Source organism: Streptomyces sp. NPDC102274 (genome assembly GCF_044766385.1).
In the GTDB taxonomy this organism is placed as follows: Bacteria; Actinomycetota; Actinomycetes; order Streptomycetales; family Streptomycetaceae; genus Streptomyces.
This window is the reverse complement of record NZ_JBIWLW010000040.1, coordinates 1-56,786: the sequence shown is the minus strand read 5'-3', so window position 1 is coordinate 56,786 and position 56,786 is coordinate 1. Positions and strand designations below refer to the sequence as shown.

Below are 56,786 nucleotides of genomic sequence, written 5' to 3'. Positions count from 1 at the left end.
GGCGGCGGCCGTGGAGTCGAGGCCGAGTTCCGGGGCGTAGCGGACCACGCTCGTCGGGACGGCGACTGCCTTCGTTGTGTGGGACGAGGTGAACTCGGCCTGCCATGTGACGGTCGAGCTGACCGACGAGACGCCGGACGCGGCCCTGCCCACCGTGGTCACCAGGCGGTACCGCGCCTTGCCGGCGGGCAGTTGGAAGTCGGCGGCGTCCAGGACGTCGTTGACGGTCGCGTACTCCCGGCCGTTGCGGTAGAGCGTGGTGGACGCCGATTCCGCGTCGTACACGCTGCCGCCGCTGTGGCCCGCGCCGTCGGCGAAGGGCCTGATCGTGCCGGTCAGTGTGTCGCCGTCCCGGACCAGCCCCTGGCCCTTGGCGAGCGCCGGACCGAACACCCCGGTGTTGACGGTCTCGGTGTAGTGGTCGCCTCCGCGGTACGTTCTGTCCGGGATCCCGTACTCGGCCTGGACCGCGCCGGAGTCGGCCGCGAGTTGCTGGGTGTACTCGCCCCAGCGGTGGCCTCCCTGGAGGTATACCGTCCTCGTGTTCGGCAGGTCGGAGTAGAAACCGACCGCCCCCACCGGGATGTCCGTTGCGGCGGTCCAGTTCAGTCCCGGAGCCCCGGTGACCGACGCGCCCTGCCGTACGGTCAGCTTGGCCAGGTCCGCCGAGGTCACGTGCTGCGTGTGGCCGGTGTAGAAGGCGTCCTTGAGGGTGTCCGCGAGGTGGTATTCGGTGTCGCCGTTGTACCAGTGCGACAGGAAGTACGAGGTCTGTTCGCCGGGTGGCACCGGGTCACCGATCTGGGCGGTGCGGGTGTTGGCCAGGTCCGTGCCCAGCCCGAATGCGCTGGTTGTCTCCGTTCCGTGCGCCTTCACCGTGTTGATCATGAAGGAGGAGTACCCCTTGGCGTTCGGGTCCGGCAACGACACGTCGATCGGCTTCGCCTGCCGGGCGTCGATCTCGATGGTCGTGTCGTGGTCGACCGTCAGCTTCGGCGCGATGAGATAGTCCAGGCCGAATCCGCTGTCGTCGCCCCTCGTGAAGATCTTGCCCATGACCGCGTAGTCGCCGGCGGGCACGCGCACCGTGCTCGTGCCGTCGTCCCCTCTGATCAGCTGGTAGTTGTCGTTGCCGATGCCGGTCAGCGTGGCGGCCCAGTCGAAGTAGTCGGGGGTCGAGCCGTCTCGGCCGATGGCTTTGAAGGTGAGGTCGTAGGACTCCGCCGCGCGGTCGAGCCCCCCGACGCTGCGGACGCTCTGGCCGCCGCCGGTCGCGGTGACCGTGAGGCTGAGGGCGCCCGAGACGTCACCGCCGATGCGGGTGTCCGCGGTGACGTCGACGGCGGCGGTTCCGCCGGCCGGGACGGTGACCTGCTGGGCGCTGAGGGTGAAGAGCCCCTCGGGGGCGGCGGCTCCCGCCGGGCCGGTGCCCACGGCGGACAGGTCGAGCGTCACCGACTGGTCGCCGTCGTTCCGGTAGGTGATCGTCCTGGTCATCGGCTCGTCGTCGGTGTGCGGCCAGAGGACGCGGCCGAAGTTCAGCGAGACGGGCTCGGCGACGACGGTCTGCTTCGTCGCCCGGGTCAGGTCGACCCGGCCGCTGCCCTGCTCGTACGCGCTGTACGCGCCGGGTTCGGCGGAACCGATGAGCGCGGACTTGATCTGAGGGCCGGTCCAGTCCGGATGCTGCTGGGCGAGCAGGGCCGCCGCGCCCGACACGTGCGGAGTGGCCATGGAGGTGCCGCTCATCGTCACGTATCCGGGGGCGGGATGCGGGAGGCTCGGCTGGGTGCCCGTGGCCGATGCCGCCGTGATGTCCACGCCGGGCGCGGTCACATCGGGCTTGACGCCGCCGTCTTCCAGACGCGGGCCCCGGGAGGAGAAGGACGCGATCGCGTCCTTCTTGTCGACGGCGCCCACGGTCAGCGCGGACTCGGCGACGCCGGGCGAGCCGATGGTGGTGTCCCCAGGGCCGGAGTTGCCCGCGGCGACGACGAACAGCGCCCGGTCCGACAGCGCGTTGACGGCTTCTTCGAGCGGGTCGACGCCCAGCGTGTCCGTGGCGCCGAGGGACATGCTCACGATGTCGGCGCCCTGTTCGACCGCCCACTCCATGCCCGCGATGATCTCGGAGTTGAGGCCGGAACCGGCGGAGTTGAGCACCTTGCCGATGACCAGGTCGGCACCCGGCGCCGCGCCTTTGTAGGCGCCTCCGGACGCCGCGCCGGTCCCCGCCACGGTAGAGGCCACGTGCGTGCCGTGCCCGTGGTGGTCCTGGACGTCCGCCTCGGCCGTGAAGTTGCGCTGGGCGACGACCTTGCCGCTCATATCGGGGTGGCCGGTGTCGATGCCGGTGTCGAGGACGGCGATCTTCACACCCGTCCCGTCGTAGCCCGCCTTCCACATGTCCGGTGCGCCGATCTGCGGCACGCTCACGTCCAGCGAGGCCGTCGCCACGCCGTCGAGCCGGATGGAGGCCACGCCGTGCGCCAGTTCACTCACTCCGGCCGAGGTGTCGGTGAGCGAGGACCATGCCCCGGCCGCCTCCTTCGGCCGCAGGACGAGCGCCTCGCCGTCCACCGCGTCGAGATCCTGGACGGATGTGCTGGTCTTCGCGTGCAGTTGCGTCCGTGCGGCCGGGTTCTTCGCGGCGTACTCGACGATCACCGGTGTCCCGCCGTCCGCCAGGTCGTCGTACTCGGGACGGTTCAACTCGGCCGCGTCGAACAGCGACAGGTCGAGGCGTCCCGCCGAGATCAGCGGTTCGACGTCCGAGGGGATCACATAGGTGTGCCCGCCGGTCTCATTGATCTGGACGGGTATGGAGGCCCGGCCCTTGGCGGGTGCCACCCCGACAACGCTGCCGTCCTCGTCCAGCAGTACCTGATCACCGGTGATCAGGGCGACTTTCTGGACCGCGGTCGCCGCCGCCCCCGACGCTGTCGTTCTCCCGGTGTCCGCAGCGGCCGACGGGGCGTTGGTGAGGCCCCCGGTCATCCCCGCCACAAGCGTCACGGCCGCGGCTACGGCAACCGCGCCAGGTCTGATGCGTGTTCTTCTCAGCACTGTCGCCCCTGTCTGTAGGCTCTGTTGGCTTGAGATATCAGCGGATGATCGATCAACATGCGGGCGACAGCCTGTCCGTCATGGCGAGACCATGTCAATGGCGCATACATGCCAATGGCATGCGTGGGATGGGTGAGCGTGCCGGCGTCGGCGGCATGTTCACGGCGGACGCCGCGAGCGCGCGTGCCGGACGCCGCGTCTGACGCCGCGTCTGACGTCGTGCACCCGCCGGGGATTACGGGACAGCCCCTAGATCACGCGGAAGAGGTCGGCGGCGGCGTGGACGTCGGTGAGGTCCTCGATGGAGCGGAGGTTGTCGCACAGGGCGTCCAGGACCGAGCCGGCTTCGGCGGCGCGCGGGGTGCCGACGGCCACGCCGAAGACGCGGAAACCCAGCCGGTGCTTGGCGTCGTTCCAGCCGCGCATCCATTCCTCGGTGACGCCGCATTCGTCGTCGGTGATCATCACGATGTCGCCACGCGTGCTGGCGGCGTCGTTGAACTCCTCCTCCAGCACGTCGCCGGCTGCTGTCAGGGGCGTCTGATAGCTGGTGCCGCCGCCGAGGAAGGTCTCCGCGAAGCCGAGCACCTGGGCGATGCCGGCGGGCGGGCCGGCCGGGAAGCGGAAGACCTGGATCTTGTCGGCGGCGGAGAACAGGATGCCGACGAAGTCGCGCTTGGCGTGGCGGGCCTGATCCAGCAGCGCCAGGGCGCACGCCTTGGCCCACGCCTCCCGGGTGACTCCGCCGGGCCCCGCCTCGTACATGGAGTGCGAGGTGTCCACGCACGCGATGATCGCGCCCTGGCCGGTGGTCTGCTCTCCCTGGCTGTCGTAGAGCATCAGCTCCCCGGCGGCGTAGCGCGCGGCGAACACCGCACGCAGCTCGGGCAGGCCGAGGTTGGCCAACTCGGAGGGGATGACGCGGGTGAGGTCATCGCCGAGCGTGACGCCGACCAGCTCACCGGCGGCGTTCTCCACCTTGCGGGCGCGCTCACCGCTGGCCATCTGCCGGAAACGGCCGATCAGCTCGGCCCACTGTGCGAGACGGCCGGTGCGCAGCCGCTCGGCGAGCCGGGCGCGCTGGTCGAACGGCTTCCGCTCCAACTCGCCGGGAGCGACACCCCATGCCCGCATCAGCGCGGCCTCCTTTCGCGCGCCCTCGGCGGCCTTCGCCGCCGCGTTCCGCGCGGCGGCACGGATGCCGGGGGCCGCCGCCGCGAGGGCCTGCGCGGCGTCCCGGGCGGCCTGCCGCGCTGCGGCCTCGGCGGCCTCGACCGCTTCCGTCGCCAGTTGTACGGCCTCGGCGGCCGGTGCGGGCACGGTGCCGTACTCGTCGGCCTCGTCGGCGGCCTGCTGGAGCGCCGCGCCCACGGCGTGCGCCGCGCCTTCGGCGTCCTGCCGGGCCTTCTTCGCATGCTCGGCCTGTTCCCGGACACCCCGGGAGCGCTCCAGCATCGGGCGCAGCGCGGCGGCCTGGGCGAGCACGGCCATGGCGGCGGCGTAGGGGTCGCCGGCCGTCTCCCGGTGCAGCTCGGCGAACTCCACCGACTCCACCAGCGAGGTGACGACCCGGTGGTTGACCAGCCGGGAGGGGTCCATCTCCGCGCGCTCGCGCAACCGCGGGCTGACCTTGTAGGCGGCCAGGAATGCGTCGGTCAGGAGGTCGGTGGTGTAGTCGTAGCGCTCGTTCAACTCCGCGGCCAGCTCGCGCAGCCCGGCCGACTGCTCGTAGGTGTCGCGCCATGCGATCTGTTCGAACCGGTCCGCGACCACGACCGCGGTGTGCCGCTCGGGAGCGACGGCGGACAGGCCCAGCCACTTCCCGGCCCGGCTCGCCAGCTCGTTGAGCTTGCTCGGTGTGTTGGCCATAGGCCTGATCCCCCCGGTGTTCAGAGCTGGGCCTGCACCATGCTCGCGTCCGCACCGAGGGCCTCGGCGAGAACGCGGGCGCGGACGGCGCGCTGGCGGCCGGTGACTCGGTCGATGGCGGCGGTGGAGCGGCCGGCGGCCGCCGCCTCCTCGCGCAGCCTCTCCAGCCGCTTCCCCGCCATCGCGAGCTTGTTGTGGGCCTTCTTGATGACCCACTCGCTCAGCGCCTCGCGGGACTGCCCGGCCATGGCGTCGAGCTGGGCCCCCAGTTCCTCGATGGCGTCGGCCAGGTCGAGCGCCTCCTTCGCGTCGGGGTTGACCAGTTGCAGTACCTCGCGCTCGACGGTCGGGCGCTCGGCGGGGGAGTCCCACAGCACGTGAGTCAGGACCGAGAGGTCGGTCTCGGCGACCTCCGGGCGGCCGTCGAGATACGCGGATGCCTGGAGCAGACCCACCGCCTGCCGCCAGCGGCGGTCAGAGGCGACGAGTTCCTTGCGGCGCAGGGCGGCCCGCAGCGTGCACACCGCGTCCACGATCACGTCGGGGACGTCCACGGCCGGGACGGCTTCGGTCACGGCGTGTTGCAACGCGGCCAGTTCGATGGTGGTCCGGGTCGGTGCCACCGGGCGGTTGACGGCGGAGCGGACCAGCGCGGCGAAGTTCGAGGGGTCCGCCAGGTACCCGACCTCGATCCGCACCAGCAGCCGGTCGTAGATCGCGGCCGAATCCTCTCCGCTGGGCAGTTCGTTGCTCGCCGTGATGGCCCCGATCAGGCGGCAGCGGATCGGCTCGCCGCCGCTCTCGGGGTGGTAGATCCGCTCGTTGAGGTAGCCCAGCGTCTCGTTCAGCGCCGCCGTGGAGCACTTGAATATCTCGTCGATGAACGCGACATGCGCGGTCGTGGCGCGGCCGTCGTAGACCTGACGGTACTCACCCCGGGCCAGCGCGGCGACGTCGATGGGGCCGAACATCCTCGTCGGCGCGGTGAACTTCGACAGGAGGATCTCCCAGTAGGCCGCCCCTTCGACCCTGCCCGTGAGCTCCCGGGCCATTTCGGACTTCGCCGTTCCGGGTGGGCCGAGCACCAACGAGTGCTGCCCGGCCAGCAGCGTCACCATCAGCGTCCGCACCACGTCGGCCCGCTCGTAGAATCGGTCCGACACCTCGTCGCTGATCGCCCGCAGCCTCTTCGCCGTGTCCTGCGCGTCCTGTGCGCCCATGGCCAACTCCATTCCTGTGACGCTCTGTTGGGCTGAACGAGACGGCCCTCCCCTCGAAGCCACGACGAAGTGACACGTAGCAGAGGTGATAGCGGTGACGCCGAGCTGTTCCCAGAAACGGCCCTTTGCCCGAGCAAGATAACGCGGAGACCGGGAAGATCCTCCGGGCCCTCGATCGGTGCGCACCACTCGTTCTCACGCACAAGCGGGTCGTCGTCAGCGGGTTCCCGCCTCGGCGCGCGCGTAGAACGCGGCGAGTTCGTGGGGGTTCTTGGTGTAGACGTCGATCTCGCGCACCGTGCCGTCCTCGACCCGGTGGATCTCGACCATGGTCAGCGGGAACTCCTCACCGGTGGTGTGGGCCGTGAGCGTTCCGGTGAGCGTTCCGATGACGCCGGCCGGGCCCTCGAACACCTCGGCATCGGTGATGGCGACGTCGGCGTAGCCCATCATCGCGCCCAGGATCGATCGCACGAACACCTCGCGGCCCCGGTGCACGCCGCCGTAGGGGAGCTGGTTCGGCTCGTCGACGATCACCTCGGGGTCGAGCCTGGCCAGGACACCCGGCACGTCGCCCTTGCTCAGCGCGTCATACAGCCCTCGCACGACATCCGAGGGGCTCTCCGTCACCGTCTCGATCCGGTTGCTCATCTTGTGTGCCCTTTCAGTCCTGTTCAGGTACTCGAGCCCTCATGTGGAACTCGGTACGGGAAAGATCGGCCGGCCGGGGCGCGTACGACCTCGCACCGGTCGGGCCCCGGGTGATCGGGGCACGCACCATGCAACGGGAGACGGCCGTGACGAGGGAGTCCTCGCTGTGAGGGGTACTGGCAGGGTCACCCACCCGTCGCGCGGCCTGTCTACCCTGTCCTCATGGACAACCGGGAGGCAGTCAGCGCTTTCCTTCGCTCCCGACGCGACAAGATCACCCCCGAGCGGGCGGGTCTGCCGGCGTACGGTCAGCGGCGGGTGCCCGGACTGCGCAGGGGCGAGGTCGCCACGCTCGCCGGGGTGAGCGTCGAGTACTACACGCGCCTGGAGCGCGGCAACCTCAGAGGTGTCTCCGACAGCGTGCTGGGCGCCCTCGCCCAGGCCCTGCGGCTGGACGACACCGAGCGCATGTACCTGTACGACCTCGCCCGCGCCGCGGGACCGGCGCCCGAGGCGCGGGCACGGCAGCGGAAGGTTCTGCCGAAGGTGCGGCCGAGCGTGGCGCGGATCATCGAGGGGATGCCGGAGCTGCCGGCGTACGTGATGAACAACCGCCTCGACACGCTGGCCGCCAATCCGCTGGGCCGGGCGCTGTACTCGGACATGTACACCGACCCGACCTGCGGAGGGAACGTAGCCCGATTCGCGTTCTTCAACCCCGCGGCCAGGCGGTTCTACGCCGACTGGGAGCGCATGGCCCGCTTCGCCGTGGGCGCGTTGCGCATCGAGGCGGGGAAAAACCCCTACGACCGGGAACTGACGAACCTGATCGGTGAACTCTCCACCCGCAGTGACGCCTTCCGCGTGCTGTGGGGATCCCATGACGTGCATGTCTTCCGCGAGAGCACGAAACGCCTCAACCATCCGCTCGTCGGTGACCTGGAACTCGATCAGGAGACCATGAGCCTGCCGGACGAAAGCGGCCTGAGCCTGGTCGTCTACAGCGCGCGCCCTGGAACCGCCGCCGAGGACGGTCTGAAGCTGCTCGCCAGTTGGTCCGCCACGACCGGACAGGAGCGGGACACGGAAACCACGAGTGGATCGTCGCCCCGGCAGCCCTGACGGACGGCACAGGCCCGCCGAAGGTACGGACGGCACAGGCCCGCCGAAGGCGCTGACCACGGATGCGGTGCGGACGTCCGACGTGCTGATCACGATGGGCTGCCGAGATGCCTGCCCTACCGGGCCGGCGCCGAGACCATCTCCCGGCCGGCGGCCGGCGCGGGGGCGAGAAGCGGTGACCGCTTCTCGCCCCCGCGCCCTCTTCGGGCTGATGGTTGGCGGTCCGTGAGCTGTTCAGTGGGAGATCAGTAGGAGAACTGATGGATCTGCTCGTGGTACGGGCCGTACGTCCAGCCGGTGCGGGTCGACGGGTCCAGTTGGACGGAGTTCATCAGCCCCCCGTGGACCAGGCTGCCCCCGTGCCCACCGACCCGGAAGCCGCTCATCGTCCGTACCACGTCGCCGGTGGTGAGGTCGATGATCACCATCTGACCGGTGGCGTTGTTGTCCGGGACGAAGGCTGTTCCCGAGCCGATGTAGCTCGTGCCCTCCGGTGCCGTGAACGCCGCTACCGCGAACCGGTTCTTTCCGTCCACCACCATCCCCGCGGACGGGCCCCGCCGCACGGCGACCGAGTCGCGCGGCTCACCGGTCGCCACGTCGAGCGACCCGAGGACGCTGGTGGGCCGGATCTTGGTGCTGACCGCCGTGGCCGACAGGTTGTAGAGGGTGCCGGTGCCGTCGGACGAGAAGCAGTTGCTGCAGCCGGACATGGTTCCCGCGTACGTCACGTTCCGGGTGTCCGGATTCACCCGGGGCACCTTGACAGCGCCCAGGCAGATACCGATGGACGCGCCCTTCGCCAGGTAGACGTCGCCGGTCGAGGAGTCGATGTCCAGGAGGCTGTAACTTCCCTTCATGACGTCCGGCATCGGAGGGAATGGGTGCTCCGGTGGTGCCGTCGCCGAGGTCGACGGGAAGCACCAGGTCGGTCTTGTCCGCGAGCGCGCGGAGCAGCAGAGCGCCGCGGGCGCGGGTGGCGTCGACCCTCCCGACGACGAACTGGTAGTCCTTCGCGGCCAGTGCGGTCCGGCCGACGAGGGTGTCGGTGGCGGTGTTCCATGTCTCCACCTGTACGTCGGCGCCCGGCGCCGTCTGGTGCACCAGCAGGGCGCGGTCCGCGGCGGGAGCCACGCCGATGACCTCGTAGTCCGACGTGGCGCCGGTGTCCGAGGCCATGACCGCGCCGTAGACACCGGTCTCGGTGGAGTAGTGCCGGATCTCGACAGCACCCGGAAGGTGACGGCGATCTCACGGTCGGCGGCGGAGAGCACCGGAAGTCCCGCGGCGTCCAGCAGTTCGCCGGGGGGCACACGGATCGCCGGGGTGCTGGAGCGCCATGTCTTCGTGCCCACGGTGAGTGTGTACCGGGGGCTCGCACCGCTCGGGAGGCCGGTGACGTCGGCGGCGAAGGTGACCGGGCCCACCAGCCCCATGCCGTTGCCGCCCGAGGCCATGTCACCGAGGTCGACGCGGTTCTGGTCGGTCGTCTCCAGGAACTGGCCGCCGAGTGCCCCGACGGTGACGCGATGCGCGACCGACAGCCGTACGGCGGTGGTCCTGCCGCTCCGGTGCCCGAGGACCTCCTCGGTGGCGGCGGTGATGTCGATCTGCTTGCCGACGTTGAGCGTGCGGTCGATGGCGCCCTGTCCGTACTGTGGCTGCTTCCCTCGCCGTTATCCGCAATCCGCTCACTCGCGGGGGTGAAGGAGGAGTAATGACCCGTCGGGTCGCGACGCCAGCGCGCCTGGTGACACTGCTGGACCAGTTCGACTTCGGCTGCGAGCGCCTGCTCGGCCGGATCAACGGGCCGGTGGTGGACAGTGGCAACGGAGTCGAGGTCGTAGCGACCCCGATGACCGACGCGGAGTACCTCTGGGAGCCGGTGCCCGACTGCTGGTCCGTCCGCCGCCGCGTGGACGGGCCGGGAGCACGCGCCACCCTGCTGGTGGGGGCGGGCGACTGGGGCCGGGACTCGGCGGCCTCGCCGCATCCCGTGCCGCCGCCCTTCACCACCATCGCCTGGCGGCTGACCCACCTCGGCGAGATGCTGGCGGTCCGCGCCGACCACGCCCACGGCACCCACACCCTCACCAAGGACGACTTCCGGGTCAGCCCTGACGCCGCCGGGGCGATCGCGAGCTTCTCGGCCGCAGTCGCGGCCTGGCGCGAGGCCCTGCTCGCCGCCGACGACGCCGTGCTCGACAAGATCGGCCACTGCACATACCCGCACGGCGGCGACGCGGAGGAGCCGTTCATCGACGTCATCTGGTGGGTGAACCAGGAGCTCCTGCACCACGGAGCCGAGATCGCCCTGCTGCGCGACCTCTACCGGTACCAGTCGTAGGAGCGACGCGCAGGCGGTGGCGCTGAACGCGCTGCGGGCGCGTCGGCACAGCGTTTCGCCCCGGCGTGGCTTCGTCGATCTCCGGGGCGTGTCGCGGAAGTCCCGCCTGGCCGGCGGCGTCCTTCAGCAGCCGCTCCCCCCGCGGCACGAGCCCAGCCGCTCGACGTTGCCCGCATCGCCCACAGCCGCGCTGCCGTGGGACGACCGGCGCGCGTCCGACGACGCGGCGCGGGGCTGGATCGCGGCCATCGAACCCCCGGTCATCCGGGACGGCGCGGGCAATGTGGTCTGGGATCTCCATGCGTACTCGTTCGTCGACGGGGAGGCACCACCGACCGTCCATCCCAGTCTGTGGCGACTGGCCCGGCTCAACCGTCACCACGGCCTGTTCCAGGTCACGGAGGGCGTCTATCAGGTCCGCGGGTACGACGCCGCGAACATGACCGTGATCCTCGGCGAGCGGGGCTACGTGGTCGTCGACCCGCTCACCTGTGTCGAGACCTCCGCCGCCGCGCTGCGACTGGTCCGCGAACAGCTCGGCGACCGCCCGGTCACCGCGGTCGTGTACACGCACTGCCACATCGAACACTTCGGCGGGGTCAAGGGAGCGGTCGACGAGGCGGACGTGCGGGACGGACGTGTCCCCGTGGTCGCCCCCGCCGGCTTCTACGAGCACGCCGTGAGCGAGAACGTCTCCGCCGGCGTCGCAATGAGCCGCAGGGCCGGTTTCATGTTCGGCGGCCGACTGCCGCGCAACGCCCGCGGGCACGTGATGAACGGCATCTGCGCCGGTGTGGCGACCGGCACGAGCACACTGATCCGGCCGACCCACGACGTACGCCGGACCGGCGAGGAACTCGTACTCGACGGCGTCCGGTTCGTCTTCCAATTCGTGCCCGACACCGAGGCGCCCGCCGAGATGAACTTCCATCTCCCACAGCGGCGGGCGCTGTGCATGGCCGAGACGGTCTCCCACCAGATGCACAACCTGTACACGCTGCGGGGCGCACCCGTCCGAAACGCCATCGCGTGGAGTGCCGCGATCGACGAAGCGCTGCGGCTGTTCGGGGAGTCGGACGTCATGTTCATCGGCCATCAATGGCCGCTCTGGGGCGGAGACCGGATCGCCGAGCTGCTCGGGATGCACCGCGACCTCTACCGCTATCTCCACGACGAGACCCTGCGCCTGGCCAACCACGGTTACGCGCCCGACGAGGTCGCCGAGCTGGTCGAACTGCCCGAGCCGCTGGCGTCCCTCTGGGCCAACCGCGGCTGTTACGGCTCGACGCGCCACAACGCGAGGGCCGTCTACCAGCGCTACCTGGGGTGGTTCGACGGCAACCCGGCGAACCTCGACCCCCTGCCGCCCGCGCAGGCCGGCCGGCGCTATGTCGAGCTGATGGGCGGCGTCGACGCGGTCGTCGCACACGCACGCACCGCCCATGGGTCAGGGGAGGACAGGTGGGCGGCCGAGCTGCTCAAACACGCGCTCGCCGCCGCCCCGTGACACCGGCCCGCACGTCTGGAGGCCGATGTCTTCGAACAGCTCGGTTACCAGGCCGAGAGCTCGGCCTGGCGCAACTTCCTTCTCACCGGAGCCCTTGAGCTGCGCCACGGGTTCACCGGCGAGCGGTCGTTCAGCAACGCCGGCCCCGACCTCCTCGCCGGGACGACCACCGACATGCTGCTCGACTACATGGCCATCCGCCTCAACGGCCCCCACGCGTCGCCGCTCCGGCTCCGTGTCGGTCTTGAGGTCACCGACGACCGGTCCGACGCGACCGTGGAGCGCTTCCTGCTGGTCATCGAGAACGGCGTCCTGCGGTACACGCCGCCGTTCACAGAGGCGCCGGAGACCACCCTGCGTGTCACGCGTACCGCCTTGGCCGCCCTCGCCCATGGCACGGCGACCCTCGACGCACTGGTCGAGAAGGGCGACGCCCGAGCGGATGGCGACCGGACGGTCCTCGACACGCTGCTCGGTCTGCTCGACACCTTCACAGCCGCTTTCGACGTTGTCGTCCCCAACCTCCGATGACGTCGTCCGGGCGCGCTTCGCCAGCGCGCCACGAGACCGTGGGCCGTCCGCCGGTCGACGGGACGACGGGGGCGGCTCGTCGGGCTCGTCGAGGGGTGACGAGTGCGGCCCCGGCCTCGTCGAGCGTGACCCGGCGCGGCCTTGAGCCGGCGCGGTCGAACCGGCGCGGTCGAACCGGCGTGGACGGCGCACGGCGGAGTGGACGCGCCGTGGTAACGCCCCGTTCGGACTCCGCGCGCCCTACCGATGGTCACGGGCCGAGGCAATGATGAGCAGACCGCAAGTGATCCAGACGCCTCCGCACCCCCGCCCCTGGCGGGCGGACATGCGGTGGAAGGAGCCCACGTTGTTGCTTCTCATCTCCCCGGACAGCGTCGAGGAGGCCCTCGACTGCGCGAAGGCTGCGGAGTACCTCGACATCGTCGATGTCAAGAAGCCCGACGAAGGCTCGCTCGGTGCGAACTACCCGTGGGTCATCAGGGAGATCCGCGAAGCCGTTCCGGCGGACAAGCCGGTGTCCGCCACCGTGGGAGACGTACCGTACAAGCCCGGCACGGTGGCCCAGGCGGCGCTCGGTGCGGCTGTCTCCGGGGCCACGTACATCAAGGTCGGCCTCTACGGATGCACGACGCCCGAACAGGCCATCGATGTCATGCGAGGGGTCGTCCGGGCGGTGAAGGACTATCGGCCGGACGCTTTCGTCGTCGCCTCGGGCTACGCCGACGCCCACCGGATCGGCTGCGTCAACCCGCTCGCACTGCCGGATATCGCCCTCCGCTCCGGTTCCGACGCGGCCATGCTCGACACCGCGATCAAGGACGGGACACGGCTGTTCGACCACGTTCCGCCGGACGTCTGCGAGGAGTTCGTCCGGCTGGCCCACGAGGCGGATCTGCTCGCCGCCCTCGCGGGCAGCGTCAAGGAGGGAGACCTCGGCGAACTGACCCGCATCGGCACGGACATCGTAGGGGTGCGAGGTGCGGTCTGCGAGGGGGGCGACCGCACCGCGGGAAGGATCCGGCCGCGGCTGGTGGCCGCCTTCCGGGCGGAGATGGACCGGCATGCCCAGGAGTACGCGGCTGCCGTCGCCGCGAGTTGACCGCCTTCATGCCGACACGTCAGCCCCGTCGCGCGCCCGGGGGCCGCGGCCGGTGCTTCGCCGTCCTCGATCCGGCAACGGGCGAGGCCTTCGACGACGCTCCCGACCAGCGGCCGGACGAGCTGGACGCCGTCGTCGACCGGGCCCACGAGGCCTGGCGCGGCTGGCGGGCCGACCGCGTCGCCCGCGCCACCGCGCTGCTCGCGGCAGCCGACGCCGTGGAGGCGGCCGGGGCCGAACTCGCTCCGCTGCTCACCCGTGAACAGGGCAAACCGCTGGCCGAGTCGTACGCGGAGGTCGCCCGCACGGCGGCCCGTCTGCGCTACTTCGCAGAGCTGGACCCCGGGTCCCGGCCGATCGCGGACGGACGGCCGGTACGCAGTGAGATCCGCTGGCGATCGCTCGGGCCCGTCGCCGCGATCGTCCCGTGGAACTTTCCCCTCCAGCTCGCGTCGGCGAAGTTCGCGCCGGCGCTCGCCGCGGGCAACACGATGGTGCTCAAGCCTTCCCCGTTCACCCCCCTGGCCACCCGGTTGCTGGGGTCTGTCCTCTCCACCGCCCTCCCCGAGGGCGTACTGACGATCGTCACCGGCCGCGAACCTCTCGGCGCCCGCCTCGCGTCCCATCCGGGGATACGCCATGTGACCTTCACCGGTTCGATTCCCACCGGACGGGCCGTCGCGGAGGGCGCGGCGGCCTCGCTCGCCCGGGTCACTCTGGAGCTGGGTGGCAACGACGCCGCCGTCCTGCTGGAGGACGTGGACGTGGAGCGGATCGCGGACCGGCTGTTCTGGGCGGCCTTCCGCAACTGCGGGCAGATCTGCATGGCGGTCAAGCGTGTCTACGCCCCGGCCCGGCTCCACGGCCAGGTGGTCGAGGCCCTCGCGCAGCGTGCGAAGAGCGTCGTCGTCGGAGCCGGGCTCGACCCGGACTCGCAGCTGGGGCCTGTCAACAACGCGCCCCAACTGGCCCGCGTCGAGCGCTACACGGCGCAGGCCCTGGCAGACGGCGCCCGCGCCGTGACCGGTGGCCACCGGCTGGACCGGCCGGGCTACTTCTTCGCCCCGACGATCCTGGCCGATGTCCCACCCGACAGCCCGGTGGTGACGGAGGAGCAATTCGGCCCGGTCCTGCCGGTGCTGCCGTACGGGAGCCTCGACGAAGCGATCGAGGCGGCCAACGACACCGGTTTCGGGCTGGGCGGCTCGGTATGGGGGACCGACCTCGACCGGGCCGAGGCGGTGGCCGACCGGCTGGAGTGCGGGACGGCATGGATCAACCACCATGCCGAACTGTCCCTCGCCCAGCCCTTCGCGGGCATCAAGGAGAGCGGTGTCGGTGTCGCGGGCGGACCGTGGGGGCTCTACGGGAACCTCAGACCGTTCGTCGTGCACCGTCCGGAGGAGGCGCGACCATGAGGTTCGGCGCGGCGGTACTGCGCTCGTACGAGAGCCGATTCGCCGTCGAGGAGGTGATGCTGGCCGAGGGGCCGGCCGACGGCGAGATCCTGGTCAGGATCGCGGGCTGCGGGATGTGCCGGACCGATCTCGTGGTCCGGCGTTCGGCGGGCCGCTCACCGCTGCCGGCGGTACTCGGCCACGAGGGGGCCGGGGTCGTGGTGGAGACGGGCGGCCCGGACACCGCTCTGAGCGTCGGTGACCATGTCGTGCTGAGCTTCGACTCCTGCGGACACTGCTGGAACTGCCTGGGCGCGGCTCCCGCCTACTGCGACTCCTTCGCCTCGCTCAACCTCTTCGGAGGACGCGGGGAGAACGCGGCGCGGTTCACCGACGCGGCCGGCGGCGTACTGGCTCCCCGGTGGTTCGGCCAGTCCTCGTTCGCCGAGTACGCGATGGTCCTGGCCCGTAACGCCGTCCGGGTCGACCCCGCACTGCCCATCGAACTGCTCGGACCGCTCGGCTGCGGGTTCCTCACCGGAGCCGGAGCGGTTCTGAACTCCTTCGGCGTCGGCCCCGGCGACACCGTCGCCGTGTTCGGCGCGGGAGCGGTGGGCCTGGCCGCGGTGATGGCTGCCACCGCCGCCGGGGCGGTGACCGTGGCCGTCGACCGGCACCCCGAACGGCTGGCCCTCGCCGAGCGGTTCCACGCGATCCCGTTGCACGCCGCCTCGGCCGGCCTGCCCGACCGTATCCGGCGACTGACCGACGGCGGCGCGCGGTACGCGCTGGACACCACGGGCTCCGCCCAGCTCATCAACGACGCACTGCGTGCCCTGCGCCCGACCGGCCACCTCGGCCTGGTGGCACGGCTCCACACCGCGCTGCCGCTCGAACCGGGGGGTCTGGACCGGGGCCGGAGGATCTCCCACATCTGCGAGGGGGACGCGGTGCCGGGACTGCTGATTCCGCGGCTGACCGGACTGTGGCAGGCCGGACGGTTTCCCTTCGACCAGCTGATCCGTACGTACCCGCTCGCGGACATCAACGAAGCCGAACGCGACTGCGACGCGGGCCGCGTGGTCAAACCCGTCCTGGTTCCGGAGGGGAGGAGCCGATGAGCGAGGCTTTCAACGCCGCTGCCTGTCTGATCGACTCCGACCGACCTCGATCGACCGCCGTCTGACGGACGGCCACGGACACCGGACGGCCGTGGCCGGTCCTCCCGCGAGGCTCGTCCGGTGCGTCCCGTCGGGGGGGACGCACCGGGCCGCCTGCAGCAGTGTTACGGGCGGGGCTTGTTCGCGAACACCCACCGGTTGCCCGCCAGCGCGTCGTTCTGCTCGGGCAGCGGGCCGCGTCCATGCCGGCGGGTGAAGTCGAAGGGGGTGTGGACCGATGTGGACCAGCCCTTGCCCGTCAGATCTCCCGCGGAGTCGGGCCGCGGCTCTCCGTCGAACAGGTTGAGCAGGTCGATGCCGATCTGGTGTTTCGTCGAGGTGTAGAGCGGGCTGTCGCGGTATTCCAGCAGGTCCTTTTCGAGTTTGACCTCGAACGCCAGAGCGCTTCCCCCTGTGCTCAACCGGTCCACCGTGTCGATGAGATACGTCTCGGCAGCGCTGGGCAGGTAGAACAGCAGCCCCTCGGCCAGCCAGACGCTCGGTGCGGCCGTGTCGAAGCCGGCGTCGATGAGCGCTCCGACCCAGTCGGCGCGCAGATCGATCGGGATCGGTACGCGCGCCGCCTTGGGGGTGGCCGACAGCCCGCCGAGCACCTTGTGCTTGAACGCCAGCACGCCTTTCCTGTCGATCTCGAAGATCACGCAGCCGGGTGGCCAATCGAGTCGGAATGCCCGCGCATCCAACCCTGCCCCGAGCAGGACCACTTGGCGGGCGCCCGCGTGCACCGACCGGAGGAGGAAGTCGTCGAGGACCCTCGTCCGCAGACCGAAGTAACGCGCGAATCGCCCCCACAGCGGGTTCGCGTCCCCGTCCGGAGCCTGTTGCACGCGGACCGGCCAGCCCGCGGACGCCGGTGCGGCGCGCACGAAGTGCTCCGCGTAGACGTCCCGTGCCAGGCTGTCGCGGCGGTGGGTCTCGATCGCCCGTGCCGCGGCGACCAGGAGAGCGGTCAGGCCGACACCCCCTTCCATGCCGTCCACACCGGTGTCCGGATGCGCTGTGCCGACCATGTGTCCTCCCTTAAGGCGGGTTGAGACCACGAACAGTGAGGAAAGTGAGGATGAGGAGAGGCGGATCCGCGGTGAACGTACGAGCCGGTTCCGGCCAGGTGCGGATTCGTGCCGACGACCCGGGTCGTCAACGTCGGCGCCGTTGCCGATGGCGTCGAGCGGAGAGGAAACGATTTTGATCCGATTGGTCGCCGCCGCACGTACAGGCCCGCGCCACCTTTCTTTTGGTCATGCTCTGCCGGGTGGCGCAAAAAGAATTCGGGAATGATCGGCCACCGCATTCCCGACCGGAATCCGAACCCGGACATCGCGCGGCGTCCTCACTATCCGGCCGACGATCGCCGCCCACATGAAAAAGCCAAGAGGGTTCACCTGAACAGGTGGATATCGCCCAAGTGGCCCCGGAGCGACCCGAAGTGTGCTGCGCCTCTATTCAGGACCTCGGCGTACTGCGGGGGTCGGTGTGCCCCCAGGCGCCGACTTCCTCCCCTTCGTCAACAGGTCTTCCCCGGCAGGCTGATCTACCGGCGACGCCTCAAGGGGGGTGATCCATGGCCGCGTTGCATGCCCATGGCGGTGACCTCACCTCACTGGGCGATGAATATTCATACATTTCAGCCTTCTGGGTGGTGAGTAAGCTGATTTCTCGACATATCAACTGGCCTCAAGCGTAATGGAGTTGCGTGTGTGCTGGTACTGCACGGCAGGCCCAGGCAGACGCATCCAGTTGAAGGGTCGTCCAAGGAAGGAGAAGAAACATGTCTGAGAACGACGAACTGTTCGAGGAGATGGCGCTGCCCAAGGCGGAGGAGACCTTTGCCGGGCACAGCTGTTTGTCTGCCGTCGCCGCGGCCGACACCGAAGTCGAGGACGAGTAAGTAGCGCCAGAAGCATCCTCCCGCCGCCCCATTGAGCGGGAGGATGCCCCCCTCTAACCCCTGAGGCTCCATCAAGAAGGCGGACCGCTTTGGACACACACGCTGCCTCCTCGCTCGCACCTCCGTCCGTTCCGCTCACGACCCGGCGCGATGTCCGGCTCGTCGCGCGCGGCGACCATCTCTACGTCTGCGCGAGCACCGGCATGCTGCGGCTGCCGCCCCCTCTGGTAGGCCCCCGGGAGGGCAGCGACGGGAATCTCCCTCTTGACGCGCTCCCTGAGCGGGTCGTCCGAGGGCTCCACTCCCGCGGCCTGGTCCACCAGGAGGGTGAGCGGGAGGCCCACCCGCTGTATGCCGCCGGTGGCGACGGGTTCGAGGATCACGTGGTGGCCGTCGCCGGCGGTGCTCTCGGGGAGGGCGTCTCGGCGCTGCTTCGAGGGGCCGGAGTGAGCATGGCCTCGGTCGAGGCCCCGCAGGTCGGAGCCGAGACCCCGGCCGTCGCGGTCCTTCCGCTGTCGTTGCCGGAGCCCGTGCTCCAGCGATGGACCCAGGTGTCGATGGACAGCGGCATCCCCCTTATCGTCTATCTGAGCACTCCGAAGCGACTGCTGTCCGCCGCTCTCACACCGCCCCACACTCCCTGCCCGGTGTGTCTCGTGCGCCGTATCCGCGCGAACCATGTCTGGCAGGCGGTGGCCGATCTGCCGCTCGACGTGCTGCTCGGGGCGGCCGACAGCGACGCGTGGCCCACCACCGCCATCGCGTCCGGGCTGCTGGCTCACGAGACCCTCAGGCTTCTCAGCGGCCGACCCGGACCGGGGCGGGCGACCCTCACCGAGTTCGACCACCAGGAGCTGGAGCGCACCCGGCACGCCCTGTTCCACACTCCCGGCTGTCCCGGCTGCTCCTCACGGGCCCGTGCGCCACGCCGGGACGAACCCGGCGACACCGACGTCCGCGCCTGCTGGGAGCGGATGCGCGGTGCCGTTGACCCACTGACCGGACTGGTGCTGGAACTCCGCGTGGACGACGGGGCCGGAGAAGAAGGCGACACGACGTACGCGCGCACCGCCGGGCGCACCACGACGAGCTGGTTCTCCCCGGTGGACGCCGAGGCACGTGGAGGGGCCGTCAAGAGCGATCCGGTCACCGCCCGGGTCTGTGCCGTGGGCGAGACAATGGAGCGCTACGCGGCCGGGGTCTATGGTCGCGACCAGCTTGTGCGAGCCTCTTTCACCGACCTTGGCGAAGAAGCCATCGACCCTCGTGACCTGCCATTGGGCTCGGCCAAGGAGTACGCCGACCACCCCCGCTACGGCCCCTTCGACCCGGACATCGAGATCGACTGGGTGCGTGGACACTCCTTGACGACGGGCAAGACGCGGTACGTACCGGCCTGCGCGGTCTATCTGCCCTACCGGTTCCCCAAGAGCCACCGGGCATGGTTCGACCCCATCTCCACCGGGCTGGCCGCGGGCAGCTGTTACGAACACGCGGTACTGGCCGGGCTGATGGAAATCGTCGAGCGGGACGCGAGTGTGGTGTTCTGGGAGAACCGCCTCACCCTGCCCAGCCTGGACCTGACGAGCTTGCCGGACGGAGTACCGCGTCGCATCGTCGACAAGCTCACCGCCGCTGGCGTGGCGGTCACGGGCAAGGACCTCACCACCGACCTCGGTATCCCGGCCTTCGCCATCCGCTGCCAGGAAAACACGGAGCGGCGGCCGGTGACCGTACACGCCGCCCGTGCGGACCTGGACCCTCACGCGGCCCTGCTCGGCGCCCTGGAGGAAGCATGTCTGGGCCGCGCCGGCGCCGCCACCTGGCAGAAAGAGCTCGACGCCGGTGCCCGCATCCCCGCCGCGGACGCCGCGCTGGACACGCTCAGAGACTTCAGCCTCTACTACTGGGACCACGATCGGGCACGGCACCTGGAGTTCTGGCACGACGGCCCCTCACGGCCCGTCCCGCCGCCCAGGCCCTCCCAAGGTTTCCGGGCGGACGTCGACGAAGCGGTTCGGCGTCTGGCGGCATGTGACTACGAGGCCATCAGCGTGGACATCACTCCCATCGACGTCGCCGAGTGCGGTGTGTCGGTCGTGCGCTCCCTGGTGCCGGGCCTGTGCCCCATCACCCTGCGCAGCGACTTCCACCGGCGGGGCGGCCCTCGCGTCTTCCGCGCACCGGTGGCCATGGGCGTTCGAGCCACCCCCCTCGGCGAGGATGATCTCAACCCCCTGCCGCTGCCCTTTCTGTGAGATTCCCCCGAGGCGCCGGACCCGCTCAGGCAAGGACCACATCGCATGGACACGCGCACGCTCTTCCGCCGTAACCCCGACCTGCTGCTGGAGTGGGACGACCACTCCGGTTCCGTTCTCGTCGACTCCCGCAGCGGCCGGAAATTCGTCGCCAAGCCCGAACTCGTCGACCTGCTGCAGCAACTCGACGGCGCCCTGACGGCGGATGAACTCAACGCGCGGTGGCCACACCGGACGGACGCCGACACGACCCGGACGCTACTCGAACGGCTGGCCGCCGCGGGCATCGTCCGCCATGACGACAAGGAGGGCGCCGCACCCGCCACCGACGGCCTCACACCGTACGAACGCGCCTGCCACGCGCAGGCCGGGCGCGGGCCTCTGCCCGGCGCGCAGCGCGGCACACCGCCCCCTGCCCGAATGTGTCACCCTGAGGCCACCGGGACCGTTCCCCTGCCGGACGCCCGAGACCTGCCGAGCCGCACGCTGGCGGAGGTGCTCGCCGAGCGGCGCAGCATCCGCGACTTCGCCGCCGACCCGCTGCCGATGAGGCTCCTCGCCGCGTTCCTGGACCGGTCCGCGCGGGTGCGCGGTTACCTGCCCCCGCGATCCTACGAGCAGACGCAGCGCCCCGCGCCATCCGGCGGCGCCCGGCACAGCCTGGAGATCTACTTGATCGCCCGCGATGTGGAGCGCCTGCCCCCCGGGGCTTACCACTACGACGCGTTCGAGCACGCGTTGCACCGGCTGTCCGACTGGAACGACGGCCTCGCCGCGCTCCAGCACCGGACCGTCACCCTCCCGGCGCTACTGAACGAGGCACCCCCAGCCGGGCTCTACCTCGCTTCCCGCGCGGACCGTACGGGCTGGAAGTACGCGGGGATGGCGCTGAGCATGATCTACCGCGACACCGGCTGCCTGCTGCAGACCATGTGCCTGACCGCCACCGATCTCGGCCTGGCGTCCTGCCCGACCGGACGGATGGAGGTGCCGGTAACGGCTCCCTTCCTCCAGTCGTACGACCACCAGCTCCTCCATGTCGGAAACCTGGCGCTGGGCCTACCCGACCCCTCTGCCACCACGACCGCTCCGACACGGGCTGACCTCCCGGCCGACTGACCGGCCGGCTCATTCGCAGATAGGAGAGCCACACTTCTGTTTCGCCTGGTCAGCGGCCCTGTGCAGCTCTCTGTGGATCTGCCTCGTCCCGGAGGTCTGCCCCGGACTGGACGTACGCGAGCGCCGACTTCAACCGCTCCGGCGTCCTTCCGAGCATCGCGAGACCGCGCACTCCGAGAAGCCCCCGGGGCGCGTCGCTGCTCGTACCCCTGAGCCACGGGCACCAAGGTGCGGGTCGAGGAGTTCTTCCAGTCCGGCAAGGGCCCGGCGGCACTGGACGAGCACCAGGTCCGCCGCTACGCGTCCTGGTCCCGCTGGGTCACCACCGCCACGCTCGCTCCTGCCTTCCTCGCAGTCGTCAGAGCCAATCCATGATCGTTCTTCTGGCTGGACCTCGCTTCTTCCTCACGAACGCGTTTCCGGTAGCGCAGCGGCGGATCTCCGGTCTCGCGTTTGAAGGCGGTGCTGAAGGCACTCTCCGAGGCGTAGCCCAACGTGGATGCCAGTGCGCCGACGTGGTCGTTCCCCTCCCGGAGGGCGCGCTGTGCCAGCAGCATGCGCCAGTGGTTGAGGTAGGTGAGCGGCGGCATGCCCGCCACGTGCCGAAAGTGCGTGGCGAATGCCGTGCGTGACATGGCCGCCGCTCGTGCCAGAGACTCCAGCCGCCAGGCTGTGCCCGGTTCAGCGTGCATAAGGGTCACGGCTGCGCGCAGCCGTTCGTCGGTCAGCAGACGCAGCCAGCCGGGAGGTAGCGCAACCTGGTCGAGATAGACGCGCAGCATGTCGAGGACCAGCAATTGCCCGTGTTGGCGGATGGCGAAGGCGGAGCCGATGCGGTCGCCGGTCACTTCGTCGAGGAGCTGCTCCAGTCGGACGCGCAGGGGGACGCTGGTGGTCGCGGCCCGGACATGCCCTACCGGCGGGAGCGCCTGCAGGAGGAGGGCTTCGCCGATCGCATTGAGGGCGATGTGACCGCCAAGGAGCAGGTCGGCACCTTCGTCGTCATCAAGGGGATACCTTGCGCTCGCCACGTCGATCTCGTACGGGACCTGATCTGTGGGGCCTCCCCGCACCTCCAGCCATGCCTGGTTGTTCAGGATGGCGACATCGCCCGCCTCGAGGACGAGCGGCTGATCGATGCCGCTGGCGGCCAGCCGGGCCTGACCGCGAACGACCGCAAAAAACTTCAAGATGGGGGGAAGGGAACCACGGGCCACCCAGGCACGCCCTCGCGGGACGGTGAAGCCGCTGGTCATGAGCCCCTTGATCTCGATGAGATCGAAGACCTCGGACATCGGGTCAATCAGCATGCTTGAACGATCGCGAAAGAAATGCGCACTGTCAATTATTCACCGTGCCCCCTTCGGGGTCGTAGCGTGCCGGTATGAACCACAAACAGCATCCTCTCGGGTCCGGCTTCACCGCGGCCTCCACAGCCGACGAGGTCATCGCAGGAATCGACCTGAGCGGCAAGAACGTCATCATCACCGGGGGCCATGCCGGAATCGGGCTGGAAGTCACCCGCGCTCTGACCCGGGCCGGCGCATCGGTGACCACGGCCTCGCGCAACCCGGACCTCGCCAAGCAGGCCTTGTCGGGGATCGGGAACGTGGAGGCTGACCAGCTGGACCTCCTGGACCCGGCGTCGATCGACGCCCTCGCCGCACGCTGGCTCGAGACCGGCCGCCCGTTGCACCTCCTGATCAACAGCGCCGGCGTCCCGGCGCCCCGGGAACGCACCGTGGACGCTCGTGGTTACGAAGTCCAGTTCGCGACCAACCACCTCGGCCACTTCCAGCTCAGCTTGGGCCTGCTGCCCGCCCTGCGCGCCGCGCACGGCGCCAGGGTGGTCAACGTCACCTCCGGCGCCCAGCGGTTGTCCGGCATCCACTGGGACGACCTCTATTTCACCGCCGACTACGAGCACACCATGGCCTACGCCCAGTCCAAGACGGCCAACGTGCTCTTCACCGTCGAGCTGGACCGCCGCTGGGCCCAGGACGGAATCCGTGGCTACGCCACCCATCCGGGCATCGTTGTCGGCACCAGCCTCAATGGTGCCGGAGGCGAGGAGGGGCTGCGGGCCATGGGGCTCATCGACGAGTCCGGCCGGCCGATCATCGACCCCGACCGCGAGAAGAAGACACCGCAACAGGGGGCTGCCACCATCGTGTTCGCGGCCACCAGCCCCCTTCTCGCCGATACCGGCGGCGTGTACCTGAGGAACAGCGACATCTCGGAGCTGGACGACGAGCCGAGGCCTTTCGACCCGCAGCACCCCAACTCCGCTGTCACGTCCCACTCCGTCGACCCGGAATCCGCCCAGCGCCTCTGGGCACTGAGTGAAGAACTGATCAAGGCGTAGTGAGACCCCGCGCCGTCACGAGACCAATCCCCGTGACGGCGCGGCGAGGCGGAGCATCTCCCGGTCCGCCACACGTGGCGCGGCTGCCCAGCGGAGACGTGGTCACAGCATGATCATGATCTTGCCGTGGGTGTGGCGTCCGGCCTGCAGTGCCACGGCGTCACGGATCTCCCGGCCCGGCGGCGCTACGGCTGCGTCTTCTCGTAGTACTTGTCCTGGTCGGAGTCGTAGACCAGCTTGCCCTCGGCGTCGTACCCCTTGATGTGCGGGGCCACAGTGACCTGCTGGTTCAGGTTGCCGGAGGCGACGAACCAGCCGTGGTCCAGGGCGGCCTGGCTGGTGGCGTCGCCGTAGGAGACGGTCATCCGGGCCACCGACGGATCGACCGTGCCGATGACTCCCCAGCGGAACGGGAGTTTCCAGTTGCCGCGGTCGAGGACCGACTGCTGGTAGAGCTTGCCTCCGTTGATGTCGGCCCTCACTGGACCGGCGTCCGGCAGATCGTCGGAGCCTGTGCTGATGTTGTTGCCCTGGGCCTTGCCGTCCCTGATGTTGCAGATCAGCCGGATCTGCTGCGGCTGCTCCTTCACCGCGACGACGTACATGCCGTCGCCGGGCGCGTTGGAGTCGCCGGTGCTGTTCATCGCCAGGATGATCCGGTAGCCGTCGGTCGCTCCCAGGTCCGTGTCGAACGCGTTGTTTGGGGGCCCTGTGTGCGACTTGTCGAAGGCGAGGCACTTCTCCAGCCCGTCGGCAGCCTCCTCGAAGGTGATCCCGTCGAGCAGCTGGCCCTCCGTGGCAGGCCGCGCGGGCCCCGACGGCGACGCGGACGGCGTCGGTGTCAGTGTCTCCGGTGTCTGCTGCGGGACGCTGACCGACGGTGCCGGCGCCGCCGTGTCCCCGCCCGTACCCGCGCCGGTCAGCGCGTACGCCACCATGGGTACCGCCGCCAGCGTCACCAGGGCCGCCCCGGCCGCCGCCACCCGGCGCCGCCGCTCGACCGTGCCCCGGCGGTGGATCGCCGGATACGGCGCTGGCGAGGGCCGGATCGTGTACGCGTCCTCGGCGAGCAGGCCGCGCAGCTGTTCCTCGAAGTCCCCGCCGATTCCCGCGCCTTGCTGCTTGTGCTCCTCGTTCACCTGTTGCCTCCCTGTTTGGACGAGGCCCGGCTGCGGTCATGTCCGTCCATGCCCTGCGCGAGCCCTTGATACGTACGCAACTTCGCCAGTCCCTTGGACGCCTGGCTCTTGACCGTGCCGGGAGAGCAGCCGAGCACCTCGGCGACCTCGGCCTCGGACAGGTCCTCCCAGTAGCGCATGACGACCACCGCCCGCTGTCTGGGAGGCAGTTGGGCCAGCGCCACGAGCAAGGCGCTGCGCTCGTCCGCCCACGAGACGGCCTCGTCGCGCCCCGCCACCTCCGGCGGCGCCGCGGTCAGCGCCTCCGTCACGCGCCGCTTGCGGAACCGGTCGCTGTTGCAGGTGACCAGCATCCGGCGGACATACGCCTCCGGACTGTCACTGCGCGAGACGCGCTGCCACGAGCGGTATGCCTTTGCCAGCGCCGTCTGCGTCAGGTCCTCGGCGTGGTGCACGTCGCCCGTGAGCAGATAAGCGGTCCGCACGAGATGGGACCATCGCGTTCTGACGAATTCTTGGAAATGGGCCTCTTGTTCGGCCTGCATCAAGCACCCCCTCGCCCTGCAGACCACCGTTTCGGCGGATTCGGTTGCCTGCCCGGGATCCGGCGCCGGGTTCGAACGGAGGCTCGCCAGGGATTGTCCTGCGGACCAGGGCCGTGTCTCATGATTGACGACTCGGGTGTGGAGCGGTCTTTGGTCGTGCGTGGTCGTGCGTGGTCGGGGGCCGCTCGGCCGCGCCGGGCGGCGTCGGCCCGGCGTTGCACCGGAGCACCTCCCTTTTCAGGCCGGCGTTCGTTTTTTGTTTCACAGAGATGAAATCTCCGGTGCCGAGACAGCTCTCTCTGGTGCTGCCCGGCCGCACCGCCAGCCGTGAGGGGTGGGGCGACCGGCCTCCCGGAAGTGTGGCGAGTGCGGGTGCGAGGGCGCCGGTCGAGCCGGAAGTTCCTTGTCGCGCGGCACTGTTGTCGGACCCGTCGAATCCGGGGCGGTCGCGGCCGGGGCGCCGCCCCCTCGGGGAACACCCCGCGCGATCGCCGCCCGGCGCTCCTCGGCGAGGAAGCCGGAGGCCGAGGGCCTCCACGCGGCCCTTGACGTCCAGGATTTCTTGGATTCAAGATTCACATTCCGTCTGCCGATCACATGCTCGCCGAGGAGATTCATGCAGTACTCAGCCCTGACCCACCTCGTCTGTTCCCAGACCGGAGAGCGCTACGAAGCCGATGTGGTGCAGGGTGTGAGCGCGGCGGGTATGCCGCTGCTCGCCCGTTACGACCTGGAGCGAGTGGCCGCGACCGTCACACCGGCCGAGATCGCGGGCCGACCGCCGACACTGTGGCGGTACCACGAAGTGCTGCCGGTGAGAGACGAGTCGTACATCGTCTCCATGGGCGAGGGCATGACACCGCTGCTGGCGCTGCCGGCCTATGGCGCCGCGATCGGTGTGCCGAATCTGCTGATGAAGGACGAGGGGCTGATTCCCACCGGCACCTTCAAGGCCCGCGGCGCCGCGGTCGGTGTGTCCCGGGCCGTCGAACTCGGCGTCAGGGGAGTGGCGATGCCGACCAACGGCAATGCCGGTGCGGCGTGGGCCGCCTACGCCGCCCGCGCCGGGTTGCGCAGCCTCATCGCGATGCCGGTCGACGCTCCGTCGATCACCCGTGTCGAGTGTGTCGCCGCCGGAGCGGAGCTCTACCTGGTGGACGGACTCATCGGTGACGCGGGCAAGATCGTCAATGAGGCTGTCGGTGCGCGCCAGGGCTATCAGGAGGTCTCGACGCTCAAGGAGCCGTACCGGCTTGAGGGCAAGAAGACCATGGGCTATGAGATCGCCGAACAACTCGGCTGGCGCATGCCGGATGTGATCCTGTACCCGGCGGGCGGCGGCGTCGGTCTCATCGGGATCCACAAGGCGATCCTGGAGATGCGTGAACTGGGCTGGATCGAAGGTGAGTTGCCCCGTCTGGTGGCGGTGCAGGCGGAGGGCTGCGCGCCCATCGTGGAGGCATTCGAGTCCGGGGCGCGCACCAGCACGGCCTTCCCCGACGCCCGCACGGTCGCCTTCGGGATCACAGTGCCCAAGGCCCTGGGTGACTTTCTGGTGCTGGAGGCGGTACGGGCGACCGAGGGAACAGCGATCGCTGTCAGCGACGAAGAGCTGCTCGCCGAGCAGCGTGAACTCGCCACACGGGAAGGCACGTTCATCTGCCCGGAGGGCGCTGCCTGTATGGCGGCGGCCAGGCAACTCCGTGAATCGGGCTGGTTGGGCCCCGACGACCGGACCGTGGTGCTCAACACGGGAATGGGCCTGAAGTATCCCGGGACGGTCAGGGCCGACGTTCCGACCCTCGCCATCGACGCGCGAATCCCGCCGGTGACCGCCGGCTGATCGGCTCCCCGCCTGTTCCGGTGTGGGCTCCCGTATGAAACCCCGGCCCTACGCGGTTGGCCCGCCGTGGCCGTGGCCGGGGCTGGGGAGCCGGCACACGAAGCTCACGGGGGGCACCGGGCTGTCCCCGGGAGCGGCATCCTCGTCCGGCTCGGCGCCGGCACTCGCCTCGATCGCCCTTGAGGACCGCTGGGCGCACCTTTGCGACTGCGCCTTCGTGGTAACCGACGAGGAAACCGAGGTGGCGCGCCCTTCGCGCACGCCCGTTACCGAGAACTCAGGCTGTGGAGGCCACCAGCGGCCTCCTTGAGAAGGCCGCTGGAGCGGAAAGCTGAGGACCCTCCGCTCGCGGACCCCGGGTTCGTGAGGGATCGTCCGGCATTCTCCGCCGGGCTCGCTCCGGAAAGGCGTCGCCGCCCGACACCGTCGGGAACGATGGTCCAACAGCGCGGTTGATCACAGGTGCGGAGCAGCGGCCAGATGCTGACGGCAGTAGTCCAGGAACGGCACAAACTTGTCGCCTTGAGCCTGGTTGAGGTTCTACCGTCCTTGCATGAGCATGGAGACCACGGCCTGGACCCAGTTGCACAGCGTCATGAACGCCACGCGGGATCGCCGCCCCCTGGCCCGCGACACACTGCGTCGTGTCGGCGCGTTCGCGCGGCCGCACCGCCGCCGCATTACCCATTTCGTGCTGCTCAGCGTGGTGATCGCGCTGCTGGCCGTCGCGACACCGATCCTCGCCGGACAGGTAGTCGACGCCATTGTCTCCGGCGACCAGTCGGGCCGGGTCACCACCCTGGCCGTGCTCATCGCCCTGATCGCCTTCGCCGAGGCCGGACTCGGACTGCTGAACCGCTGGATGTCCGCGAACCTCGGGGAGGGCCTCATTCTCGACCTGCGCACCGCTGTCTTCGATCACGTCCAGCGCATGCCCGTCGCGTTCTTCACCCGCACCCGGACGGGGGCTCTCGTCAGCCGGCTCAACAACGACGTGATCGGCGCCCAGCGGGCCTTCAGTAACACCCTGTCCGGAGTCGTCGGCAATGTCGTCACCCTGCTGCTGACCCTCGCGGTCATGCTCACCCTGTCCTGGCAGATCACCCTGCTCGCCCTCGTCGTGCTGCCCGTCTTCGTCGTGCCGGCGCGGCGCATGGGCACCCGCATGGCCGGCCTCCAGCGGGAGGCCGCCGCCTACAACGCCGCCATGGGCACACAGATGACCGAGCGGTTCTCCGCCCCCGGCGCCACCCTGGTGAAGATCTTCGGGCGACCCGCCGACGAGTCGGCCGAATTCGCCGATCGTGCCCGCCGCGTACGGGACATCGGTGTGCGCACAGCCATGGCGCAGTCGGCGTTCATCACGGCTCTCACCCTGGTCGCCGCCCTCGCCCTGGCGCTCGTCTACGGACTCGGCGGCCACTACGCGCTCAAGGGCACCCTCGAAGCCGGCTCCGTCGTCGCGCTCGCCCTGCTCCTGACCCGCCTCTACGCCCCATTGACGGCTCTTGCGGGCGCCCGCGTCGAGGTCATGAGCGCCCTCGTCAGCTTCGAGCGGGTCTTCGAAATCCTCGACCTGGAACCTCTCATCGCCGACAAGCCGGACGCCTGCGGGGTACCGGACGGTCCCGTCGCCGTCGAGTTCGACGACGTCCGCTTCGCCTACCCCTCCGCCGACAAGGTGTCGCTCGCCTCGCTCGAGGAGGTCGCGAGCCTCGACACCCGTGTGGGCGGTGAAGTCCTCCGCGGGATTTCCTTCCGCGCCGAGGCAGGCCGTACGGTTGCGCTCGTGGGCTCGTCAGGGGCCGGCAAGTCGACCATCGCCCAGCTCCTGCCCCGCCTGTATGACGTGGACGAGGGCGCCGTACGCGTCGGCGGCATCGACGTACGCGACCTGTCGGCGGCCTCCATCCGCGCCACGGTCGGCATGGTCACCCAGGACGGCCACCTCTTCCACGACACGATCCGCGCCAACCTTCTGCTCGCCAAGCCCGAGGCCGACGAGAGCAGACTGTGGGACGTACTGCGCCGCGCACGCCTTGAGACCCTGGTGGCCGAGCTTCCCGATGGCCTCGACACTGTCGTGGGCGAGCGCGGGTACCGGCTGTCGGGCGGTGAGCGGCAGCGCATGACCATTGCCCGGCTGCTGCTGGCCGGGCAGCGTGTCGTCATCCTCGATGAGGCCACCGCCCATCTGGACAACACCTCCGAGGCCGAGGTCCAGGAGGCCCTCACCGAAGCCCTGGAGGGCCGGACCGCCGTGGTCATCGCCCACCGCCTCTCCACGGTGCGCGCCGCCGACCTGATCCTCGTCGTCGAGGACGGACAGATCATGGAACGCGGTACGCACGGCGAGCTTCTCGCGATGGACGGCAGATACAGGGAGCTGTATCGCACCCAGTTCCGAGCGGAGGACGGCGCGGAGCCGGTCGAGGTCGCCTGAGCAATGGGAGGCCGGATCGGTGGCCGCCGACCCCAGTCCGCGGCGGGGTGTGCGGTGGTGCCCATGATCAAGGGGAAGCTTCCGTGTGTCCGGGAGCTGGGGGGAGTTTGCAGGGGACCAGCGCCAGGTGGCAGTTCGGCGAGTTCTTCGGCCCGGACGCCGGTGTGTCGCAGGGTGTCGACGACGGCCCAGGCCCAGAAGGCGTCGTCCTCGGTGTCGGGCCGTGTCCCGGCGGGCCGGGCCCATGGCACGGCCCGCCGTACCGTCGTGTCGGACGCTACGGCCCGCCGTACCGTCGTGTCGGACGCGCGGCGAGGTCAGGTACGTACCGCCGCCGTGCTGTTCCTGACGACCAGCTTCGTTCCCAGTTCGATCCGCGCGGCGGTCTGATCCGTATCGCGCAGCCGCAGCAGCATGCGCGCGGCCTCCTCGGCCATCTCGACCAGCGGCTGGTGGACGGTCGTCAGCGCGGGGCTGGACCACTGGGCGGGCGGGATGTCGTCGTACCCCACGACGGAAAGATCCTCGGGCACCTGCAGGCCGAGGACCCGGGCCGCCTCCAGCACCCCCAGAGCCTGGAGATCGCTCCCCGCGAAAATCGCGGTCGGGCGGTCGGGACGGCTCAGCAACTCCATGGCGTGGGCATGACCCGACCCCACATGGAAGTCGCCGAACCGGATGAGCGCGGGATCCGCTTCCAGCCCCGCCATGCCGAGGGCCGAACGGAAGCCGTCGAGCCGCGCGAGGGAACAGATCATGTCCTCGGGTCCGGTGATGACGGCGATCCGGCGATGACCGAGCTCGATGAGGTGCCGGGTCGCGGCGAGGCCGCCCGCCCAGTTGGCCGAGCCCACGGACGGCACGTCCGGCTCGGGGTCGCCGGCCGGGTCGATGATGACGAACGGGATCGCGCGGGACCAGAGCTTCTTCTTGAGCTCGTCAGGAAGCGTGGAGAAGACCAGCACCACGCCGCGCGGCCGACGGCGCAGCACCCCTTCCACCCAGTCGGCGCCGGGGGAGTGCCGGGTGCCGGTCTCTGTGAGCACCACGCTCATACCTGTGGCCTTGGCCACATTCTGTACGCCTGTGATGAGCTCCATGGACCAGGCGCTGTCCAGCTCATGGAAGACGATTTCGAGCAGGGGTACATCCGGCGGTGTGGGGGCCGAGCGCCGGTACCCGTGTTCTTCGAGCAGTCCCTCGATTTTGACCCGCGTCGGGGCCGCGACGTCCGTGCGCCCGTTGAGGACCTTCGAAACTGTCGAAAGAGATACTCCGGCTTGCGAAGCCACCTGGGCGAGGGTCACTCGGCCTGCACTCCTGTCGTCACGCATGCACGGATCATAAGGCACCGCCCGTTGGTCACGGTTTGATAGCGCGCCGACAGCGCTGTTGACCACTCCTGGTGGGCGTTCTACCGTCACCCCGCCAAGAGACTTTCGGCAATGTCGCCGATACTTTCGAGAGGTTGATCCATGAAGATACGCATGCGACTCGCCCGGTACGTCGCCGGCGGCGCAGCCCTCGCGATGGGTCTGTCCCTGACGGCCTGCGGCGACGGCGGCAGCGCCGGCGGGTCCCAGGAGTTCCACGTACTTGTGTACGGGGACGCAACGAACAAGGTCGAGAAGCAGATCGTCGAGACCTTCAACAAGACCTCCGAAGTCAAGGCAGTCCTCGATACCGTTCCCGGCGCCGACTATCAGCAGAAGCTCCAGACGGTCATCAACACCCCGCAGGCCCCTGACGTCTTCTACAACTGGGGGGCCGGAAGCATCCAGCCGTTCGTCAAGGCCGATCTCCTCCTGCCGCTCGATGACATGATCAAGAAAGACCCGGGGCTCAAGTCCAACTTCCTGCCCTCGGTCTTCGACACGGCTGTCGTCGACGGCAAGGCCTACGGCGTACCGATGCGTGGCACTCAGCCCGTCCTGATGTTCAGCAACAAGCGGGTACTCGCGGATGCCGGTGTGCAGCCGCCGCGGACCTGGGCCGATCTGCTCGAAGCGGTGAACAAGCTCAAGGCGAATAAGATCACACCGATCGCGCTCGGTGGTGGGGACAAGTGGCCCACACTTATGTGGTTCGAGTACCTGTACGACCGCGTCGCGGGACCCGGTCTGTTCAAGAAGGCAGTGTCCGGCGACAAGGAGGCCTGGGACAGCGCCGACAGCAGGAAGGCGCTCGGCATGCTCAAGGAACTGGTCGACGCCAAGGCGTTCGGCACCAATTACGACTCGGTGAAGTGGACCGACCAGGGTTCCGCCGCGCTGCTGGCGAGTGGGAAGGCCGGGTTCGAACTGATGGGCTCGTGGGCGTACTCCACGCAGCAGGAGGCCAGCCCCGAGTTCGCGAAGAACGACCTCGGGTACAGCGCCTTCCCGGCGATCGAAGGCGGCAAGGGCGACCCGGCCGGCATCGTCGGCAACACCAACAACTTCTACTCGGTGACCAAGAAGACCAAGCACGCCGACGCCATAGCGGAGTTCCTGAAGTTGATGTACTCCGACAGGTTCGTCACGTCGCAGCTGGCCATCGGGAACCTGCCCACCACGACGAACACGGAGAAACACCTGGCCGGCGCGACCAACCCCGAGTACCTGAAGTACCAGCTCGACCTGGTCGGCAAGGCCCCGTCGTTCCAGATCTCGTGGGACCAGGCGTACGCGCCCGAGAACATGACGCCCATTTACCAGGCGGTGCAGCAGTTCTTCAACGGAAGCCTCGACGCCGACGGCTTCATCAAGGCCATGCAGGCCCTGACCACCGCGTAAAGGGCTGATCCGATCATGACCGCAACCGCATCGCGGGTGCCGGTGAAACGGCCCATGCCCGGCCGGGGAGCGACGACCCGGCTCGGGGTGGCGCGCCCCGGCATCGGCTGGGCCGTCCCCGCCACCGTGTTCTTTGTCCTGTTCGCGATCGTGCCCCTCGTCCTGGTGGCGGTGCTCTCCTTCACCAGCTGGGGCGGTCTGGGCTCACCGGAATTCGCGGGCCTCGACAACTGGACCAAGCTGTTCCACGACCCAGTGATGATCAAGAGTCTCTGGCTGAGTGTGCTGCTCACCGCGCTGGGCGTAGCGGTCCAGACACCCTTGAGTATCCTGCTCGGTGTCTGGGCGGCCGGGCCCCAGCGCAACCGCGCCGTCCTTTCCGCGATCTTCTTCGTCCCGCTCCTCCTGTCCGCCACCGCGGTGTCGGTGCTGTGGCGCGCCCTGCTCGACCCCAACTTCGGTGTTCCCGCCGAGGCGCGCTGGCTGTTCGGGGACGGCAACCTGCTGGGGTCACGAACCGCAGCGCTCGGCGTTCTCGTATTCGTCAGCACCTGGCAGTTCACACCGCTCCACGCACTGATCTACCAAGGGGCGGCGCGGGCGGTACCTACGGTTCTGTACCAGGCCGCCGCCATCGACGGCGCCGGGACCGTACGCCAGTTCTTCCACATCACGCTGCCGCAGCTGCGCAATGCCATCATCACGTCGGTGATCCTCATGGTCGTCGGCGGGCTGACCACCTTCGACACCGTGTTGATCCTCACCCAGGGCGGCCCGGGTACCGACACCACCATCACGGCTTTCTACATGTACCAAAAGGCATTCAAGGGCTTCGACTTCGGCGCGGGAGCCGCGATCGCACTGCTGCTCGTCGTGGTGGCGACGCTCATCTCGCTGGTCGTGGTGCGTGTCTCCGGCTACGACAAGATGGCCGGCACGAAGGAGGGACTGTGATGAGGCGTACCCCCAACTACCTCGCGGGCGCGGGTGCGTTGCTCTGGCTCTGCCTGGTCGCGCTGCCGCTGTACGTGCTGCTCGGCGCCAGCGTGCAGTCCCGTGCGGACTACACCACCGGCGGCCCCCTGTCGTTCCCCGACAGCTTCAGCCTGTCCAACTACACGGACAACTTCTCCAACGGCTTCGGCCGCTATTTCCTCAACACCGTCATTGTGACGACCAGTGTGGTGGTCATCGTGCTGCTCCTCGTCCCTCCTCTGGCTTTCTCGATCGTGCGGCACCGCGGACGTTCAGGCCCGCGCGTATTCCGGCTCTTCCTGCTGGGGCTCGCCATTCCCGCGCAGGCAGTGATCGTCCCGATGTTCTACGTCATCAGCAAAGCGGGCCTCTACGACAACCTCATCGGCGTCATTCTGCCCACTGCCGCGTTCTGCCTGCCCGTGTGCGCTCTCATCCTCACCGGTGCCATGCGTGACATCACCGATGAGCTGTTCGAGGCCATGGCCATCGACGGCGCCGACACCCGCCGGGTCTTCTTCCAGCTCGTCGTTCCCCTCTCGAAGGGCGGATTGTCGACCATCGTCATCTTCTCCGCCCTCCAGGCGTGGAACGGCTTTCTCTTCCCCCTGGTCCTGACCCAGTCCGAGAACACCAAGGTCCTCACCCTCGGGCTCTACAACTTCCAGACCCAATACAGCATCAACATCCCCGGCCTGCTGGCGGCCGTGGTCCTCTCCACGGTGCCGGTCCTGCTCGTCTACCTGTTCGCACGCCGCGCCCTGGTCCAGGGGCTCATGGGCGTCGGAGGAAAGTGATCCGCAACGTGACCGCCGACACCTGTTCCGAAAGCACGGATCCCGACCCTCTCGCACGACTTGGTACGCCCGGTGCGTCGTCCGTCGCGTCACCAGGCACCTCATCCATCGCGTCGCGCGTCGACGAACTCCTGGCCGCCATGACCCTGGAGGAGAAGCTCGCCCAGCTCTATGGTCTGTGGGCCGGTGCCTCCAACGACGGCGCCGAAGTGGCGCCTCACCAGCACGACATGGACGAGCCCCCTACGCTCGACGAGCTGCTGCCCCATGGACTCGGGCAGCTGACCCGGCCGTTCGGTACCGTTCCGGTCGATCCCGCCCTGGGAGCCCTGTCGCTCATGCGCACCCAGGAACGCATCGTCGCGGCGAACCGGTTCGGCATACCGGCCATGGCACACGACGAGTGCCTCGCCGGGTTCTCGGCCTGGGGTGCCACCACCTACCCGGTCCCCCTGTCATGGGGAGCCGCTTTCGACCCCGGCCTGGTCGAAGAGATGTCCCGCGCCATCGGACGGGACATGCGTGCGGTGGGCGTGCATCAAGGCCTCGCCCCCGTACTCGATGTCGTCAGGGACGCCCGCTGGGGCCGGGTCGAGGAGACCATCGGGGAGGACCCCTACCTCGTCGGCACCATCGCCACCGCCTACATCAAAGGGCTGGAGAGCGCGGGGATCGTGGCCACACTGAAACACTTCGTGGGGTACTCGGCCTCGCGCGGCGGGCGCAACCTGGCACCTGTGGGGATGGGGCCCCGCGAGCGCGCCGACGTCATGCTCCCGCCCTTCGAGATGGCGGTACGCGAAAGTGGCGTAGGGTCCGTCATGCACGCGTACACCGACACCGACGGCGTGCCGTGCGCGGCCGACGAGGAGCTGCTGACCGGTCTGCTCCGCGACACGTGGGGCTTCACCGGCACGGTCGTCGCCGACTACTTCGGCATCGCCTTCCTCAAGACCCTGCACGGTGTCTCGGCGGACTGGGGCGAGGCCGCGGCCGCCGCACTGACGGCCGGGGTCGACATAGAACTGCCCACCGTCAAGACCTTCGGCACGCCGCTGCGCGACATGGTGTCGTCCGGGCAGGTGCCGGAGGAAGTGGTCGACCGCGCCGTGCGCCGTGTTCTGGCACAGAAGGAGGCTCTCGGGCTCCTCGACCCGGCCTGGAGTCCCGTACCGCCCGCCCTTGCCACGGCCGGTCCACACGTCCTCGACAACCATGCCCTCGACAACAAGGAACAACTGCGCGGGACAGTCAGCCTGAACAGCCCCGCACATCGGGACATCTCCCGTCGGCTCGCGGAGCGCGCCGTCATCCTGCTGAGCAACCAGGGAGGCCTTCCTCTCGGCCGCCCGGCCAGAATCGCCCTGATCGGCCCGCAGGCCGACACTCCGACGGCCGTCCTGGGCTGTTACTCCTTCCCTGTGCACGTCGGCTCCCAGCACCCCGACACGCCCACCGGCATCGAACTGCCCACCCTCCGCGAGGCATTGGCGGCCGAGTTCCCGGGCAGCACGCTCATCACCGTCACCGGGGCAGAGGTCGACACCACCGACACCAGTGGTTTTGAGGAGGCGGTGGAGGCGGCCCGCGAGGCGGACGTGGTCATCGCCGCGCTCGGGGACCGAGCCGGACTCTTCGGCCGCGGCACCAGCGGCGAGGGCTGCGACGCGGAGAGCCTCGCACTGCCCGGCGTGCAGCGACAGCTCCTCGACGCGCTCCTCGACGCCGGGACACCCGTCGTGGTGACGCTGCTGGCCGGCCGCCCCTACGCTTTGGGCCGGGCGAGCGGGGAGGCGGCGGCGATCGTCCAGGCGTTCTTCCCCGGCCAGGAAGGCACGGCGGCGGTGGCCGGTGTGCTCAGCGGCCGGATCAACCCTTCCGGGCGTCTGCCCGTGAGCGTCCCCCGTCTGGCGGGCGCCCAGCCCTCGACGTACCTGGCCGCCCCGCTGGCCACGGTCAGCGAGGTGTCCAGCATCGACCCCACGCCGGCCTTCGGATTCGGCCACGGTCTGACGTACACCACGTTCGCCTGGTCGGACCTCGATGTCGGTGGCCATGGTGAACCCGCGCCGGCCGATCCCGCTGTCGGTGGGGACGGCGGACGCCTGCCCACCCTCCTCACCGACGGTGCGGTCACCCTCACCTTCACCGTCCGCAACACCGGCGGCCGGGCAGGCGACGAAGTCGTCCAGCTGTACCTGCGCGACCCGGTGGCCTCGGTCGTCCAGCCCGTCCAGCGACTGATCGGATACGTACGCGTCCCACTGGACCGGGGCGAGTCGGCGAGGATCAGCGTGACCGTGCCCGCGGACCTGGCGTCCTTCACCGGCAGGGACGGCCGCCGTGTGGTCGAGCCGGGGCGGCTCGAACTGCGGCTCGCAGCGTCCAGCACCGACATCAGATTCACGGCCGCGGTGACTCTGACCGGCGCCCCGAGACATGTGGACCACACGCGCGAGCTGCACGCCGGCTTCACCGTTACACGCCTCTGAGGCTCCCCACGCCCCTGAGGTCCCTGGTCGCGTTGGCCTTGGCCACGCCCTCGGCCTCGATGCGAGCACCCTCAGACACCTCGCAACTGCGCTCAGCTTCGGTCTCACGGCGTCCCGCTGGGGAGCAGGTTGCGGCGAGCGAGGGCGGCCCATGCTCAGCTGGCGGCTCCGGTGCGGGCGTACCGGCCCGGGGTGGTGCCCACGACCCGCTTGAAGTGCCGGGTGAGATGGGACTGGTCGTAGAAGCCGGCGGCGGTCGCTACCTCGCCCGGCGGCTGTCCGTCGAGTAGCAGATGGCGGGCCAGGTCGACGCGGCGGGACATCATGTACTGGTGCGGGGCGATCCGGAAGGCGCCGCTGAAGGCACGTACGAGATGTGCGGGGTGGGCGTGGACCAGGCGCGCGGCCTCTTCCAGGGTGATGCCTTCACGCAGTCGCTCGTCGAGGAGGTCACGCAGGCTCTGGGCGATGCCGCGGTCGGGCCTCCCACTGCCGAAGACCAGCCTGGGGCGCAGATGCTCCCGCAGCCGATCGCCGATGAGTGCCAGACGGCTCTCCGCCTCGAACTCGTCACCCTGGTTCGCGAGGACTGTGTGCAGCTGTCCGACGCGTCTGCGCAGGATGGGATCGGTGAGGTCCGGGCCGTCCACCGCCGGTCCGATGAAGCGCTCGTCCAGCTGTGTCATGTCGAGGTAGAGCACGCGCTTGCGAAAGCCGTGAGGGGTGGCGGGTGAGCCGTTGTGCGGGACCTGCGGCGGGAGCAGGCTCACGGTGTCGCTCGGGGTACCGCGCTCGTAGCGGTCCAGGTCGTAGCGGACCGCGCCGTCGTCGACGATCAGCAAAGTCCAGGCGTCGTGGACGTGCATGGGGTACACGTGCTCGGTGAAGTGGGCGTGGAAGACCTCCACGACACCCGCGACCGGCGGGCGCCAAGCTGAGATCTCCTGCCGGGGCGTCACGCATAGAACGTACAAGACGGAGAAGGCGCGCATCCGGGAGTCTCGAAGCATGAGAACCGAGGATGAGACCAGCGCTGGGGCCGGGGTTGAGACCGGTGCAGGGTGTGAGAACGTGCCCGTCCGCTTCGACACCAAGATCGCCGTCCTGTTGCGCGACGACCTTGAGTCCTGGCAACGGCTGAACGTGACCGCCTTCCTGGTCAGCGGGCTCGGCACGACGTCACCCGAGGTGATCGGCGAGCCGTACGTGGACGCCGACGACACCGCGTATCTTCCGATGTTCCGCCAGCCCGTGCTGGTCTTCGAGGGGACGAAGGAAACACTCGCCGCCGCGCACGGTCGTGCGCTGTCCCGCTCGCTGCCGAGGGCCATGTTCACGTCAGACCTGTTCGGCACGGGCAACGACCGGGACAACCGGGCGGCTGTACGCGCCGTGGGAAAGGACCAGCTCGATCTTGTGGGGATGGCCGTCTACGGGCCGCGCAACGCGGTGGACAAGGTCTTCAAGGGCGCGCGAATGCACCCCTGAGCGACTTCACGTCGACGCGGTCGTCCGGAATGTCGCCGAGCGAGCCCCGGCCGCAGGCCGACGTCGGTGAATCCCTAAAACCTACCGGCGGGTTACTTGCTCCCCGGTGTCCGAGCCAGGACTGCCGGGCCTGGAGAGAAGGTGGATCAGAGGCTGGTCGTGCCGTCGATGAGTTCGCGGAGGATGTCCGCGTGGCCCGCGTGTCGGCCGGTCTCCTCGATCATGTGGGTGAGTGGCCAGCGGACGCTGGGAGCGGGGCGGTCCGGCCGCGGTCGAGGGACCGGTGCGCCGAGACCGGTGCATCCGTCGAGAACGTCGTTCGCGCGCTCGACCGCCTTTCGGTAGCGAGCGACGACGTCGGCCACGCTGTCCGCCGGTGCGGCTTGGAACGTCGCCTGCCAGTCAGTGACGTCGTCCCCGAGAAACATCGAGCGCTCGACGAAATTCAGATGGTTGAGCAGGCCGAGCAGGTTCGTACCCGACGGCACTGCGGCTGTTCGCACCTGCGGTTCGGGGGCGCCGTCGACCTTCGCGGCGATCGAAGTCCGGAGGTAGTCGAGGAATCCGCGCAGGACCTCCATCTCGCTGCTTCCGGTCCGGGGTGGCGGGGTGTCGCGGCGGCGGTTGCGGCGGGTGGTGCTGGGCACAGTGGTCTCCTTACCTACGTCGGGGGCCGCGCGGGCCGTCGTGTCAGGCAGTGCGGCGGATGAGGAGGACATGGTCGATGACCTCGGCGGTGCGCCCGTCCGGTCCGGTCGCGATCCGGCGGGGGGTGTCTGCCCGCTCGACCGTCCATGTCTCCGAGGCCAGGTCGATACCTGCGGCGACCTCTCGCGGGCTCGGGTACCGGGTGTCGGGCTGGTAATGGGCGCAGATCAGGTCGAATCCGCCGGGCGGGAAAGACTTGTGCAAGTCGTGCCGCACGGTGATGACGCGGTCGTTCCGGCCGTGTGAGCGGGCGAGGGCGGCGAGCCGTTCGACCGCCACGGCCGAGATATCGGTGGCGGTGACGTGCCAGCCCTGGCGGGCGAGCCACAGCGCGTCGCCGCCGTCGCCGCATCCGAGGTGCCCGTCACCATCTCGGTGAGACGAGCGCAGGGCAGCGGCTACCCACCGGGCCATGGCTCCGCCGTACGTCCGGGTGCAGTTCGGCGAGCTCGACGCGGTGGCGCTTCAGCATGTTCACCACGGTGGTGTCCTACACGACCTCGTGCTTGGTCCCGATCTTGCGTTGGAACAAGAACGGCACGGGCGCGCTGCTCTGCCGTTCCTTCGGGTCGTAGCGGGGTAGCGGCGGGATGGTCCGGCCGCCGGCGGTGTGGCGGCGGACGATGGCCGCGATGACGGCGAACAGCTCCACGGACATGGGATGACCCGTTCCGAGTGCGGACGAGTCCTGCGGGTCCATGCCCGGACACCGGAGGGAGACGCACTGTGCCGGACCTGCTGGCGCAAGCCCCCGACCAACCGGCAGCCCTGCCGCGAACGCTGCACGATCACCCGGCTCCACCACCGCGGTCTGTGCCCCGGCTGCGCGGTGCGCCACCGGCTCCACGACATGCTCAGCGCCAACGGCCGTATGCGTCCCGATCTTGAGCCTGTGTTCCACGCGCAGTCGCAACAGCATCCCGTCTGGTTGCCGGCCTGGCTCACCCGCCGACCGGCCCGCGCGACCGTGTTGCACGCCCTGGCCACCGGGCACGGCCCCATCAGGACCATCAGGACGACATTCGGGTCGAGTTCGGTGGTCAGCGTGGCGTCCTCCACACCGTTGGACGCCTCGGCGAGCACGACGAAACCGGGTGCGGATTCGAATATGCCCCGCAGACCGTCCGGGACGACCGGATGTTCGTCGACGATGAGAAGCGAGATCATGTCTTCTGCGGCTGGGGCGCCGGCTATGGAATCGGGCATGTGGTCGCTCTTGTCCTCGAGCACGTCACGCCTTGTGCTGGATCAATGGTGCGCGCGCCGACACGGCCGTCCCGCCGCCCGGTTCGGACTCCACGATGAGCGATCCGGCGATCCGGCGATGCGCTCCGCGCGGGCCTGCGTCTCGTCGAGGCTGAAGCAGCCGGTGCCGGTGCAGCCCTGGCAGCGTGAGCGGGCCGAAGGCCCGTCCGTCGTCGCGGACGTCCACGGTGACCTCGCTGTCCATGAAGCTGAGCGTGACGCCGGCACGCGAGGCGCCAGCGTGCTTCGCTGCGTTCGCCAGGGCCTCCCGGGTGATCCGCAGCAGCGTCGCGGAGACCTCCCTTTACACGTTCTGTGCCAGGCCTGTGAGCGTGAAGTCGCCGCGTACACCGTTGTGTTCGGCCCACTGGCCGTCCGACATGTGCACGCCGAGCAGCGCTCGCTGATCGGACGGTGTGCGGGCGTCGTCGTGGAAGGGGGGCAAAGATGGTGAGGACCACTACTCTGAGCGGCCTGGGTCGAACGACTGGTATCCGCTGCTGGTGCATTCGGGCGGCGAGGCGAAGTGAGTTTGCTCAGAAGGTAATTGGCGGTGAGCCGGTCGTCTTGTCCTTGGGTCGGCGCGGCCGACGGTGCCACGAGTCATCACTCGGAGTGCAGATGGAACCCGCTGTCATCGGGGCGCGCCTGGCGTCGAGCGTAGTGAGTCCGCTGATCAGGAAGCTCTTCCTGAATGGGGGCCCGGGGGCGGGCCTTGTTGACAAGCCTGTCCGGGTCTCCCGGCTCGTGTCCTTCCGGGGCGAGCAGCGGACCTTGTCCGACAAGGCTCTGCACCGGATAGCGGAGGAGTTGGTCCGGCGTGCCGTTCAAGCGACCGGTACGGAAGAACAGTTGTCCAGTTACGAGACGCGCGCGGTCATCAATGCTGTCGCCGAATCGCTACGTGTCATGGGCACGCTCGATATGGATGACGTACGGGCGGTAACTCTAGCCTCGGGCTTTCGTACGCCCAGCAGGACTTGGAGGTTGGCCATGTAGGTGGTTGATCGCTGGTTCGTAAGCTCGTCGTCACCTGCCGGTGTGAGTCCGGTCCGGGTAGCTGCCAGGAGGCCCGGTAGCAGGCTGGTGGTGTCGGGGGGAAACGCCCGGCGTCGAAGTCCAGTGCCGAAAGCACTGTGAAGGGGGAGCGAAGAAGCGGTCCGTAGCATCACGCGAAGCCTGCGGCGTCGTTAGAGGCCCGTCCGTGAGGGTGGGGACGGGGAGAGCCGAGCCCTCGAAATCAGGGCGAAGGCCATGGAAGCGGTGAAGATCCTGGATGGCTGCCGCGAAGAACTCCCCGGCGTATGGGGCATGGAACGTTTCGACGGTGACGGCGGGAACTGGGGAGGCCCTCCCCGGCCCGGCAGCCTGCGGCAAGAGTGCTGTCGGAAGCATCGCGACCTATAACCGGGTGAGCCCCGGGAAAGGGAAGCGGGCCGGGTGGGCGTCGGAGGCGGCTGTAGTACTGCTTGAGCCGGACGGACAACACAACCGTCGGTGAGGGAAGGGCCGCTGCTTCGTCGATGCGTGCTGTTGAGGTGGAGGGGCCCGGTGAGTGCCCGTCTGGCTAGTCCCGCCGTCGGGGGGTTGGGCTTGCGGGCGGTCTCGACCAGCAGCACGGCCCCGGCCTGGGGCACCACTCCGTAGCGCCGCCCTCGATACGGACTCGTGGATAGGACCCGATACGCCTCTTCACCTGGGAAGTGCCTCTGACGGTGGCAGGAACAAGGACCTCGACAATCCTCATTCTTGCTGGTCAGAGGTACTTTCTGCTTACCCGGCCATCCGTCGGACACCCCGCTTCATGAAAGCGCGAGGTTTAGCTGAGCAGCACGCCGGCGATGGTTCCCAGGCCGTTGTTGACCGCGTGAACGGTGACACCTGGCCATACCGACTTGGTGCGCACCAGCAGAATGCCGTTGATCGCGCCGACGACGATCGCCGGAATCAGAGCCAGGTTGATGCCGTGGGCCAAGGCGAAGATGACGGTGCTGCCGATGACGCTCACCCATGCGCCGTACCTGTTGAGCGCGGTGGAGAGCACGCCTCGGAACGCGAACTCTTCGCCGAGGGGAGTGAGGACGGCGATGAACAGCAATTGCAGAGTCAGTGCGAGCGGACCGCCGTTGGCCGCGGCGTGGTAGTCGCCCTGCGGATCGCCGTCCGTGCTCCCGGTGATCGTCACGAAGATGATGGCGACTACACGGGTCAGGAGAAACGCGAGCAGTCCGAAGCCGAGCGAAATGACAATCCAGCGAGTCGTGATGGCGCGGACATTGAACGCGGACCACGAGCGGATACGGATGACGAAAGCGGCGAAGAAGGCGAGCAGGCCCATGATCCCGGAGAGCGCTGCGAGAGACAGCCCGCTCGCGACCGGCGCGTCATCGGTGAGTGCGCTGACGATCGGCGGGCCGATGATGTAGCTCAGGATGTAGGCGACGGCGGCCGCGAGTATCTCAGGCCACCCGGGCCGCTGCTTTTCCGTACCGATCAAATCTGTCGGAGTAGCGTGGGAAATCACAGAAATTCCTCTCATGCGGGTCGGATTTTTCGACGGGTTGTTTGTGCTGGCGTGGTTCGCGTATGTGGTGACGCTGACCGGAAACGTCTTTCGTCGAACGGTCAGGAAGTTGGCCGGCGTGGAACCCGGCCGCGACGGTGCCTGTCATCCCGCGCAGCCGGTCCACTCAGACCAGTGCGTTGACGACGAGCGTGGCCGACGCCGCGGCGACCGCACCCCAGAAGACGATCGAGATCAGTTTTCAGACGATCCCCTTCGTGCGGGGAGCGCCGAATTGGACCACGGGCTCTTTGTCCCTTCCGGTTCACGCCGCACCATGCGGCACACTGTACCGCACGCCGTGCGGTACAGTGTGCCGGTAGGCTGGTCTGTATGGCCGCTCGGGAGGAGATCGTCACGGCCGCGCTCCGTCTGGCCGCGACGCGAGGAATCCGGTTCGCTGGGCGTCCGCCGTGTCGCGGTTGGGGCGGGTGTGGGGGGCGACGACGCTGTAGTTTTCCAACCCAGGTGGAGCTGCATCCTGTCGTCGCCGAGGAGTTCGTCCGCTGTTCCGTCGACGACCTCTCGATCGCCGACGACAAGCGCGACCCGTCACAACGCTTGTTCGTGTGCCTGGCTCAGCTCTTGCCTTCGGGCGGTCGGGCGGCGGCGGTCGAGGACTGGTTCGGGCTGTATCGGATGTCGGCCGGGTCTGACGCCATCCCCGGTGCGCGCGTCATCGTCGTACGCGCGCCGATCATTGGCGGAGCGCCTGCGCCGGTGGCTGACCATCCTCGCCGGCCGGAGGTACCTGAGACCCGAGGAGGTCGACGGCCATGCCTCCTCTGCGCTGACGCTTGTCGGCGGGCTGTACCTGAATGCACTGCTCTACCCCGATCAAGCCGACCTTGATCCCGAGAAGAACACGATCCGCCGGTTCGCCGAGCGTGTGGTCGGCAGTCGATCCGCGCCGTACCGGTGACGTTCCACCTTGCTCGGGGTGGTGAACCACGACTCCGGAGGCACTGTGCGACGAGCACTCAATTTGTAAGGTGCTCTCTGGCTCCCGCGATCCTTCACGCCGGTTTCGCGTCCGGGGCATTCTCGCCGGGAGCGGTCAGGGACTGTTTCGCGAACCAGCGAAGTGTGTCTTCCGCCCGGTCGAGCGCTCCTTCGCCCTTGTCGAACAAGAGGCTTAGGTGCAACCCGTCCACGAGGGCCACAAACCGGACGGCCAACACCTCTGGCGTGTCCGACAGTGCACATCCATCCGCTGCCAGAAGCGTGAACCAGCGTGTCGCGATCACGACCGACTCATCACGCCCGGAGAGAACCATCTCGAGAACCTCCTCGTTGGCATCGGGGCCAAGAGCGAGGATGAGCAGCTCGAACCACACCGTGAGGGTGGAATGCCGGTTCGCCGCGCCAGGGAGGAACTGCCGCAGGCTCGCGTACAAGCGATCCGCAGGGGCCTGGGAGACGTCCTGGATCCAATCGTCACTGAGCACGTGGGAGACCAACCGCTCCGCGAGGGCCCGGTAGAGCAACGCCTGCGATGGGAAGTACGCTCGCAAAGTCGTCGCGCCAATACCGGCCGCGGCGGCGACAGATCGCACGCTCAGGCCCCGAAGACCGTCCGTTCCGGCGAGGCGCGTTGCCACGTCCAGGATGTGTTGTCGCTTGTCGGCATTCCCAACCACGTCGCGATCGTATAGCGCAGCAAGCAGCACAGTGCACCAGGGTGGTCATGCTCGAAGTCGAGTCTGCTCCTCGGGAGCGAGCTGCGACGGTGAAACCGGTGACGTCCTTGAATTTGGCGAGCGCCCACGTCCTGACGAGCCGACCTCGTGCAAGGTCACATACGCCCTCGGTGTGTTGTTCGGGGAGGTTGGTGATGCGGCCGGCGGGTGTGTGACCTGGGATGCCCTGGCCTGGCGCGTGAATGCGGAGAGGAACTCCTGTCTGCGCACACTGCGTCCGTGCCCGTGCCGCGGGCGTCGCACTTCTGGCCGCGCCCCTGGCACTGCGGTGATCGCCTTCTCTTTGATCGTCCTGTCCTGCGACCGCGTTGCCGGTCGCATTCGGATCGGCTTGGCCGCGCGCCGAACGCTCCGTACTGTCGAGGCTCTCGGCGTCCGACCTCGGGTACGGAGACCCGCGCGGGACACCGGTGCTGCGTCACGCCATCGCCAACCGGCTTGCCCGCAACCGGGCGATGTCGACTCCCAAGGCGCGCGCGTCGACGTACTGCGCGACGTGGCCGCCCGAGCGGTCTTGCTGACTCCCGCGCATCAGTTCCCGACCGGAGTGCGTTCGGGGTGGCGGACGTAGGCGGCGTTCGAATGCCAGTGTTCGTGGTTGTAGTACGAGGTGAAGGCGTCGAACCATTCACAGGCGGGGGCGCACCGGGCTCGACATTTCGAAGCGGTTAGGATCTGCCTTCGGACACAGCGTGCGAGGCCAGAGGGAGACAACAACCAGGTCAAAGGGGGGCTTCTGTGAACGTCGGCGTGCAACGCGGTGCGATCGCTGCCGTACAGGTGCTCGGCCTCGCTGTTTGGTTCTCCATGTCAGCGGTGGTGCCGAGCCTGCGGAACGACTGGGGGCTCACGGCCGGCGGCGCGGTATGGCTGACGGCCTCCGTACAGGTCGGCTTCGTCGCCGGGGCCATGACCTCGACCGCCCTGAACCTGGCCGATCGCATCCCGCCCCAGCGCCTGCTCGCCGCCAGTGCCGCGGCTGCCGCCGTCTGCACCGTGGCGCTGGCCCTGTTCACCGACGGGCTGGTCCTCGCCGTTGTGCTGCGATTGATGACCGGGGTATTCCTGGCCGGGGTCTATCCCACCGGCATGAAGCTCATGGCCTCGTGGGCTGGCAGCGCCGGGCGGGGCAGGACCATGGGCCTTCTCATCGCCGCCCTGACCCTTGGCTCCTCTCTTCCTCATCTGATCGCCGGGCTGGGATCGCTCCCCTGGCGCGGGGTCCTGCTCGCCGCAGTAGCAGCCGGACTCTCGGGCTCCGTCATCGCACTGCTCTTCCTGCGGCCCGGCCCCTACGCGGCACCGTCCGCCCCCGTCCGCAACCCCCGGTATGCGCTTGCCATGTTCACCGAACGCGGGCCGCGGCTGGCCAACCTCGGCTATTTCGGGCACATGTGGGAGCTGTACGCCCTGTGGACCTGGATCCCGTCCTTCCTGCTGGCGACCGGCACCGCGAGCGAACTCCCGGGCTCGGTGGAGATCACGGTGTTCCTCACCATGGGAATCGGCGGAGCAGTCGGCTGCCTGCTCGGCGGCTGGGGCGCAGACCATTTCGGCCGCCCTCCCGCCGCCTTGGCGGCGCTCCTTCTCAGCGGCTTGTGCTGCCTGGCCTCACCGCTCTTCTTCCACGCTCCGCCGCTGCTCCTGTTCGCCTTCTGCACGCTGTGGGGCGCTGCCGTGATCGCGGACTCAGGGGTGTTCTCGACATCACTCAGCGAGGTCGCCGACCACCGCTACATCGGGACGGCCCTCACCGGCCAGACCGCGATCGGGTTCGCCCTCACCGTCGTCAGCATCCAGATCACCCCCCTCCTGGCCGAGGCCATCGGGTGGCACTACGCCTTTCTCCTTCTCGCGCCCGGGCCCCTGGCCGGCGCCCTCGCCATGCGCGCCTTCGGCAAAAGCGCCACCACCCCCGTTCCCTCCCCGCAGGGCGCCTCCTGAGCCAAGACAGTGTCCTTTGTGGTGAGGCGGACAAGGCGTTTGCAGCAGCAGAGTGCTGCGGCGAGGCCGAGGAAGGCCAGGTAGTCGCGGGGTCGGCGTTCGTAGCGATGGTTGAGCCCGCGGTAGCCGGTCAGTCAGGACATTGCTACCGCCACCAGCGCTCAACGCCAGCAATACCAGCGTTTCCGCCGGCGGATCCTGCCCGCCGTAGCCGAACTGCTCAGGCACACGGGACGCACACTCCACGACGAACACGGCATCGACGAACCCCTGCAGTGGACACGCCGCCTCCCGGCCCACGCACTGCACCCCCTCACTCTCGGACTGGTCACCGGTGAACGCCACGGACGCACGATCGTCTACGCCCTCCACGACAACCACGTCGCCGAACTCCTCGACCAGGCGCTGTATCACGTCGAACATCCACGCTTGGGAATCCCGGACACCTCGGCGGCCGCCATGGAAGAGGCGCCGGCCGGGCTGTAGTCGGCATCCACCGGCTCGGCCCCGACTCCGTCACCGTCTGAGGCACCCAGGCCGGCCCCCGTGACCAGCCGCCTCCCTCCCGTACTTCGTTGTCCGCGACCACCCGGGCGAGCAGGGCCGCCAGCCGGCCGCGGTCCGTCTCGTCGAGGCCGGCACTGAGAGCCTCGATGCGTCGGCAGGTCTCTGTGTAGAACTCGTCGGCGAGGCGGGCCCCCGCCGGGGTCAAGGCGATCACGACCGCCCGGCCGTCGTCCGGGGCGGGCCGGCGCTGCACCAGCCCGCGCCGGGAGGTGCGATCGACCAGGCCGGTCAGGCTGGACTTCGCCAGCCGCAGCATGCCGCCCAGTTCGCCCATCCCGTACGGCTGCACCATCAGTACGCACAGCAGTTGTCCCTGCTGCGGCGTGATGCCGAAGTCCCGGCCGGCCTTCGCGTACACGGCGTCCACCAGGAACGACGACCGCACCATCGCGGTCACGACGCTCATCTGCCCATCCACATCCTTGGCCATGCCAGGAAATGGCCACTTGCGTGAGACAGACGCGTGGCCCTCGGTGTGAGACAGAACAGAGAGTGCGGGTCACAGGTTCTTGGCAGGACGCGGGCATGGAGATCCCACACGATGGTCCGGGAATGGCCCGGATCTTGGTCCACATAGGACGAGTTGTCCGGACTTCTGCCACGAGTGGTCGCTCCAGGGCGCTGCGCGTGCGTGGCTCATACCTGCTTCGCGATCTCGCTGACGCCGGCGGGGGGACCGGTGAACCTCATGGGCCCGATCGGCGCGATGCACCCCGGACATGAGGACAGGGCCGACCACGTCGTTCCGGGCAAGCCCGCCCGACGCGCCGCCATATTGACGTGATTTACCAATAATCGTAGGCTGCCTCGCCGTCAGCTCCGACCGTGCCCGTGACACAACTCCCCGGCGTACGCGGGGCCGTTACCGTCGCTTCCTCCACGGCAGGTCAGGGCCGCTGCTCGACCGGTACGCCCGCTCCGCTCCGTACCCACAACTCTGGGAGACGCATGTGAAAAGACGTCGCGCGGCCACTTGGGCCGCCTCATCACTCGTCGCCGTCCTCGCGTTGGCCGGCACGTCCACCGGGCCCGTCGCCGCAGCGCAGGATCGGGCGGGCGAGGTCGCCACCGCGACCGACCCCGTCACGCACGCGGAGAACGACCGCGTCCCGGAGGGCTCCGTCTGGACGCAGAGCTACTTCCCGTCCTCGGACGACTCCGGCACCGAACTGCACGCCGACGTCCTGCTCCCCGAGGCACTGGCCAAGAAGAAGAAGCGGGTGCCCGTCATCCTGTCGATCGGCCCGTACTTCGGGCACTCGGGGCAGACCGATTCCGAGGACTGGACGCACACCGGCCCCTCGGCCCGCTTCCAGGACTTCATCGAGGGCGCGGACCTGTTCGACGAGGGATACGCCTTCGTCATGGTGGACCTGCGCGGCTTCGGTGGCTCCACCGGCTGCCTCGACTGGGGCGGACCGGGCGAGCAGGCCGACGTCAAGGCCGCCATCGACTGGGCGGCGAACCAGCCGTGGTCCACCGGTGCGGTCGGCATGTACGGCAAGTCGTACGACGCCGTCACCGGCCTCATCGGCAACAACCTGGACCAGCGCGCGCTCAAGGCCGTCGTCGCCCAGGAGCCCGTGTGGGACATGTACCAGTACATCTACTCCAACGGTGTGCCCCGCCCGAACGTCACCGGCACCGCCAACGCCTACAACTCCATCGCCACCCTTGGCCAGATGGCGGACGACGACGCGCGCTACCAGGCCAACGCCCGGTGGGAGGAGACCCACCCCGAGTGCCTCACGGAGAACTCGGCCGGATACCGAATAGCCGACCAGCGGGACAAGCACTGGACCTCTCGTGACCTGGCCAAGATGGCCAAGCACACCGACACCCCGCTGTTCGTCACGCAGGGCTTCATCGAGAACAACACCAAGCCCGAGGAGATGCAGGAGTACCTCGGCAATCACAAGGGCCCCGAGCGCGGGTGGCTCGGCCAGTGGGACCACGTGCGGGGTGGCGACCACACCGGCGACGGGCGCCTGGCCATGGGACGCGAGGGCTGGTACGACGAGACACTCTCCTTCTACGACCAGTACCTCAAGGGCATCGAACCGAAGGTCGACTACCCGGCCTACTCGGTCCAGGACTCCACCGGCACCTGGCGTGCCCAGAAGACGTGGCCCGTCGTGGAACGGTCCGTCACCCTCCCGCTCGGCGACGGCTCGTACGTGGACGACGGCGGTGCCTCCGCGCGCGTAGGCCTGGCCCCGTCCGGCGAGGCGACGCCGCAGCCACGCAGACAGCCTTCCGGCGAGTGGGACATGGAGAACGCGCCCGCGCTCGACCCGGCCGCGCCGAAGGGCCTGGCCAAGGGACAGGCGAAGCGCCAGAAAGCCGGTGAGATTACGTCCAGCTTCTTCGTGTGGTCCGAGCCGGTCAAGCAGGCCGTGCGTGTCACCGGCACTCCACAGGTCTCCCTGACCGCCAAGGGCGGGGGCAACGTCATGGTCAAGCTGTACGACGTCGCCCCGGACGGCACCGCCGTCATGTTCGACGAGCAGGTCTCCCTGCTGGACTCGGGCAGGTTGACGCTCGACCTCAAGGCGACCGACTGGACCCTGACAACCAGGCACGTCCTGGCCGTGGAAATCGGCTCCATCCAGACCGGTTCATGGCGTGACACTCCCTCCGGCGAGACAATCAAGGTCAAGGACGCGCGGGTCGAACTGGCCCTGGACGACCCGGCCGACGACCGCGCCACCGGCGGGGCTCGCTCACCGTTCCTGGACACCTACCTGGGCCAGTACACGGTGGATCTGCCGACCGGTCCCGCATCGTTCACGGTGCCCGCCGGCGGACGCCACTGACCCTCGGGCCGGCGTCCGCCGGCCCTGTGCTCGCCGAAGCTCGACCGCACCGTCACCAGGGCGCGGTCGCATTCGTGGAGGCCGCGCACGCAGCAGCGCCGCTGCCGATGGTCGCCTGCGGCAGTGGCGCTGCTCTCGTCGAGCCGGTGGATCACTTCTGGTGGGTCACGTATCCGATGAGCTTGCCCATGTTCGACACGTACGCGGACGAGCTGATGCCAAGGGAGCGCTCCCGGGGCTGATACGGAGGTTCGAGCGGCGGGTCCTCGGGGTTGTACGGAGAGGTGTCGCGCAGGTCGCCGACGTTCTTGCTCATGTATGCCCGGCCGTCGTACGGCTCCGTCGAGCCCGGTCCCCGGTAGGGGTTGGTGACGGCGTCGAGGGGGGTGAGCCAGTGGTTCCTCGTCCCGAGGCCGTCCACCAGCGCGGCCGCCTCGGCGTCCGTCACCTCGGGCAACGCGAGAGGCGCGTCCCGGAGGAGGTCGGAGAGTTGAAGGTCCCGCAGGGAGAAGTAGCGAGGCAGCGGGATCCGCGCGCCGTGGCCATGGCCATCGGCAGGCGTGAGCGGCGAACGGGCACGCAGGTCGGCCACCTCCGAGGGCGTGAGCGCGGCAAGTTCCGCGTAGGTGCTCCGCAGGGCGTCGACGTCGATCGATCGCCCTGCCGAGTAGTGACTCAGTGTGCTCGTGTGGTCGTAGTCGTAGTAATACGCGCCGTTGCGGATGTGGGAGCCGAAGCGATGGACGAACTTCGGGCGATTGGTGCCCAGTTCGACGAAGGTGGGATGGGTGCGGTCGGCCAGCAGCGGGTTCTCCTCGATCTGCCGGCTCGTCAGCCGACAGCTCTCCAGCCAGTCGAGGGCCTCGGGAACCCGGCTGAGGTAGGCGCGGTCGCCGGTCAACCGGAAATAGTGGAACAACTGGGAGACATTGGTCTGAGTAGTGTGCGTGGTGAGGGCGCGCGGTTCGTACGACCGGGCGCCGGCGGGTGCTCCTGCGGGCCTGCCGTTCTTGGCACGTGACAGATGCTGGAGGGCCCAGCCGGCCTGCGGTCCTGGCTGCTGCATGCGGCGCAGGCACTCCATGGCACGGTGCACCGGGGCTACGAGGTCGCGGCGGCCCAGTGCCGATACGCACATGATCAGGAACTTGATGTTCTCGCCCAGGACGTCGTCGTTGAAAGTGACGTGCTGCGTGTACTCGCCGTCCTCCATTCCGTGTTGCACGTCCTTGGGCAGCCACGGGGGACGCTGTTCGGGCCACGGGGTACGGCTGACCGCCCCCGGGACGGCGGGGTAGCGCTGCGGCCAGCCTCCGTCGGCGGCACCGCCACGGAACTGGGACGCGAGCACGAAGTCGAGAGCCCGCTCCAGGGACCGCTTGAACCGGGGATCGCGGCGCTCGACGTAGAGCCGGAGGATCAGCTGGGCGGCCACCGAGGTGCCCGCGTCGTCGAAGGTGGCGTTGCCGTAGTAGTGCTGGAACTCCTCCAGGCGCCATCCGTTGGAGCCGATCGTGTCGTACCAGTCGCGCAAGGATTCATCGCCGGCGAAGTCGTGAATGTAGTTCCAGCCGCCGACGGGGAGTTGGGCCTCGGCGAGCGCCAGGCCGGTACGGGCGGCGGCCCGGTAGAAGAGCTCGTCGCCGGTCGCGTGGTAGGCGTCGAGCATGCTGTGTCCGACGGACGGTGTGCCGGGCGGCTGGACCCAGCACATGGTGCGCTTGGCCTCCATCTCGCCCCACGTGACAGACAGGTCCGGCAGGTAGTTCCAGACGTAGCCGCCCTTGTAGGAGACGGTCCCGTCCATGAAGGCGGCGGCCCGGCTCATCGCACGGACAGTCTCAGCCCGGCGGGCCGACGTGGCGGAAGCGGCCTGCGCTGTCCCGGGCCGGAGCAGGGCCGTGGACGCGAGGATCGGGGTGACGGCGAGTTGGCTGAAAGTGCGGCGGCTCAGGGGCTTCTTCATGCGGTGAAGTGCCTTCCTCACGTGGTAGCCGAAGCGGGCGCGGCACATGAGAGATGTTCATACTGGTGAACACACATGCCGCGTTCAACAAGGAGAAGCTAGTGAAAGCCGCAAGTGCATACAAGGATATGGACAGCACTTTCGTACAGGAACGTAGTTGGTCGCCGATCTCGCCAGGGCTGTTCAGGGCCGATTCGCACGGAGGGTCCGTGTTCGCTCCGCGAGAGGACACGGCAAGGAGCGTCGACCGGGTATGTCGGGCCCGTCGTACGGCGGCGGTCAGCGCACGCGTACCGAATAGACCTGCTGGGTCCAGTCACGCTGCGTCCTCGTCGACGCGCGGTCGCTGGTGAAGACGACGAGCCCGAACTGAACCGCGGCCCAGGTGTTGTTGCCCCGCGTGCTGAGCTGCACCGGGGTGGTCCGGCCTGTACGCCTGTCGAAGCCAGCGGTGTAGACCTTCCACGAAGTTCCCCCTCTGATCCGGACAGGTTGATACCGGGACGGATGGGTCCCGGCAGAAGCAGTCCAGTCAGTGGCCAAGTGGTCGGCGCTGGAAGTCCTTCGGGGGTTGACGTGAGGGTCCGAGCCGTGCGGAGCCGTGATCGGCGATCTAGCTCCGGGCAACACATTCGAGTTAGCCGCGCACGTGCAGCCCGAAACCCGTGCGGCCCGCGGGCTCCAGTCCCTCCTTCAGGTGCAGCGAGGGGATCTCGTAGTCGCCGAAGTTCTGCCGCCGGAACGCGATCGGCTCGGTCGACTCCAGGGTGAGCAGGCGCTGTTCCCAGGCCTTGGCGATGTCCGGGTAGTCCTCGCCGGTCATCCGGTCGGTGCCGTGCAGCACGAACGGCGGCAGCACCTCGATGCCCGGGTAATAGAGGATGCCGTGGTGGATCGGGAACAGCAGATCGTCGATGGGGCCGTTGATCCCGCGAGCGGCGTAATGCGACTCCGGGCCGCCGGCGGTCACCGACAGCAGGGCCTTCCTGCCCGCGAGGGTTCCTTCGCCGAAGCGCTCGCCGTACTTGGTGTCGCTGTGCTCGCCGACGCCGTACGCGAAGTGGAAGGTGAACACCCGGTCCACCCAGCCTTTGAGGATCGCGGGCATCGTGTACCACCACAGCGGGAACTGGAGAATGATCGTGTCGGCCCACAGCAGCTTCTCCTGCTCGGCGCGGACGTCCGGGGTGAGCGTCCCGGCGTCGAAGGCCCGGCCCGAGTCCCGGGCGACCTTCAGCGGACTTGAGGCGTCGGGGCCGTAGTCCGCGGCGTCCACGACCGCCTTCCAGTTCATCGCGTACAGATCGCTCACCCGTACCTCATGCCCGGCGTTCTCCAATGTGGACACCGCGAGGTTCTTCAGCGAGCTGTTGAGCGACTTCGGCTCCGGGTGGGCGTAGACGATCAGCGTCTTCATGGGAACTCCTTCGGATCGGATGCCTTCGATTCTGGGCGTCGCGGCGTCCGGTGTTCAGGGGCGCCTCTTCCATCGGACGGGACTTCCTGGTATTGGCAGGGCCACCTTCACGGGCTCCACCGAGGCGATACTGGGGGCATGGACGATCTTGCGGGCTTCCTGCGGACCCGGCGTTCCCGGGTCGACCCGGCGGCCGTCGGCATCCCCACCGACAGCCGCCGCCGGGTCGAAGGGCTGCGCCGCGAAGAGGTCGCGCACCTGTCCGGCGTCAGCGTCGACTACTACGTACGCCTGGAGCAGGGCCGCGCGACCCAGCCCTCCGAGCAGGTCCTCGACGCGCTGGCCCGCGTCCTCGGCCTCGACGAGACCGAACGCGGGCACCTCGACCGGCTCGCCCGGCAGCGCCGCCGCCGCGCGAAGGCGCCGGGCGGGCGGGTCCGGCCGGAGCTGCTGCGCGTCCTCGACCTGGTCACCGACGCACCCGCGCTGATCATGGACCACCGCCTGGACGTGCTCGCCGGGAACCGCCTCGCCGGGCTCCTCTTCGGCCGGCCGACGCCGGGCCTGAACACCGCCCGTCACATCTTCCTTGAGGAGGCCGAGCGCGGCCTTTACGCGGACTGGGAGACATGCACCCTCGACGTGGTCGGGCACCTGCGCCTGGCCGCGGGCAAGTACCCCGAGGACCCCCGCCTGGCCTCGCTGATCGGCGAGCTGGCGATGGGCAGCGAGCGCTTCCGCCGCCTCTGGGCCCGCGCGGACGTGCGCGCCCGCACACATGGACGCAAGGCGTACCGGCACCCGCTGGTCGGACTGCTGGAACTGCACCAGGAGAACTTCGCGCTACCGGATGAACCGAGCATGGAGCTGCTGGTGCTGTCCGCGTCCCCCGGCAGCCCCTCCAAGGACGGGCTGCGCCTGCTCGCGGGCCTGGGCGCGGACAGCGGTGACGCGCATCCCACAGTGAACGCTCAGGTCCGCGAGTAACTCAACGAAGCCCACCCACCACCGGAAACGCCTCAACACTGACGGCTTTCCGGTCCCCGGCCCTCGACGTATCAACCCTCGCCATCTGGCCACGAACTCGATCGACCGGACAAGTCCTGGCGCTGACGCCCGTCGGAGGTGAAGCGGGCCGGAAGCGGGTCTGCCAAACGAACGGTGTAACCAGGGTGGTTGGGGTTACTGACGGGCTGCGGAGAGTCGGCCGTCGAAGGCGATATCGAAGGCGTTCAGGGCGGTCTTCCACCGTATGGTCCAGCGGGCCTGGCCCTTGCCGGTGGGGTCGAGCGACATGATTGCCATGTAGACGCACTCCAAGGCGACCTGCTCGTTCGGGAAGCGCCCACGAGCCTTGACCGCCCGGCGGATCCGCGCGTTGACGGACTCGATAGCGTTGGTGGTGCGGACGATGTGGCGGATTTCGGTGTCGAACCGGAGGAACGGCGTGAACTCCTCCCACGTGTTCTCCCAGAGCTGGACGATCGCCGGATACTTCCTGCCCCACGTGTCGGCGAACTCGGTGAACCTCTCGAGTGCGGCTTCCTCGGTCGGCGCGCTGCAGACGGGCTTGGGGAGCTTGGCGATCTTGTCCCAGTCCTGGCGGGCGGCATAGCGGAAGGAGTTCCGCAGCAGATGGACCACAGGTGGCGGTCACCAGCGCCGCCCACAGTCCAGTCCAGGGTCATAGAGGCAGTCCAGTCCAGGGTCATAGAGGGCCCAGCACCTCTCGGGGTACGACTGCGAGTTCAAGGGTTTCGAGCACAGTGAGTAGTTGTCGCTCCTCGTAGCGGAAGTGGTTCTCCATGATCGCGGCGATGCCTTCGAGGTGGTGGTCAAGTTCCTCGGGCGGCGCGGCCCGGTCGACCGCGGCACGGAGGCTGCCGAGCAGGTGGGCGATCATCGAGTGATCCTGTTCGAGGGAACGCAGCACCGGCCGCAGCTCCGGGTGCGCAGCTGCGATGGCCGGGAACAGGGTGCGGTCCTCGCCCTGGTGGTGGCCGTCGAGAGCCGTGCAGAAGCCGTGGCAATACAACAGCAGTTCACGAGCGGCCGCCTCACCGGGGGTGCCGTCGGCGAGGGAAGCGCGGGTCACAGACAGCGCTTCCCGTAGTCGGCCGTGCACCCGGCGGAGTTCATGGCTCCAGGCGACGAGCCTGGTCGTCTCGCGCTCAGTCACGCGAGAACGAAGGGTACGACGAGTGCATCGTCGGCCTCCTTCGATCCGGCGCCTCCATGCCTGACACGGTCTGCCACCGGCACGCGACGCTTCCCGCACACTACCGCGCCGGGTGCCCTCTCGACACCACTGCCGTTCACATCCCGGGGACACCCGGTCGCAGCTCGTTGTCGGGTTCCATGTCGCCTCGGTCCACAATCGCGCTTTGATCGCTCACCAGTTGCCTCCCCGCCATCCAACTACCCCACCACCAACGCATTTCAGGTATCTCCGACCTGCGGACATCACGCCGCCCCCTGTGCTCGCACCCCAGGCGTCCCGGCGAGACCGGCCCGTTCGGCAGCCGGACGACGCAGTGCTTTGAGGGCTGGTTTCGACGTCACCGGGGTGCTTGCCACGGGAGCATCGGAGTGCTCCCCTCGGCGGACAACCCCTCGCGGGGGAGCGTCGGCGGCCGCGGTCAGGACGGCAGCAGCACGGCGCCGGCGGCGGCCATGTGTCAATCCCCTGGTTGCGTAGAGACGTTGGTTATGCGGCCCGGCCTTCCTGATCGGTCCGCGCTCGCGCTGCCTGGATGATCCGTTCGAACTCGACGGGCGGTTTCCCGCCGGCCGCGCTGTGACGGCGTTTCGTGTTGTAGAAGTCCGCGATCCACGTCGCGGTCTTCAGCCGGGCCTCGGTGCGGGTGGCGAAGGTGTGCCGATGGATGTACTCGACCTTGAGGACCGAGTGGAACGACTCCGCGGCGGCGTTGTCCAGCGCCGATCCGACGCGCCCCATCGACTGCACCACGCCCCAGCGGCCGCACAACTGCTGGAACGCCTCGGACGTGTATTCGCTGCCGCGGTCCGTGTGGAAGATGACGCCGTCCACCTGGCCGCCTCTGGTCGCGATCGCCATCTGCAGAGCGGCGCTGACCAGTGCGGCATCGTGCCGCGTGCCCATCGCGTAGCCCAGGGCGCGGCGGGAGAAGGCGTCGTGGACCGATGCGAGGTAGAGCTTGCCCTCGCCGGTGTCGATCTCTGTCATGTCGCCCCACCACAGCACGTTGGGCGCGATGGCGTCGAACGTGCGTCGCACCAGGTCAGGGGCGGTCTTCTGCTTGCCGGGTCGGGTGAGCGAGCGGCGCCGGCGAGGCGGCTTGCGGCCCTGCAGGCCGAGTTCGGCCATGATCTCGGCGACGGTGTTCTCTGACACCTGCCAGCCCTCCTCCCACAGGTCCAGCGTGATCCTCGGCGAGCCGTACGTCCGGCCGGATCGGTCGAAGAAGCAGCGGATCCGCTCGGCCAGCACCGCCCGCCTGACCTCACGCTTCGTCGGCTGGGACGGCCTGCGGCGCCACTTGTAGAACCACGCCTCTGACACGCCCAGGGCCCGGCAGGAGGTGCGGTACGGAATCTTGTGCACGGTCTTCTGGTCGCTGATCGCCCCGACGAGCACCGCCGGGTCCGCCACGGCTACTTCACCCAGAGGAGTAGGGTCGGCCCGGGGTGCGGTGCTGGCCTTGCGACCAGCCCGTTTCCCCGGGCCGCCCTCCGCACCCGCCGTGCCCGTTCCCGAGCAAC

General features: G+C 69.0%; 44 protein-coding genes and 9 pseudogenes (1 of these 53 running past the window's edge). 27 read left to right on the top strand and 26 right to left on the bottom strand.

Annotation, left to right across the window (positions count from 1 at the left end; translation table 11 throughout):
* The 4 genes from ACIRQP_RS35930 to ACIRQP_RS35915 all read right to left on the bottom strand — a co-directional run.
* Positions 1-2,997: the 5' portion of a S8 family peptidase gene (locus ACIRQP_RS35930; RefSeq protein ID WP_403898124.1), read on the bottom strand. 243 nt of this gene lie to the left of the window's left edge; 2,997 of the gene's 3,240 nt are visible here — the first part of the coding sequence; it begins with the start codon at positions 2,995-2,997; its stop codon lies beyond the left edge, outside the window.
* A 318-nt stretch (positions 2,998-3,315) separates the two neighbouring features.
* On the bottom strand, positions 3,316-4,935 hold the full coding sequence (locus ACIRQP_RS35925) for a VWA domain-containing protein (RefSeq protein WP_403898121.1): 1,620 nt from the start codon (positions 4,933-4,935) through the stop codon (positions 3,316-3,318).
* Between the two features lie 20 nt (positions 4,936-4,955).
* A complete protein-coding gene (locus ACIRQP_RS35920; RefSeq protein WP_403898118.1) occupies positions 4,956-6,155 on the bottom strand; it encodes an AAA family ATPase in 1,200 nt (399 codons plus the stop codon).
* A 216-nt stretch (positions 6,156-6,371) separates the two neighbouring features.
* Positions 6,372-6,806, bottom strand: coding sequence for a nuclear transport factor 2 family protein (locus ACIRQP_RS35915; RefSeq protein WP_403898115.1), 435 nt, complete (start codon positions 6,804-6,806; stop codon positions 6,372-6,374).
* Between the two features lie 222 nt (positions 6,807-7,028).
* Between ACIRQP_RS35915 and ACIRQP_RS35910 the strand changes: the two genes are divergently transcribed.
* Positions 7,029-7,928 (top strand): helix-turn-helix domain-containing protein, encoded by a 900-nt coding sequence (locus tag ACIRQP_RS35910; RefSeq protein WP_403898112.1) that lies wholly within the window; start codon positions 7,029-7,031, stop codon positions 7,926-7,928.
* Positions 7,929-8,173: 245 nt separating this feature from the next.
* Here ACIRQP_RS35910 and ACIRQP_RS35905 read toward each other — a convergent pair whose 3' ends face one another.
* Positions 8,174-8,788 carry a hypothetical protein gene (locus ACIRQP_RS35905; RefSeq protein ID WP_403898109.1) on the bottom strand — a complete coding sequence of 205 codons (615 nt, stop codon included), beginning with the start codon at positions 8,786-8,788 and terminating at the stop codon, positions 8,174-8,176.
* A 669-nt stretch (positions 8,789-9,457) separates the two neighbouring features.
* Between ACIRQP_RS35905 and ACIRQP_RS35900 the strand changes: the two genes are divergently transcribed.
* The 7 genes and pseudogenes from ACIRQP_RS35900 to ACIRQP_RS35870 all read left to right on the top strand — a co-directional run bounded on the left by ACIRQP_RS35900 (position 9,458) and on the right by ACIRQP_RS35870 (position 15,930).
* Positions 9,458-9,646, top strand: coding sequence for a hypothetical protein (locus ACIRQP_RS35900; protein WP_403898106.1), 189 nt, complete (start codon positions 9,458-9,460; stop codon positions 9,644-9,646).
* Positions 9,646-10,275 carry a DinB family protein gene (locus tag ACIRQP_RS35895; RefSeq protein WP_403898103.1) on the top strand — a complete coding sequence of 210 codons (630 nt, stop codon included), beginning with the start codon at positions 9,646-9,648 and terminating at the stop codon, positions 10,273-10,275. The genes ACIRQP_RS35900 and ACIRQP_RS35895 overlap by 1 nt, the downstream gene beginning before the upstream one ends.
* Positions 10,276-10,714: 439 nt before the next feature.
* A pseudogene (locus ACIRQP_RS35890) lies at positions 10,715-11,881 on the top strand (alkyl/aryl-sulfatase); the annotation flags it as partial.
* Positions 11,882-12,313 (top strand): alkyl sulfatase C-terminal domain-containing protein, encoded by a 432-nt coding sequence (locus ACIRQP_RS35885; protein WP_403898181.1) that lies wholly within the window; start codon positions 11,882-11,884, stop codon positions 12,311-12,313.
* 325 nt (positions 12,314-12,638) lie between these two features.
* Positions 12,639-13,412 carry a (5-formylfuran-3-yl)methyl phosphate synthase gene (locus ACIRQP_RS35880; RefSeq protein WP_403898178.1) on the top strand — a complete coding sequence of 258 codons (774 nt, stop codon included), beginning with the start codon at positions 12,639-12,641 and terminating at the stop codon, positions 13,410-13,412.
* 8 nt (positions 13,413-13,420) lie between these two features.
* Positions 13,421-14,830, top strand: a complete 1,410-nt coding sequence (locus ACIRQP_RS35875; RefSeq protein ID WP_403898100.1) for an aldehyde dehydrogenase family protein — start codon at positions 13,421-13,423, stop codon at positions 14,828-14,830.
* Entirely contained in the window at positions 14,827-15,930 is a 1,104-nt protein-coding gene (locus ACIRQP_RS35870) for an NAD(P)-dependent alcohol dehydrogenase (protein WP_403898097.1), read from the top strand. The genes ACIRQP_RS35875 and ACIRQP_RS35870 overlap by 4 nt, the downstream gene beginning before the upstream one ends.
* Positions 15,931-16,094: 164 nt before the next feature.
* Here the strand turns inward: ACIRQP_RS35870 and ACIRQP_RS35865 are convergent, their stop codons facing one another.
* Complete coding sequence (locus ACIRQP_RS35865) at positions 16,095-17,000, bottom strand: class I SAM-dependent methyltransferase (RefSeq protein WP_403898094.1); 906 nt, start codon at positions 16,998-17,000, stop codon at positions 16,095-16,097.
* Between the two features lie 758 nt (positions 17,001-17,758).
* Between ACIRQP_RS35865 and ACIRQP_RS35860 the strand changes: the two genes are divergently transcribed.
* The 4 genes and pseudogenes from ACIRQP_RS35860 to ACIRQP_RS35845 all read left to right on the top strand — a co-directional run.
* Positions 17,759-17,878 carry an azolemycin family RiPP peptide gene (locus ACIRQP_RS35860; protein ID WP_383027812.1) on the top strand — a complete coding sequence of 40 codons (120 nt, stop codon included), beginning with the start codon at positions 17,759-17,761 and terminating at the stop codon, positions 17,876-17,878.
* Between the two features lie 89 nt (positions 17,879-17,967).
* Positions 17,968-20,136 (top strand): TOMM precursor leader peptide-binding protein, encoded by a 2,169-nt coding sequence (locus ACIRQP_RS35855; RefSeq protein WP_403898091.1) that lies wholly within the window; start codon positions 17,968-17,970, stop codon positions 20,134-20,136.
* A 45-nt stretch (positions 20,137-20,181) separates the two neighbouring features.
* Positions 20,182-21,255, top strand: a complete 1,074-nt coding sequence (locus ACIRQP_RS35850; protein ID WP_403898088.1) for a SagB/ThcOx family dehydrogenase — start codon at positions 20,182-20,184, stop codon at positions 21,253-21,255.
* A gap of 219 nt (positions 21,256-21,474) precedes the next feature.
* A pseudogene (locus tag ACIRQP_RS35845) lies at positions 21,475-21,624 on the top strand (IS701 family transposase); the annotation flags it as partial.
* On the opposite strand, the gene ACIRQP_RS35840 reads toward ACIRQP_RS35845, so the two are convergent.
* A complete protein-coding gene (locus ACIRQP_RS35840) occupies positions 21,552-22,565 on the bottom strand; it encodes an AraC family transcriptional regulator (protein WP_403898085.1) in 1,014 nt (337 codons plus the stop codon). The pseudogene ACIRQP_RS35845 and the gene ACIRQP_RS35840 overlap by 73 nt on opposite strands.
* A gap of 74 nt (positions 22,566-22,639) precedes the next feature.
* Here ACIRQP_RS35840 and ACIRQP_RS35835 point away from each other — a divergent pair, with 74 nt between their 5' ends.
* Entirely contained in the window at positions 22,640-23,620 is a 981-nt protein-coding gene (locus ACIRQP_RS35835; protein ID WP_403898082.1) for an SDR family NAD(P)-dependent oxidoreductase, read from the top strand.
* Between the two features lie 185 nt (positions 23,621-23,805).
* Here ACIRQP_RS35835 and ACIRQP_RS35830 read toward each other — a convergent pair whose 3' ends face one another.
* Positions 23,806-24,759 carry a hypothetical protein gene (locus ACIRQP_RS35830; RefSeq protein WP_403898079.1) on the bottom strand — a complete coding sequence of 318 codons (954 nt, stop codon included), beginning with the start codon at positions 24,757-24,759 and terminating at the stop codon, positions 23,806-23,808.
* Positions 24,756-25,304 (bottom strand): SigE family RNA polymerase sigma factor, encoded by a 549-nt coding sequence (locus ACIRQP_RS35825; protein ID WP_403898076.1) that lies wholly within the window; start codon positions 25,302-25,304, stop codon positions 24,756-24,758. The genes ACIRQP_RS35830 and ACIRQP_RS35825 overlap by 4 nt, the downstream gene beginning before the upstream one ends.
* A gap of 616 nt (positions 25,305-25,920) precedes the next feature.
* On the opposite strand from ACIRQP_RS35825, the gene ACIRQP_RS35820 reads away from it, so the two are divergent.
* Both ACIRQP_RS35820 and ACIRQP_RS35815 read left to right on the top strand, forming a co-directional pair.
* On the top strand, positions 25,921-27,147 hold the full coding sequence (locus ACIRQP_RS35820) for a threonine synthase (RefSeq protein ID WP_403898073.1): 1,227 nt from the start codon (positions 25,921-25,923) through the stop codon (positions 27,145-27,147).
* Positions 27,148-27,700: 553 nt separating this feature from the next.
* Positions 27,701-29,590, top strand: a complete 1,890-nt coding sequence (locus tag ACIRQP_RS35815; protein WP_403898070.1) for an ABC transporter ATP-binding protein — start codon at positions 27,701-27,703, stop codon at positions 29,588-29,590.
* Between the two features lie 317 nt (positions 29,591-29,907).
* Here ACIRQP_RS35815 and ACIRQP_RS35810 read toward each other — a convergent pair whose 3' ends face one another.
* Positions 29,908-30,924: a LacI family DNA-binding transcriptional regulator gene (locus tag ACIRQP_RS35810; protein ID WP_403898068.1), complete on the bottom strand. Its 1,017-nt coding sequence runs from the start codon at positions 30,922-30,924 to the stop codon at positions 29,908-29,910.
* A 141-nt stretch (positions 30,925-31,065) separates the two neighbouring features.
* Between ACIRQP_RS35810 and ACIRQP_RS35805 the strand changes: the two genes are divergently transcribed.
* From ACIRQP_RS35805 to ACIRQP_RS35790, 4 genes are all read left to right on the top strand, one after another.
* Positions 31,066-32,364 (top strand): ABC transporter substrate-binding protein, encoded by a 1,299-nt coding sequence (locus ACIRQP_RS35805; RefSeq protein ID WP_403898065.1) that lies wholly within the window; start codon positions 31,066-31,068, stop codon positions 32,362-32,364.
* Between the two features lie 54 nt (positions 32,365-32,418).
* The gene (locus ACIRQP_RS35800) at positions 32,419-33,318 is read left to right on the top strand and encodes a carbohydrate ABC transporter permease (RefSeq protein WP_403898175.1); all 900 of its coding nucleotides are present in this window, start codon (positions 32,419-32,421) and stop codon (positions 33,316-33,318) included.
* Positions 33,318-34,136 carry a carbohydrate ABC transporter permease gene (locus ACIRQP_RS35795; protein ID WP_403898062.1) on the top strand — a complete coding sequence of 273 codons (819 nt, stop codon included), beginning with the start codon at positions 33,318-33,320 and terminating at the stop codon, positions 34,134-34,136. The genes ACIRQP_RS35800 and ACIRQP_RS35795 overlap by 1 nt, the downstream gene beginning before the upstream one ends.
* A gap of 140 nt (positions 34,137-34,276) precedes the next feature.
* Complete coding sequence (locus ACIRQP_RS35790; RefSeq protein ID WP_403898172.1) at positions 34,277-36,628, top strand: glycoside hydrolase family 3 N-terminal domain-containing protein; 2,352 nt, start codon at positions 34,277-34,279, stop codon at positions 36,626-36,628.
* Between the two features lie 155 nt (positions 36,629-36,783).
* Here the strand turns inward: ACIRQP_RS35790 and ACIRQP_RS35785 are convergent, their stop codons facing one another.
* Positions 36,784-37,620: a helix-turn-helix domain-containing protein gene (locus tag ACIRQP_RS35785; protein ID WP_403898169.1), complete on the bottom strand. Its 837-nt coding sequence runs from the start codon at positions 37,618-37,620 to the stop codon at positions 36,784-36,786.
* 16 nt (positions 37,621-37,636) lie between these two features.
* Between ACIRQP_RS35785 and ACIRQP_RS35780 the strand changes: the two genes are divergently transcribed.
* Complete coding sequence (locus ACIRQP_RS35780; protein ID WP_403898059.1) at positions 37,637-38,116, top strand: DUF2000 family protein; 480 nt, start codon at positions 37,637-37,639, stop codon at positions 38,114-38,116.
* A 146-nt stretch (positions 38,117-38,262) separates the two neighbouring features.
* Here ACIRQP_RS35780 and ACIRQP_RS35775 read toward each other — a convergent pair whose 3' ends face one another.
* The 5 genes and pseudogenes from ACIRQP_RS35775 to ACIRQP_RS35755 all read right to left on the bottom strand — a co-directional run.
* Positions 38,263-38,763: a DinB family protein gene (locus ACIRQP_RS35775; RefSeq protein ID WP_403898056.1), complete on the bottom strand. Its 501-nt coding sequence runs from the start codon at positions 38,761-38,763 to the stop codon at positions 38,263-38,265.
* A gap of 43 nt (positions 38,764-38,806) precedes the next feature.
* Complete coding sequence (locus ACIRQP_RS35770; protein WP_403898052.1) at positions 38,807-39,238, bottom strand: class I SAM-dependent methyltransferase; 432 nt, start codon at positions 39,236-39,238, stop codon at positions 38,807-38,809.
* A gap of 76 nt (positions 39,239-39,314) precedes the next feature.
* Complete coding sequence (locus ACIRQP_RS35765) at positions 39,315-39,524, bottom strand: hypothetical protein (protein WP_403898187.1); 210 nt, start codon at positions 39,522-39,524, stop codon at positions 39,315-39,317.
* Positions 39,525-39,817: 293 nt separating this feature from the next.
* A pseudogene (locus ACIRQP_RS35760) lies at positions 39,818-40,030 on the bottom strand (response regulator transcription factor); the annotation flags it as partial.
* 25 nt (positions 40,031-40,055) lie between these two features.
* Positions 40,056-40,436, bottom strand: a pseudogene (locus tag ACIRQP_RS35755) (sensor histidine kinase); the annotation flags it as partial.
* An 80-nt stretch (positions 40,437-40,516) separates the two neighbouring features.
* Between ACIRQP_RS35755 and ACIRQP_RS35750 the strand changes: the two are divergent.
* A complete protein-coding gene (locus tag ACIRQP_RS35750; protein WP_403898049.1) occupies positions 40,517-41,068 on the top strand; it encodes a hypothetical protein in 552 nt (183 codons plus the stop codon).
* Positions 41,069-41,888: 820 nt separating this feature from the next.
* Here the strand turns inward: ACIRQP_RS35750 and ACIRQP_RS35745 are convergent.
* Complete coding sequence (locus tag ACIRQP_RS35745) at positions 41,889-42,566, bottom strand: lysostaphin resistance A-like protein (protein ID WP_403898046.1); 678 nt, start codon at positions 42,564-42,566, stop codon at positions 41,889-41,891.
* 766 nt (positions 42,567-43,332) lie between these two features.
* On the opposite strand from ACIRQP_RS35745, the gene ACIRQP_RS35740 reads away from it, so the two are divergent.
* On the top strand, positions 43,333-43,554 hold the full coding sequence (locus ACIRQP_RS35740) for a hypothetical protein (RefSeq protein ID WP_403898043.1): 222 nt from the start codon (positions 43,333-43,335) through the stop codon (positions 43,552-43,554).
* Positions 43,555-43,648: 94 nt separating this feature from the next.
* On the opposite strand, the gene ACIRQP_RS35735 is transcribed toward ACIRQP_RS35740, so the two are convergent.
* A complete protein-coding gene (locus tag ACIRQP_RS35735; protein ID WP_403898040.1) occupies positions 43,649-44,302 on the bottom strand; it encodes a TetR family transcriptional regulator in 654 nt (217 codons plus the stop codon).
* A gap of 356 nt (positions 44,303-44,658) precedes the next feature.
* Between ACIRQP_RS35735 and ACIRQP_RS35730 the strand changes: the two are divergent.
* Together ACIRQP_RS35730 and ACIRQP_RS35725 are read left to right on the top strand one after the other, a co-directional pair.
* Positions 44,659-44,907, top strand: a pseudogene (locus tag ACIRQP_RS35730) (PLP-dependent aminotransferase family protein); the annotation flags it as partial.
* Positions 44,908-45,070: 163 nt separating this feature from the next.
* Positions 45,071-46,276: an MFS transporter gene (locus tag ACIRQP_RS35725; RefSeq protein WP_403898037.1), complete on the top strand. Its 1,206-nt coding sequence runs from the start codon at positions 45,071-45,073 to the stop codon at positions 46,274-46,276.
* Between the two features lie 17 nt (positions 46,277-46,293).
* Here the strand turns inward: ACIRQP_RS35725 and ACIRQP_RS35720 are convergent.
* Positions 46,294-46,410 (bottom strand): annotated as a pseudogene (locus tag ACIRQP_RS35720) (IS5/IS1182 family transposase); the annotation flags it as partial.
* Between the two features lie 160 nt (positions 46,411-46,570).
* Between ACIRQP_RS35720 and ACIRQP_RS35715 the strand changes: the two are divergent.
* Positions 46,571-46,762, top strand: a pseudogene (locus ACIRQP_RS35715) (transcriptional regulator); the annotation flags it as partial.
* A gap of 82 nt (positions 46,763-46,844) precedes the next feature.
* Here ACIRQP_RS35715 and ACIRQP_RS35710 read toward each other — a convergent pair.
* A pseudogene (locus ACIRQP_RS35710) lies at positions 46,845-47,249 on the bottom strand (MarR family winged helix-turn-helix transcriptional regulator); the annotation flags it as partial.
* 544 nt (positions 47,250-47,793) lie between these two features.
* Here ACIRQP_RS35710 and ACIRQP_RS35705 point away from each other — a divergent pair.
* Positions 47,794-49,659, top strand: coding sequence for a CocE/NonD family hydrolase (locus tag ACIRQP_RS35705; RefSeq protein ID WP_403898034.1), 1,866 nt, complete (start codon positions 47,794-47,796; stop codon positions 49,657-49,659).
* Between the two features lie 151 nt (positions 49,660-49,810).
* Here ACIRQP_RS35705 and ACIRQP_RS35700 read toward each other — a convergent pair whose 3' ends face one another.
* From ACIRQP_RS35700 to ACIRQP_RS35690, 3 genes are all read right to left on the bottom strand, one after another.
* On the bottom strand, positions 49,811-51,625 hold the full coding sequence (locus ACIRQP_RS35700; RefSeq protein ID WP_403898031.1) for a pectate lyase: 1,815 nt from the start codon (positions 51,623-51,625) through the stop codon (positions 49,811-49,813).
* A gap of 279 nt (positions 51,626-51,904) precedes the next feature.
* The gene (locus ACIRQP_RS35695; RefSeq protein WP_403898028.1) at positions 51,905-52,039 is read right to left on the bottom strand and encodes a hypothetical protein; all 135 of its coding nucleotides are present in this window, start codon (positions 52,037-52,039) and stop codon (positions 51,905-51,907) included.
* A gap of 223 nt (positions 52,040-52,262) precedes the next feature.
* Entirely contained in the window at positions 52,263-53,042 is a 780-nt protein-coding gene (locus ACIRQP_RS35690) for an NAD(P)H-dependent oxidoreductase (protein WP_403898025.1), read from the bottom strand.
* Positions 53,043-53,180: 138 nt separating this feature from the next.
* On the opposite strand from ACIRQP_RS35690, the gene ACIRQP_RS35685 reads away from it, so the two are divergent.
* Positions 53,181-54,029, top strand: coding sequence for a helix-turn-helix transcriptional regulator (locus ACIRQP_RS35685; protein WP_403898023.1), 849 nt, complete (start codon positions 53,181-53,183; stop codon positions 54,027-54,029).
* A gap of 195 nt (positions 54,030-54,224) precedes the next feature.
* Here ACIRQP_RS35685 and ACIRQP_RS35680 read toward each other — a convergent pair.
* The 3 genes and pseudogenes from ACIRQP_RS35680 to ACIRQP_RS35670 form a co-directional block, all read right to left on the bottom strand.
* Positions 54,225-54,686 (bottom strand): annotated as a pseudogene (locus tag ACIRQP_RS35680) (transposase); the annotation flags it as partial.
* Between the two features lie 64 nt (positions 54,687-54,750).
* Positions 54,751-55,221, bottom strand: coding sequence for a hemerythrin domain-containing protein (locus ACIRQP_RS35675; protein ID WP_403898020.1), 471 nt, complete (start codon positions 55,219-55,221; stop codon positions 54,751-54,753).
* A gap of 528 nt (positions 55,222-55,749) precedes the next feature.
* On the bottom strand, positions 55,750-56,786 hold a 1,037-nt coding region (locus ACIRQP_RS35670; RefSeq protein WP_403898017.1), incomplete at its 5' end, for an IS3 family transposase.

Excerpts from the sequence above, each read along its gene's own strand:
- ACIRQP_RS35925 (WP_403898121.1), bottom strand. The coding sequence starts at position 4,935 with ATGGCCAACACACCGAGCAAGCTCAACGAGCTGGCGAGCCGGGCCGGG.
- ACIRQP_RS35920 (WP_403898118.1), bottom strand. The coding sequence starts at position 6,155 with ATGGGCGCACAGGACGCGCAGGACACGGCGAAGAGGCTGCGGGCGATC.
- ACIRQP_RS35915 (WP_403898115.1), bottom strand. The coding sequence starts at position 6,806 with ATGAGCAACCGGATCGAGACGGTGACGGAGAGCCCCTCGGATGTCGTG.
- ACIRQP_RS35910 (WP_403898112.1), top strand. The coding sequence starts at position 7,029 with ATGGACAACCGGGAGGCAGTCAGCGCTTTCCTTCGCTCCCGACGCGAC.
- ACIRQP_RS35905 (WP_403898109.1), bottom strand. The coding sequence starts at position 8,788 with ATGAAGGGAAGTTACAGCCTCCTGGACATCGACTCCTCGACCGGCGAC.
- ACIRQP_RS35900 (WP_403898106.1), top strand. The coding sequence starts at position 9,458 with ATGCGCGACCGACAGCCGTACGGCGGTGGTCCTGCCGCTCCGGTGCCC.
- ACIRQP_RS35895 (WP_403898103.1), top strand. The coding sequence starts at position 9,646 with ATGACCCGTCGGGTCGCGACGCCAGCGCGCCTGGTGACACTGCTGGAC.
- ACIRQP_RS35880 (WP_403898178.1), top strand. The coding sequence starts at position 12,639 with ATGCGGTGGAAGGAGCCCACGTTGTTGCTTCTCATCTCCCCGGACAGC.
- ACIRQP_RS35875 (WP_403898100.1), top strand. The coding sequence starts at position 13,421 with ATGCCGACACGTCAGCCCCGTCGCGCGCCCGGGGGCCGCGGCCGGTGC.
- ACIRQP_RS35870 (WP_403898097.1), top strand. The coding sequence starts at position 14,827 with ATGAGGTTCGGCGCGGCGGTACTGCGCTCGTACGAGAGCCGATTCGCC.
- ACIRQP_RS35865 (WP_403898094.1), bottom strand. The coding sequence starts at position 17,000 with ATGGTCGGCACAGCGCATCCGGACACCGGTGTGGACGGCATGGAAGGG.
- ACIRQP_RS35860 (WP_383027812.1), top strand. The coding sequence starts at position 17,759 with ATGTCTGAGAACGACGAACTGTTCGAGGAGATGGCGCTGCCCAAGGCG.
- ACIRQP_RS35850 (WP_403898088.1), top strand. The coding sequence starts at position 20,182 with ATGGACACGCGCACGCTCTTCCGCCGTAACCCCGACCTGCTGCTGGAG.
- ACIRQP_RS35840 (WP_403898085.1), bottom strand. The coding sequence starts at position 22,565 with ATGCTGATTGACCCGATGTCCGAGGTCTTCGATCTCATCGAGATCAAG.
- ACIRQP_RS35835 (WP_403898082.1), top strand. The coding sequence starts at position 22,640 with ATGAACCACAAACAGCATCCTCTCGGGTCCGGCTTCACCGCGGCCTCC.
- ACIRQP_RS35825 (WP_403898076.1), bottom strand. The coding sequence starts at position 25,304 with ATGCAGGCCGAACAAGAGGCCCATTTCCAAGAATTCGTCAGAACGCGA.
- ACIRQP_RS35820 (WP_403898073.1), top strand. The coding sequence starts at position 25,921 with ATGCAGTACTCAGCCCTGACCCACCTCGTCTGTTCCCAGACCGGAGAG.
- ACIRQP_RS35815 (WP_403898070.1), top strand. The coding sequence starts at position 27,701 with ATGAGCATGGAGACCACGGCCTGGACCCAGTTGCACAGCGTCATGAAC.
- ACIRQP_RS35810 (WP_403898068.1), bottom strand. The coding sequence starts at position 30,924 with ATGCGTGACGACAGGAGTGCAGGCCGAGTGACCCTCGCCCAGGTGGCT.
- ACIRQP_RS35805 (WP_403898065.1), top strand. The coding sequence starts at position 31,066 with ATGAAGATACGCATGCGACTCGCCCGGTACGTCGCCGGCGGCGCAGCC.
- ACIRQP_RS35800 (WP_403898175.1), top strand. The coding sequence starts at position 32,419 with ATGCCCGGCCGGGGAGCGACGACCCGGCTCGGGGTGGCGCGCCCCGGC.
- ACIRQP_RS35795 (WP_403898062.1), top strand. The coding sequence starts at position 33,318 with ATGAGGCGTACCCCCAACTACCTCGCGGGCGCGGGTGCGTTGCTCTGG.
- ACIRQP_RS35790 (WP_403898172.1), top strand. The coding sequence starts at position 34,277 with ATGACCCTGGAGGAGAAGCTCGCCCAGCTCTATGGTCTGTGGGCCGGT.
- ACIRQP_RS35785 (WP_403898169.1), bottom strand. The coding sequence starts at position 37,620 with ATGCGCGCCTTCTCCGTCTTGTACGTTCTATGCGTGACGCCCCGGCAG.
- ACIRQP_RS35780 (WP_403898059.1), top strand. The coding sequence starts at position 37,637 with ATGAGAACCGAGGATGAGACCAGCGCTGGGGCCGGGGTTGAGACCGGT.
- ACIRQP_RS35770 (WP_403898052.1), bottom strand. The coding sequence starts at position 39,238 with ATGGCCCGGTGGGTAGCCGCTGCCCTGCGCTCGTCTCACCGAGATGGT.
- ACIRQP_RS35765 (WP_403898187.1), bottom strand. The coding sequence starts at position 39,524 with ATGGACCCGCAGGACTCGTCCGCACTCGGAACGGGTCATCCCATGTCC.
- ACIRQP_RS35750 (WP_403898049.1), top strand. The coding sequence starts at position 40,517 with ATGGTGAGGACCACTACTCTGAGCGGCCTGGGTCGAACGACTGGTATC.
- ACIRQP_RS35700 (WP_403898031.1), bottom strand. The coding sequence starts at position 51,625 with ATGAAGAAGCCCCTGAGCCGCCGCACTTTCAGCCAACTCGCCGTCACC.
- ACIRQP_RS35690 (WP_403898025.1), bottom strand. The coding sequence starts at position 53,042 with ATGAAGACGCTGATCGTCTACGCCCACCCGGAGCCGAAGTCGCTCAAC.
- ACIRQP_RS35685 (WP_403898023.1), top strand. The coding sequence starts at position 53,181 with ATGGACGATCTTGCGGGCTTCCTGCGGACCCGGCGTTCCCGGGTCGAC.